47 protein-coding genes, 1 tRNA gene, 2 pseudogenes and 1 riboswitch (1 of these 51 only partly in view) are annotated in these 54,231 nt (G+C 66.6%); of the genes and pseudogenes, 31 read left to right on the forward strand and 19 right to left on the reverse strand.

Annotated features, from left to right (window positions below):
• The 11 genes from EV666_RS05805 to EV666_RS05855 all read right to left on the reverse strand — a co-directional run.
• Positions 1 to 2,113 carry the 5' portion of a [protein-PII] uridylyltransferase gene (locus EV666_RS05805; RefSeq protein ID WP_245514235.1) on the reverse strand. 707 nt of this gene lie to the left of the window's left edge, so only the first 2,113 of its 2,820 coding nucleotides appear in the window; its start codon is at positions 2,111 to 2,113; its stop codon lies off the left edge, out of view.
• 75 nt (positions 2,114 to 2,188) lie between these two features.
• Positions 2,189 to 3,130, reverse strand: a complete 942-nt coding sequence (gene gshB, locus EV666_RS05810; protein WP_132004442.1) for a glutathione synthase — start codon at positions 3,128 to 3,130, stop codon at positions 2,189 to 2,191.
• Between the two features lie 257 nt (positions 3,131 to 3,387).
• Entirely contained in the window at positions 3,388 to 3,801 is a 414-nt protein-coding gene (locus EV666_RS05815) for a YraN family protein (protein WP_132004445.1), read from the reverse strand.
• Between the two features lie 15 nt (positions 3,802 to 3,816).
• Positions 3,817 to 4,686, reverse strand: a complete 870-nt coding sequence (gene rsmI, locus EV666_RS05820; RefSeq protein ID WP_245514254.1) for a 16S rRNA (cytidine(1402)-2'-O)-methyltransferase — start codon at positions 4,684 to 4,686, stop codon at positions 3,817 to 3,819.
• Positions 4,687 to 5,064: 378 nt separating this feature from the next.
• A complete protein-coding gene (gene hemW, locus EV666_RS05825) occupies positions 5,065 to 6,258 on the reverse strand; it encodes a radical SAM family heme chaperone HemW (protein ID WP_132004451.1) in 1,194 nt (397 codons plus the stop codon).
• A 23-nt stretch (positions 6,259 to 6,281) separates the two neighbouring features.
• Positions 6,282 to 6,872, reverse strand: a complete 591-nt coding sequence (locus tag EV666_RS05830) for a Fur family transcriptional regulator (RefSeq protein WP_245514236.1) — start codon at positions 6,870 to 6,872, stop codon at positions 6,282 to 6,284.
• A 152-nt stretch (positions 6,873 to 7,024) separates the two neighbouring features.
• Entirely contained in the window at positions 7,025 to 7,711 is a 687-nt protein-coding gene (locus EV666_RS05835) for a class I SAM-dependent methyltransferase (protein WP_132004454.1), read from the reverse strand.
• Positions 7,708 to 8,886 carry a glycosyltransferase gene (locus EV666_RS05840; RefSeq protein WP_132004457.1) on the reverse strand — a complete coding sequence of 393 codons (1,179 nt, stop codon included), beginning with the start codon at positions 8,884 to 8,886 and terminating at the stop codon, positions 7,708 to 7,710. Before EV666_RS05840 ends, EV666_RS05835 begins: the two co-directional genes overlap by 4 nt.
• A 46-nt stretch (positions 8,887 to 8,932) precedes the next feature.
• Positions 8,933 to 9,169 (reverse strand): Lrp/AsnC ligand binding domain-containing protein, encoded by a 237-nt coding sequence (locus tag EV666_RS05845; RefSeq protein ID WP_132004460.1) that lies wholly within the window; start codon positions 9,167 to 9,169, stop codon positions 8,933 to 8,935.
• Between the two features lie 375 nt (positions 9,170 to 9,544).
• On the reverse strand, positions 9,545 to 10,768 hold the full coding sequence (locus EV666_RS05850) for an O-succinylhomoserine sulfhydrylase (RefSeq protein ID WP_132004463.1): 1,224 nt from the start codon (positions 10,766 to 10,768) through the stop codon (positions 9,545 to 9,547).
• Positions 10,769 to 10,826: 58 nt separating this feature from the next.
• Positions 10,827 to 10,904: riboswitch (SAM riboswitch) on the reverse strand.
• A 165-nt stretch (positions 10,905 to 11,069) separates the two neighbouring features.
• A complete protein-coding gene (locus EV666_RS05855; protein WP_132004466.1) occupies positions 11,070 to 12,455 on the reverse strand; it encodes a hypothetical protein in 1,386 nt (461 codons plus the stop codon).
• A gap of 317 nt (positions 12,456 to 12,772) precedes the next feature.
• Here EV666_RS05855 and EV666_RS05860 point away from each other — a divergent pair, with 317 nt between their 5' ends.
• The 7 genes from EV666_RS05860 to EV666_RS05890 all read left to right on the forward strand — a co-directional run bounded on the left by EV666_RS05860 (position 12,773) and on the right by EV666_RS05890 (position 19,368).
• Positions 12,773 to 14,032 carry an ABC transporter substrate-binding protein gene (locus EV666_RS05860; protein ID WP_245514237.1) on the forward strand — a complete coding sequence of 420 codons (1,260 nt, stop codon included), beginning with the start codon at positions 12,773 to 12,775 and terminating at the stop codon, positions 14,030 to 14,032.
• 2 nt (positions 14,033 to 14,034) lie between these two features.
• The gene (locus EV666_RS05865; RefSeq protein ID WP_376884853.1) at positions 14,035 to 14,841 is read left to right on the forward strand and encodes an ABC transporter ATP-binding protein; all 807 of its coding nucleotides are present in this window, start codon (positions 14,035 to 14,037) and stop codon (positions 14,839 to 14,841) included.
• Entirely contained in the window at positions 14,834 to 15,538 is a 705-nt protein-coding gene (locus EV666_RS05870) for an ABC transporter ATP-binding protein (RefSeq protein ID WP_132004472.1), read from the forward strand. Before EV666_RS05865 ends, EV666_RS05870 begins: the two co-directional genes overlap by 8 nt.
• Positions 15,539 to 15,549: 11 nt before the next feature.
• Complete coding sequence (locus tag EV666_RS05875; RefSeq protein WP_132004475.1) at positions 15,550 to 16,434, forward strand: branched-chain amino acid ABC transporter permease; 885 nt, start codon at positions 15,550 to 15,552, stop codon at positions 16,432 to 16,434.
• A gap of 81 nt (positions 16,435 to 16,515) precedes the next feature.
• Entirely contained in the window at positions 16,516 to 17,418 is a 903-nt protein-coding gene (locus EV666_RS05880) for a branched-chain amino acid ABC transporter permease (protein ID WP_245514255.1), read from the forward strand.
• 284 nt (positions 17,419 to 17,702) lie between these two features.
• Positions 17,703 to 18,647, forward strand: a complete 945-nt coding sequence (locus EV666_RS05885) for a ring-cleaving dioxygenase (protein ID WP_132004481.1) — start codon at positions 17,703 to 17,705, stop codon at positions 18,645 to 18,647.
• Positions 18,648 to 18,708: 61 nt separating this feature from the next.
• Positions 18,709 to 19,368: an alpha/beta hydrolase gene (locus tag EV666_RS05890; protein WP_132004484.1), complete on the forward strand. Its 660-nt coding sequence runs from the start codon at positions 18,709 to 18,711 to the stop codon at positions 19,366 to 19,368.
• Positions 19,369 to 19,371: 3 nt separating this feature from the next.
• Here the strand turns inward: EV666_RS05890 and EV666_RS18175 are convergent, their stop codons facing one another.
• Complete coding sequence (locus EV666_RS18175; protein WP_165909906.1) at positions 19,372 to 19,761, reverse strand: DUF1636 family protein; 390 nt, start codon at positions 19,759 to 19,761, stop codon at positions 19,372 to 19,374.
• Positions 19,762 to 20,250: 489 nt separating this feature from the next.
• Between EV666_RS18175 and EV666_RS05900 the strand changes: the two genes are divergently transcribed.
• Both EV666_RS05900 and EV666_RS05905 read left to right on the forward strand, forming a co-directional pair.
• Positions 20,251 to 21,756 (forward strand): porin, encoded by a 1,506-nt coding sequence (locus tag EV666_RS05900; RefSeq protein ID WP_245514238.1) that lies wholly within the window; start codon positions 20,251 to 20,253, stop codon positions 21,754 to 21,756.
• 285 nt (positions 21,757 to 22,041) lie between these two features.
• Positions 22,042 to 23,223 (forward strand): alpha-hydroxy-acid oxidizing protein, encoded by a 1,182-nt coding sequence (locus tag EV666_RS05905; protein WP_132004490.1) that lies wholly within the window; start codon positions 22,042 to 22,044, stop codon positions 23,221 to 23,223.
• Positions 23,224 to 23,294: 71 nt separating this feature from the next.
• Here the strand turns inward: EV666_RS05905 and EV666_RS05910 are convergent, their stop codons facing one another.
• Positions 23,295 to 23,975, reverse strand: a complete 681-nt coding sequence (locus EV666_RS05910; RefSeq protein WP_132004493.1) for a TetR/AcrR family transcriptional regulator — start codon at positions 23,973 to 23,975, stop codon at positions 23,295 to 23,297.
• Positions 23,976 to 24,103: 128 nt separating this feature from the next.
• Here EV666_RS05910 and EV666_RS05915 point away from each other — a divergent pair, with 128 nt between their 5' ends.
• Together EV666_RS05915 and EV666_RS05920 are read left to right on the forward strand one after the other, a co-directional pair.
• Entirely contained in the window at positions 24,104 to 24,841 is a 738-nt protein-coding gene (locus EV666_RS05915) for an SDR family NAD(P)-dependent oxidoreductase (RefSeq protein ID WP_132004496.1), read from the forward strand.
• Between the two features lie 91 nt (positions 24,842 to 24,932).
• Positions 24,933 to 25,967, forward strand: a complete 1,035-nt coding sequence (locus EV666_RS05920) for a phosphotransferase family protein (protein WP_132004499.1) — start codon at positions 24,933 to 24,935, stop codon at positions 25,965 to 25,967.
• Positions 25,968 to 26,208: 241 nt separating this feature from the next.
• Here EV666_RS05920 and EV666_RS05925 read toward each other — a convergent pair whose 3' ends face one another.
• Complete coding sequence (locus EV666_RS05925) at positions 26,209 to 27,390, reverse strand: CaiB/BaiF CoA transferase family protein (protein WP_342635651.1); 1,182 nt, start codon at positions 27,388 to 27,390, stop codon at positions 26,209 to 26,211.
• Positions 27,391 to 27,610: 220 nt separating this feature from the next.
• Between EV666_RS05925 and olsB the strand changes: the two genes are divergently transcribed.
• Positions 27,611 to 28,591, forward strand: a complete 981-nt coding sequence (gene olsB / locus EV666_RS05930) for a l-ornithine N(alpha)-acyltransferase (RefSeq protein WP_132004502.1) — start codon at positions 27,611 to 27,613, stop codon at positions 28,589 to 28,591.
• A gap of 25 nt (positions 28,592 to 28,616) precedes the next feature.
• Here the strand turns inward: olsB and EV666_RS05935 are convergent, their stop codons facing one another.
• Genes EV666_RS05935 through EV666_RS05945 form a run of 3 tightly spaced genes read right to left on the reverse strand, consistent with a single transcriptional unit; the run spans position 28,617 to position 31,547 of the window.
• Entirely contained in the window at positions 28,617 to 29,507 is an 891-nt protein-coding gene (locus EV666_RS05935; RefSeq protein WP_132004505.1) for an NAD-dependent epimerase/dehydratase family protein, read from the reverse strand.
• On the reverse strand, positions 29,507 to 30,757 hold the full coding sequence (gene queG / locus EV666_RS05940) for a tRNA epoxyqueuosine(34) reductase QueG (RefSeq protein WP_245514239.1): 1,251 nt from the start codon (positions 30,755 to 30,757) through the stop codon (positions 29,507 to 29,509). Before queG ends, EV666_RS05935 begins: the two co-directional genes overlap by 1 nt.
• A gap of 46 nt (positions 30,758 to 30,803) precedes the next feature.
• The gene (locus EV666_RS05945) at positions 30,804 to 31,547 is read right to left on the reverse strand and encodes a glutathione S-transferase family protein (protein WP_132004508.1); all 744 of its coding nucleotides are present in this window, start codon (positions 31,545 to 31,547) and stop codon (positions 30,804 to 30,806) included.
• A gap of 466 nt (positions 31,548 to 32,013) precedes the next feature.
• Here EV666_RS05945 and EV666_RS05950 point away from each other — a divergent pair, with 466 nt between their 5' ends.
• Complete coding sequence (locus EV666_RS05950) at positions 32,014 to 32,817, forward strand: undecaprenyl-diphosphate phosphatase (protein WP_132004511.1); 804 nt, start codon at positions 32,014 to 32,016, stop codon at positions 32,815 to 32,817.
• A 25-nt stretch (positions 32,818 to 32,842) separates the two neighbouring features.
• On the opposite strand, the gene nth is transcribed toward EV666_RS05950, so the two are convergent.
• Positions 32,843 to 33,598 carry an endonuclease III gene (gene nth, locus EV666_RS05955; RefSeq protein WP_132004514.1) on the reverse strand — a complete coding sequence of 252 codons (756 nt, stop codon included), beginning with the start codon at positions 33,596 to 33,598 and terminating at the stop codon, positions 32,843 to 32,845.
• 24 nt (positions 33,599 to 33,622) lie between these two features.
• Here nth and EV666_RS05960 point away from each other — a divergent pair, with 24 nt between their 5' ends.
• The 8 genes from EV666_RS05960 to EV666_RS05995 all read left to right on the forward strand — a co-directional run bounded on the left by EV666_RS05960 (position 33,623) and on the right by EV666_RS05995 (position 42,028).
• A complete protein-coding gene (locus EV666_RS05960; protein ID WP_245514240.1) occupies positions 33,623 to 34,189 on the forward strand; it encodes a DUF2244 domain-containing protein in 567 nt (188 codons plus the stop codon).
• A gap of 593 nt (positions 34,190 to 34,782) precedes the next feature.
• Positions 34,783 to 36,690 (forward strand): molecular chaperone DnaK, encoded by a 1,908-nt coding sequence (gene dnaK / locus EV666_RS05965; RefSeq protein WP_132004517.1) that lies wholly within the window; start codon positions 34,783 to 34,785, stop codon positions 36,688 to 36,690.
• Between the two features lie 334 nt (positions 36,691 to 37,024).
• The gene (gene dnaJ / locus EV666_RS05970; RefSeq protein ID WP_132004520.1) at positions 37,025 to 38,158 is read left to right on the forward strand and encodes a molecular chaperone DnaJ; all 1,134 of its coding nucleotides are present in this window, start codon (positions 37,025 to 37,027) and stop codon (positions 38,156 to 38,158) included.
• Positions 38,159 to 38,575: 417 nt separating this feature from the next.
• Positions 38,576 to 39,238: a class I SAM-dependent methyltransferase gene (locus EV666_RS05975; protein WP_245514241.1), complete on the forward strand. Its 663-nt coding sequence runs from the start codon at positions 38,576 to 38,578 to the stop codon at positions 39,236 to 39,238.
• Between the two features lie 89 nt (positions 39,239 to 39,327).
• Positions 39,328 to 40,059 (forward strand): orotidine-5'-phosphate decarboxylase, encoded by a 732-nt coding sequence (gene pyrF, locus EV666_RS05980; protein ID WP_132004523.1) that lies wholly within the window; start codon positions 39,328 to 39,330, stop codon positions 40,057 to 40,059.
• A gap of 35 nt (positions 40,060 to 40,094) precedes the next feature.
• Positions 40,095 to 40,406: a DUF1330 domain-containing protein gene (locus EV666_RS05985; protein ID WP_132004526.1), complete on the forward strand. Its 312-nt coding sequence runs from the start codon at positions 40,095 to 40,097 to the stop codon at positions 40,404 to 40,406.
• A 13-nt stretch (positions 40,407 to 40,419) separates the two neighbouring features.
• Positions 40,420 to 41,220, forward strand: a complete 801-nt coding sequence (gene dapB / locus EV666_RS05990; protein ID WP_132004667.1) for a 4-hydroxy-tetrahydrodipicolinate reductase — start codon at positions 40,420 to 40,422, stop codon at positions 41,218 to 41,220.
• A 184-nt stretch (positions 41,221 to 41,404) separates the two neighbouring features.
• Complete coding sequence (locus tag EV666_RS05995) at positions 41,405 to 42,028, forward strand: 2,3-bisphosphoglycerate-dependent phosphoglycerate mutase (protein ID WP_132004529.1); 624 nt, start codon at positions 41,405 to 41,407, stop codon at positions 42,026 to 42,028.
• A 311-nt stretch (positions 42,029 to 42,339) separates the two neighbouring features.
• Here EV666_RS05995 and EV666_RS06000 read toward each other — a convergent pair whose 3' ends face one another.
• A complete protein-coding gene (locus tag EV666_RS06000) occupies positions 42,340 to 43,197 on the reverse strand; it encodes a polyprenyl synthetase family protein (RefSeq protein ID WP_245514242.1) in 858 nt (285 codons plus the stop codon).
• 300 nt (positions 43,198 to 43,497) lie between these two features.
• Between EV666_RS06000 and mtgA the strand changes: the two genes are divergently transcribed.
• The 10 genes and pseudogenes from mtgA to EV666_RS06055 form a co-directional block, all read left to right on the forward strand.
• Entirely contained in the window at positions 43,498 to 44,316 is an 819-nt protein-coding gene (gene mtgA / locus EV666_RS06005) for a monofunctional biosynthetic peptidoglycan transglycosylase (protein WP_245514243.1), read from the forward strand.
• Between the two features lie 158 nt (positions 44,317 to 44,474).
• Entirely contained in the window at positions 44,475 to 44,660 is a 186-nt protein-coding gene (rpmF, locus tag EV666_RS06010; protein ID WP_132004532.1) for a 50S ribosomal protein L32, read from the forward strand.
• Between the two features lie 531 nt (positions 44,661 to 45,191).
• Positions 45,192 to 46,955 carry an EAL domain-containing protein gene (locus EV666_RS06015; RefSeq protein ID WP_132004535.1) on the forward strand — a complete coding sequence of 588 codons (1,764 nt, stop codon included), beginning with the start codon at positions 45,192 to 45,194 and terminating at the stop codon, positions 46,953 to 46,955.
• A gap of 139 nt (positions 46,956 to 47,094) precedes the next feature.
• Positions 47,095 to 47,184: transfer RNA gene (locus tag EV666_RS06020), tRNA-Ser, on the forward strand.
• A gap of 156 nt (positions 47,185 to 47,340) precedes the next feature.
• The gene (locus EV666_RS06025; protein WP_132004539.1) at positions 47,341 to 48,570 is read left to right on the forward strand and encodes a tyrosine-type recombinase/integrase; all 1,230 of its coding nucleotides are present in this window, start codon (positions 47,341 to 47,343) and stop codon (positions 48,568 to 48,570) included.
• Between the two features lie 392 nt (positions 48,571 to 48,962).
• Positions 48,963 to 49,604, forward strand: a complete 642-nt coding sequence (locus EV666_RS06030) for a hypothetical protein (RefSeq protein WP_132004542.1) — start codon at positions 48,963 to 48,965, stop codon at positions 49,602 to 49,604.
• Positions 49,605 to 49,721: 117 nt separating this feature from the next.
• A complete protein-coding gene (locus tag EV666_RS06035; RefSeq protein WP_132004545.1) occupies positions 49,722 to 49,955 on the forward strand; it encodes a helix-turn-helix transcriptional regulator in 234 nt (77 codons plus the stop codon).
• Positions 49,948 to 50,337, forward strand: coding sequence for a hypothetical protein (locus EV666_RS06040; protein ID WP_132004548.1), 390 nt, complete (start codon positions 49,948 to 49,950; stop codon positions 50,335 to 50,337). The genes EV666_RS06035 and EV666_RS06040 overlap by 8 nt, the downstream gene beginning before the upstream one ends.
• Positions 50,330 to 52,030: pseudogene (locus tag EV666_RS18575) on the forward strand (AAA family ATPase); the annotation flags it as partial. The gene EV666_RS06040 and the pseudogene EV666_RS18575, both read left to right, overlap by 8 nt.
• Positions 52,031 to 52,099: 69 nt before the next feature.
• A pseudogene (locus EV666_RS06055) lies at positions 52,100 to 53,013 on the forward strand (IS481 family transposase); the annotation flags it as partial.
• Positions 53,014 to 54,231 lie beyond the last annotated feature (1,218 nt).

Consider the following 54,231-nt stretch of genomic DNA (forward strand, 5'->3'; position numbering starts at 1 on the left):
GGTTCACCTTCAGCCAGTAGGCGGGATAGTGCCGGGCGGCGTAGGCCTCGAACGTGGCGTCGTCCCACGAAGGCAACAGCGCCCGCAGCGCTTCCTGGGCGTTGCGGATGCGCTCGCTGCGCGCCGTGTCGCCGTGGCCGCCGGTGATGTAGCTTTCGGTCTCGAAATACAGCGTCCGCAGCAGTTCGCCCTTCCAGCCGTTCCAGACGCCCGGTCCCACCGCCTTGATGTCGGCGACGGTCAGGATCATCAGCAGCTTCAGGCGCTCCACCGTCTGGATGACCTGGCCGAAGGTGTCGATGGTCACCGGATCGGCGAGGTCGCGGCTCTGGGCGGTCATCGACATCAGCAGATGGTGCTCGATCAGCCACGCGACCAGCTCGGTTTCCGCGCGCGTCAGGCCAAGGCGCGGGCACAACCGCCGGGCGACGCGCGCCCCGGCGATGGAATGGTCCTCCGGCCGGCCCTTGGCGATGTCGTGCAGGAACACCGCCACATACAGTGCGCGCCGGTGCTGCAGCGTGCCGATGATGCGGTTTGACACCGGATGCTCGTCCTGCATGCGCCCGGCGTCGATCTCGGCCAGCACGCCAACCGCCCGCAGCAGATGCTCGTCCACCGTGTAGTGGTGATACATGTTGAACTGCATCATCGCGACGACCCGGCCAAATTCCGGGATGAACCGGCCGAGCACGCCAGTTTCGTTCATCGCGCGCAGCACCGCTTCCGGTGAATTTTTCGAGGTCAGGACGCCGAGGAACAGCCGGTTGGCTTCCCTGTCTTCCCGGATCGCCCTGGTGATCAGCTTCAGCGAGCGGGTGACGAGGCGGCTGGCGTGGGGGTGCAGCGCCAGATTGTGTTGCTGCGCCAGCGAGAACAGCCGCACCAGGTTGACCGGATCATTGCGGAACACATCCTCGGAGCGGACGGTAAGGCGATCGCCTTCCAGCAGGAAATCGGCGGATTTCAGCCGCGCCACCGGCTTCAGCCGCTTCATGAAACGGTCGAGCATCGGCCGCTTCTTGGCGTGCTGCGCCTCCATGGCGGCGCAGACGATGGCTGTGAGGTCGCCCACGTCCTTGGCGATAAGGAAGTAGCGCTTCATGAAGCGCTCGACGCCGGAAAGGGCGCCGTGATCGGTGTAGCCGAGTTCCGCCGCCACCTGGGGCTGCAGATCGAACGACAGCCGCTCCTCGGCCCGGCCGGTGATGAAATGCATGTGGCAGCGCACCCGCCACAGGAATTCCTCGCATTCGTTGAAGCGCGCATATTCCTGGCGCAGGAACAGCCCGGCCCGCACCAGTTCGCGCGCGTCGCGGACCCGGTAGACATATTTGCCGATCCAGAACAGCGTGTTCAGGTCGCGCAGGCCGCCCTTGCCCTCCTTGACGTTGGGCTCGACCACATAGCGCGACACCGCGCCCAGCTGGCGCAGGCGGGCGTCGCGCTCGCCCAGTTTGCCCTCGACGAATTCCGCCGCCGTGCCCTCCACCACTTCGGCGTCGAACCGCCGCGCCATCTCTTCGAACAGCGCCGCGTCGCCAGCCACCAGCCGCGCCTCCAGCACCGAGGTGCGGATCGTCAGGTCGCCGCGGCTTTCACGGATGCACTCATCGATGGAGCGGGTGGCGTGGCCGACCTTCAGCTTCAGGTCCCACAACAGGTAGAGCACGGCCTCGACGATGCTCTCGCTCCACGGCGTCGGCTTCCACGGCGTCAGGAACAGCAGGTCGACGTCGGAGCCGGGCGCCATCGCGCCCCGGCCATAGCCGCCGGTGGCGACGATCGCCAGCCGCTCGCTGGTGGATGGGTTGCTGACCGGGAAGAACCGCCGGGTGAACACCGCATGTAGCGCCTGCACGACCGAATCCATCAGCCACGACAGGCGGCGGGCGCATCGCAGGCCGTCGCGCTCCTCCAGCAGCCTGGCCCGCGCCGCCGCGCGCCCCTCCGCCAGCGTCTGCTTCAGCAGGGCCAGCAGGGCGCGGCGCAGTCCGTCCAGGTCGTCGCCATGGGCGTCGGCCAGCGCCATCACGGCGTCAGTCAGCGCCTCCCTGTGCGCCGGCGCGTCGGACAGGGCGGGAATGGCGGTGGTTTCAGCGGCCTGGTTCAAGCGAAAACTCCATGACGTCGCGGTGCGGGACTGGCCGCGCCGGACCATGCATTTCTGGCGGACCAGGCCTGGTCGTCAGGCCCGGCGCGTCTCGATGGCGTCCCACATGGCCGAAGCAAGATCCGGGCCGCCGATGCGCCGGATTGCCCGGATGCCGGTGGGCGAGGTGACGTTGATTTCGGTGAGATTGCCGTCGATCACGTCGATGCCGACGAAGATCAGGCCGCGCCTTGCCAGCTCTGGCCCGATGGTCTCGCAGATCTCGCGCTCCCGTTCGGTCAGTTCAGTGGCGTTGGCGGCGCCGCCACGCACCATGTTGGAGCGGATGTCATTGGCGGCGGGCACCCGATTGACCGCGCCCAGCGCCTTGCCTTCAACCAGGATGATGCGCTTGTCGCCCTGGGTGACCTCCGGCAGGAAGCGCTGGATCACCCACGGCTCACGGAACGTCACCGAGAACAGGTCGAACATCGAGCCGAAATTCGGGTCTTCCGGCAGCACCCGCAGCACCGCCGCGCCGCCGTGGCCGTGCAGCGGCTTCATGACGATGGCGCCGTACTCGCGACGGAACGCCTCGATCTCCGCCTTGTCGCGGCTGATGAGGGTTGGCGGCATCAGCTGCGGGAAATGGGTGACGAAAATCTTTTCCGGCGCATTGCGCACCTCGGCCGGGTCGTTGACCACCAGCACCCTGGGGTGAACGCGCTCCAGCAGGTGCGTCGCGGTGATGTAGGCCAGGTCGAACGGCGGGTCCTGACGCATCAGCACCACGTCCAGTTGCTCCAGCGGCGTGCGCTCCGCGTCGCCAACGGTGAAATGGTCGCCCGCCACGTCACGCACCTGCAACGCGCGCATCGGCGCGCTGACTTCGCCATTGCGCATCGAGAGCTGATCCGGCGTGTAGTAGAACAGCCGGTGTCCCCGGGTCTGCGCTTCCAGCAGCATGGCGAAGGTGGAGTCGCCGGTGATGTTGATGCGCTCGATCGGGTCCATCTGGACCGCAACATTCAGGACCATGGGGGCCTCGTCTCATGGCGTTTCCGGGCGCGGCGAACCTCGCTTCGCCGGAAACGCGACAAATCAGGATGCCGGAGGCCTGGCGCGTCCGTCTGGCTGCGGACCACTCCGGCGGCGCGAGAACCGGCTCCGGTCAATGGGCCAGAGACGGTTGCTCCTCATGCCGGCGGCTGGCGTCCGCCAGGTCCGGCGTCGGTCAATCTATGGCGGCGAAGGCTCCGGGCGCAATGGCGCGTATCGGTGTTCTGCAATGCGTCCTATAGGGCCAGCGGGGCGATGTCGCTGAGGTGCTGCGGCCAGGCCGAAGCGTCGCGCAGCCCGCCCCACGACAGTTCGCCAATGAACACGGCGTCCAGCCGCAGGATGCGATCCGCGCATGCCGGATGGCGCGCCAGCCAGATGCGGGCGGCGCTGGCGATGCGCCGCTGCTTGTCCGCCGTGATGGCGATCGCCGCGTCATCCCTGCGCCGTCGCGCCTTCACTTCGACAAAGGCGATGACGTCGCCGCGCGCGGCGATCAGGTCGATTTCTCCGGCCCCGGCGCGAAATCGCCGCGCCAGGATGCGGTAACCTTTCAGGCGCAACAGCCACGCCGCCATGGTTTCGGCGCGGTTGCCCCGCGCGCCGCTGGCCAGATGACGATTGTGCTCCGGGCGCTGGCGACCATGCATCGGCTGGCGACCGGCTCAGCCGTCGCCGTCAGGGCGGTCCAGCAGCAGGGCGCGGGCGTAAACCTCCTTGCGCGGCAGGCCGGTCTGCGCCGTCACCAGCGCCACCGCTTCTTTCATGGAATGGGCCGGCAGCAGGGCGCGCAGGCGGTCGTCGACCGTGGCGCCGGCGTCGGCGGCGGCCTGAGCCCGGTCTGGCCCGCCGATCATCACTACGATCTCGCCGCGCGGCGGCCCCTCCTGCGCGTACTGCGCCGCCAGTTCACTGAGCCGGCCGCGCCGCACGTTCTCGAACATCTTGGTCAGTTCGCGGGCCACGGCCGCGGGTCGGTCGCCGAGCACCGCGGCGGCGTCCGCCAGCATGTCGCCGACCCGCTGCGGCGATTCGAAGAACGCCAGCGTGCCTGGCACATTCGCCAGTTCAAGCAGACGATGTTTGCGCGCCGCCTGTTTTGTGGGCAGGAAGCCGCCGAAAAAGAAGGCGTCCATGGGCAGGCCGGAGAGCACGAGGCCAGTGAGCACCGCCGAGGGCCCTGGGGCGGTGGTGACGGCGTGGCCCTGCGCCAGCGCCTCTTCCACCAGCTTGTGGCCGGGGTCCGACACCAGCGGCGTGCCCGCGTCGGACACCAGCGCCAGCGCCTGCCCCTCCGCCAGCCGCGCCATGATCTTCGGGCGCATCTGGGCGGCGTTGTGTTCGTGATAGTTCAGCAGCGGCGTGGTCACGCCATAATGCGCCAGCAGCACGCGGGTGACGCGGGTGTCCTCGGCGAGGATGGCGTCGGCGGCGGCCAGCGTCGACAGGGCGCGGAAGGAGATGTCCTTCAGGTTGCCAATCGGCGTCGCCACCAGATGCAGCCCCGGCGCGATGGGCTCGACCTCCGCCGCCATGCCGAAAGCCGTGAAGCGGGACGGCTGCGCCTCGCGCCGCGAAGCGCCGCCATGCGCGCCCTGCCGTCGCTGCTCCTGCTCCGGCCGCTGGTGTTTGAGCATATCAGCCATTGTCCAGCCCCCCGCCGCCTCACGCTTCAAAGCAGTTTCCGGCGAAGTCGAGACGGCTTCGCCGGAAGAAAATGCGCCAAACCAGAATGCGCTGCTTTCGCCATTCAGACGAAAGCGGCGTCGCCATCATAGCACGTCGCCCCTGAAAACGCCGCTGCATGGGGCGGTCGCGGCGGCGATAATCTGCAGTCGATAGCAGATGCCAGAAATTAAAACTGGCGGGAGAATACCCGGCGGAAATACCGGGAGGAAAATACCGGAAAAACCTTACGCGGCCAGCTGGCTGATCACCGCGTTGAGCACCGGAAAACCGGCGGGGGTGATGGCCAGCCGTTCGCCTTCGGCGCGGAGCAGACCAAGCTCCGTCAGGTCGCGAATACGGCTGGCGGCAAGGGGACGGCCGGCGAGGGCCGCATAGCGCGCGGGGACGATTCCCTCGGCGAGACGCAGGCCCATAACCAGATATTCGTCGCCCTGGGCTTCGGGCGTCAGTCGTTCGGCCCCGGTCAGGCCGTGCCCCTGGCGCTCCACCTGCTCCAGCCATTTTTCTGGCGCCAGTTCGGTGGCCATGGCCAGGCGTCCGTCCGCGCCGACCAGTCGGCCGTGGGCGCCGGGACCGACGCCGGCGTATTCGCCATAGCGCCAGTAAACCAGGTTGTGCCGGCTTTCCGCGCCCGGTCGGGCGTGGTTCGACACCTCATAGGCCGGCATGCCGTGGCGGTCGCACACCTCCTGGGTCACGTCCCACAGCGCCCGCGCCAGATCCTCGTCCGGCGTCGTCAGCTTGCCGGCGCGATACAGCCGGTCGAACCAGGTGCCAGGCTCGATAGTCAGCTGGTACAGCGACAGGTGCTCGACGGCGTGCGAAATCGCCTGCTCCAGCTCTGCCCGCCAGGCCCCGGCGGTCTGCTGCGGGCGGGCGTAGATCAAGTCGAACGAGTAGCGCTCGAAGATGTCCCCGGCCACGCGCACCGCCGCCAGCGCTTCTTCCGCGCTGTGCAGGCGGCCAAGCCGTTTCAGGTCAGGGTCGTTGAGCGCCTGGACGCCGAGCGACACGCGGTTGACTCCGGCCGCGCGGTAATCGCGGAACCGGCCGGCCTCGACGCTGGTGGGGTTGGCCTCCAGGGTGATTTCCGCGTCCGGCGCCACCGGCCACAGGGCGGCGATGGCGTCAAGGATGGCGCCGACGGTCGCGCCCTGCATCAGGGACGGGGTGCCGCCGCCAAAGAAGATGCTGGTCACCGTGCGATCCGGGGCGATGGCGGCGCGATGCGCCAGTTCTGTCCTGAACGCCGCCACATAACGCGCCTCGTCCACCGGCGACCGGCGCACGTGGCTGTTGAAGTCACAATAGGGACATTTGGAGGCGCAGAACGGCCAGTGCACGTACACGCCGAAACCGGCGTCAAAGGGCGCGCGCGCCGGAACGGCGGAAGCCTGAATGGCGGAGGACTGGTGCATGATGCGGTGTGGGCCTGAATGCGTTATGCCGCGCCGCCCGGCGCGCTGGCCGATCCGTGGCAATGGGCGCAGACGCCGTCGATCTCGACGATCTTCGCCGCCGGCGTGAATTTTGATGTCGCCAGCAGGTCGCCGATCGCGGCGTTGATCGCCGGCGATTCCAGTTCATCAACCCCGCCACAGCGGGCGCAGATCAGAAACACGGTGACGTCGCCGGCGTCGTGCTGGTGCGGGCAGGCGATGAAGGCGTTGCGCGTCACCAGCCGGTGAACGAACCCCTGACCAGTCAGAAACTCCAGCACCCGGTAGACGGTGACCGGGGCAATCCGTTTGCCGGATTGGCCAGCCAGGATTTCGGCCAGATCATAGGCGCCCAGGGGCCGGTGGGTTTCATACAGCGCCGCCAGCACCGAACGGCGAAGTTCGGTCAGCCGCACGCCGCGCTCCCGGCACAACCGGTCAGCCTCAGCCATGGCGATGGGCGCCTGCCTGCGGCGCGCGTCGGCATGGGCGCAATGGGCGTGATCATGCCGCTCGTGCGCGTGCTGGCCGTGGTCATGGTGGCCATGGTCGCCGTGCTGGTGGGCGCCCTGTTGCGCGTGCCTGATGGTCATGATCCTGATCCTGGCGAACCCTCCGTCGCCTTGTTCATATTGTGGGCGCCGGCGTCCCCTGGCGCAACCCGCAGGTCCGTTCCGGCGGGTCCGCCGCAGCGCCCGACCGGCGTGGATGCGTTGTTCGCTGGTCCATGTCTGGCGAAGGCGTCTCAGTTCTGGCGCAGCCGCCAGACGCAGGTGCGCTTCACCTCGCTGTCCTCCAGCTCCCGCGTTACCGGCACCTCATAGACGGCGACCTGCGAAAGGCGGGTCTTTGGCAGATAGCTGCGCCCCGGATCGCCGATTACCACGCTGGCGCCGCGCCCGGCCAGCGCTTCCAGCCAGCCGATCACCCGCGCCGCCAGATCGCGCTCATAGCAGATATCGCCGGCGAGCACGACGTCCCAGCCGTCGTCGCGCCAGTCCGTGGCGGGCCAGACCCCGTCCCGCTGCTCGCCGAGCAGGTTGTCGGTCCGCACCCCGACGGAAACCCGGTTCAGCCTGGCGTTGATGGCGATGGCGCTGGCGGAAAACGGGTCAATGTCCACCGCCTCCACATGGGCCGCGCCGGCGCGGGCGGCGGCGATCGCCACCAGGCCGGAGCCGGAGGCGAAATCCAGAACCCGTTTGCCGGCTACCGTTTCAGGGCGGTCGAGAATATAACGCGCCAGCGCCTGGCCGCCGGCCCAGGCGAAGGCCCAGAATGGCGGCGGCAGGCCGATCTCGCCCAGCTCTTCTTCGGTTTTCCTCCACAACTCCGTCGCCTCGGTGGCGAGATGCAGCGAAATCTCCGGGGCGTGTGGAGTCGGCGTGACGGCGGTGTGGGCGCGAATGAAGGCGTCGTGGTCGTCGATCATGGTCGGGCGTCCAGCAGGTCGGCGTACATGGCTTTGACGCGCGCCATCACGTGCCGTTCGGTAAAGCCGGAAAGCAGGCGCTCCCGCGCCGCCGCGCCACAGGCCAGAACGCGGTCGCGGTCGCCGGCAAGGCGCACGAGAATATCCGCCAGCGCCGCCGCATCGTCCGGCGGGGCGATGAAACCCTCGACGCCGTCGCGGACGAAAAGGCGACAGCCCGGCACGTCGGTGGTGACGATGGCGCGCCCGCAGGCCGCCGCCTCCAGCAGGGTGCGCGGCAGACCCTCGCCGCCGCGCGATGGCAGCAGCGCCACATGATGATCGCGCCAGACGCCGGCAATATCGCTGGTGCGGCCATGCCAGGTCACGCCCGGACGCGCGTTCCACTCACGCAGCGTCTGCTCAGGAATGGCGCGCGGGTTGGAGGGGTCGGGGGCGCCGTAGAGCGACAGGGCGACGTCGGCGCCGCGCGCCTGGGCGAGGCGCGTCGCTTCCACCGCCAGATCGACGCCCTTCGACCACAGCATCCGCGCCACCACGGCGACGCGCAGCGTCGGGCCTCCGGGCTGCGGCGCGGGCGTGAACTGCTCCGGATCGACGCCGGCGCCGCCGACAATCACCACGCGCGGATCGTCCGGCGCCAGATCAAGGCCGGCGGCGTCGTCCGGGTTCTCGAACAGGTAACGGGTCCTGGCGTTTTCCAGCGGCCCGCGCACGAGGGCGCGGATCGCCCGCGCCGCATGGGTCCCCAGCGCATCCTTGCGGGCGCCGAGAAAGCCGAGGCCGGTCAGGGCGAACACCCGGCGGGCCACGCCAGCGCGCCGCGCCGCTGCGCCGCCGACCAGAATCGACCGCAGCGCCACCATGTGCAGGATGTCGGGCTTCTCACGTTTCAGGATGGCGGTGAGGCGCGCCACATTGGCCAGCACCGCGAGCGGGTTCAGGCTCCTGCGCTCGGCCTCCAGGGCGATGACGCGCGCGCCGGTCGCCTCCAGCGCGGCGCGGTGTTCGCGCACGCGTGTGATGATGATCACGTCGAGGCCCATCTCCCGCGCCGCCCGCGCCATCGGCAGGAAATGCGAGGCGAAGAACCAGTCCTCGGTGATCAGGAAGGCGAGCAACGGCGCGCGCCCGACGGGCGCGCCGTCTGCGTGGGGAACGCTGTCGACGGTCATGGGCATCGCGGGTGGACGGGGCGCTGCTCCCCGGGTTGTGGCGATGTCAGAACGCCTTGAAGGTGATGAGCGTGCGCGTGTCGGCGATGCCGGGAATCGGCTGCACCTGTTCGGCGACGAAATGGCCGATGTCCACGTCCCGATCCACGTGGAACTTGGCGATAATGTCGAAATCGCCAGCGATCGAATAGATTTCCGAGGCGATCTCGCGGTCGGCGAGGGCGCTGGCCACGGCGTAGGTCTGGCCAAGCTTGCATTTGATCTGGACGAAGAAGGTCTGCATGGGCGCCGCTCACGCTGGAGCATTTTCGGGAAAAGCGGCTGCCCGCTTTTCGTAAAGAAAATGCGTCAATACAAAGGGCTGGCGCATCATCCGTGAAGCAGTTTTCACGAGAGGACGCGCCAGAACGTTGTCCGGTGAAGCAGGTTCCGCTTCGCCTGGAAAACGCATCAAATCAAACGGCAGGGCTGCCCGGCCTGAGGGCGCGGACAGGCCTCCGATCGTTCCGCTTGTTAGAGCATTTTCATGGAAAGTGGAATCCACTTTTCATGAAGAAAATGCGTTAGAACAAACAGATAGATCATGCCGCCAATCGGCCCGGCGCGATGGCCGGATCAGGGCGGCGCGCCGGGACCCAGGTCCCGGGCGGAGCAAGATTCAGGTCCTGTCGAGCGCGTCCGTGAGGTCGGCGATCAGATCGTCAGCGTGCTCAAGGCCAACTGACAGTCGCAGCAGGCCATCGGAGACCCCCATGGCTGCCCGCGCCGCATCATCGAAGCGCTGGTGCGTGGTGGTGGCCGGATGGGTGATCAGGCTCTTGGCGTCGCCGAGATTGTTGGAAATCTTCACCAGCGACAGGGCGTTCATGAAGCGGAACGCCGCTTCCTTGCCGCCCTTCACCTCCAGCGCCACCAGCGTCGAGCCGGCCCGCATCTGCCGGGCGATCAGCTCCGCCTGCGGATGGTCGGCGCGGCCGGGATAGATCAGTTTCGACACCCTGGGGTGGCTCGCCAGCGCGTCGGCCACGGCGCCGGCGCTGGCGGTCTGCTGGCGCACGCGCACGGCGAGCGTCTCAAGCCCCTTCAGCATCACCCAGGCGTTGAATGGCGACATTGCCGGGCCGGTCTGGCGCAGGAAATTGAAGATGTGCGCCTGGATGAAGGCTTCGGCGCCGAGAATGACGCCGCCAAGACAGCGGCCCTGACCGTCAATGTGCTTGGTGGTCGAATACACCACGCAATCGGCGCCCAGTTCCAGCGGGCTCTGCCACAACGGCGTGGCGAACACATTGTCCACCACCAGCGAGGCGCCGACGGAATGCACGATCTCCGCCACGCCGGCGATATCGACGATGCTCAGGGTGGGATTGGCCGGGCTCTCGATCAGCGCCGTTTTTGTGGTCGGCCGCACGGCGGCCCGCCACTGGTCGAGGTCTTCCCCGTCGACCAGGGTCGTCTCCACGCCATAGCGCGGCAGCAGTTCGTCGGTGAGCCAGCGCGAGGAGCCGAACAGCGCCTTCGCCGCCACCACATGATCGCCGGCGCTGACCTGGGCGAGGATGGCGGCGGTGACCGCGGCCATGCCGGAGGCGGTGGCGCGGGCGGCCTCCGCGCCCTCCAGCGCCGCCATGCGCTGCTCGAACATTTCGACTGTCGGATTGGAGAACCGCGCGTAGAGATAGCCCTGTGATTCGCCCCTGAAGCGGGCCTCGCATTCCTCGGCGGTCTCATAGACGTGTCCCTGGGTCAGGAACATGGCCTCCGAGGTCTCGCCGAACTGCGAGCGCAGCGATCCGGCGTGAACCAGACGCGATTCTGGATGAAGAGGGCGGTTGATGGCCACGATCGTCTCCCCGACAAGCCCCGCGCGGCGGCGCGTCATGCTCCGCGCCGGCGGTCCGGGCGGGCATGAAAAAACCCGGCCAGAAAGCCGGGTCGCTCAAAAAACGTCCGCGGCCCTTTAGCGAATTGTTTAACGTGGCTGCAAGCCGGCCGGCCAAATCACCACGGATGTGAAAGGCTTACGCCTGCCTGGCCTGCCCGTCAAGCACCGTTTCCCGCCGGATGGCGCTGGCCGTTCGCCCCAAAAATGCGCCTCATGAACGCCCCCTTGAAGATTCTCACGAACGCTGGCGGAGCCTGGCGCCGGGGCCGGCGCCCGCCAGCCCCGGCCTGGCGCCCGTTCAGTAAACCGGCGCGGAAATCACGCCGCGATCGGTGGTGACGACCCAGCGCCCGCCGCGCCGTTCGATCCCGGCGATGCGGCCAAGCCCGGGCACACTCTGGCCGCGCCGCACCTCGACGATGCCGGCGTTGCGGCCTTCGAGCACCGCGACGCCGCCATAGACATTGTGCAGCACCCAGCCGCGCACCGGGCCCGTGGGGCGCGGCGGCTGCGCCGGCTCGGGAATGAAGCCCGGCGGGCGCAGGCCATCCTGCGGCTCCCCGTCCGGCGCATAGGCCTGCTGCGCCGGCTCCTGCCGCGGCGGCGCCTCACGCGGCGCCCGTTCCGCCGGCGCCGGCGAACCCACCGTCGGATCAACCTGACCCCGCTCCCCGCCATTCGCGGCGAGGCGCTGTTCGAGGCTGGCGATGCGCCGGTCAAGGCCGGCGATCGCCGCATCCTCGCGCGCCGTCGCGCCGCCCTGGCCACGGCCCGCCGGACCCGCGCTTTCCAGAGCGGCGATTTTCTGTTCGAGCGTCTTGAGGCGGCTTTCGGCCGCGTCTGGCAGAACGGCGACGGCGCCGGCCTTCTGCTCCAGGGCGTCCAGTCGCGCGCTCAATCCCGCAGTGGTTTTTTCCACTGTTTCAACAGCGGAGTTGCGCGCGGCGGCGCGCTCCTTCTCCAGCTCTTCCATCGCCGTGGCGATCTTGCCGTTGGCGGCCTGTGTTTCCGTCGCGCCGTTTCGGGTTCCGGCGCCGGCGATGGCGATCACCAGCAGGGCGGCGAGCGCGCCGCCGGCCGCGCCCAGCAGCAGCGGACGCAGGGCCGATGGCTTTGCCGTCGCCGCCGCCGTCGCGCCATCGGGCCGCCAGTCTGACGTTGGCTGGCGGGGCTTGTATGACGATGCGGCGGCTCCTGCGGACACGGGTCCTGACGTTGCGGGGTCCGCGGTCTTCGTGGCGGCGGGGCTGGCGGTCTGCCCATCCGCCTTCGCCGCTGTCGCGCCGACCCGGTCAGATGGCGAGGCGACGGGCGTGGGCGCGCTTTTGGCGGGCGACGCGCCAGACGCTGGCGCGCTGGCGCTGGGTGACCTGTCAGCCGGTTTTCCGGCGGCTGGAGCATGCGTCGCGGCGGCGGCGGATGGGGCGCTGGCCACGGTCGCCGCGGAGGCGCCGGCCTTCACAGGCGTTTTGCCTGCGTCAGCCGCGACAGCAGCGGCCGCCTCGCCGGCGCTGCCGGCAACTGGCGCAGGCGGAGCGGAACCGGCGGCTTTCGGCGCGGCGGCGCCCGGAGCAGGACTGGTTTTGGGGGACGCTTTCGCGTCGGAAGGCGTCGGTTTTCCCTGGCCTGCGTCGGTCTTGCCGGTTTTGGATGCATCTGCATCCGGCCTGGCGGCGTCTGCCATGTCGCAATCCTTTCGAGACTTGGTCGAGCCTTCAATCTGGAACGCAGTTAACGGCGCATCATGATGATGACGTGGCGGCGCTGTGACCAGGCCCGGGCAAAAAATGCAACCCGTCAGAATGTCGAATTGTGGCAAGCACCAGAAAACACCAGGGCATTGATGCTTTGCGGGGCGGAGGTCCCCGATTCGCGCGAATCGCCTTGACAAGTCGCTGTAGGGCAAGGTCATTAGCGGCCGGAGTGAAAAATTGACCTATGCACTGGAAGCATCGCAGGGCAGACTGTAGCGATGAACACAGTGTGTTCAGGAGGCGAAATATGGCTGGAATTGTGACGATCCGCGCCCGAATCAGGCGCATCGCCATGGCCGCCGCGGCGGTCTCGGCGCTGGTCGCCCATGGCGCCCACGCACAGGAAAAGCCGGGCGCCGTCGCGGGAAAAATTTCGGATGGGGTCGTCCGCATTGGCGTTCTCAACGACCAGTCTGGCGTTTACGCTGACTTCGGCGGCAAGGGTTCGGTGGCGGCCGCCCGTCTCGCCATCGAGGATTTTGGCGGCAAGGTCCTGGGCGCTCCGGTGGAGTTGATCGACGCCGACCACCAGAACAAGGCTGACATCGCCGCCGGCATTGCCCGCCGCTGGTATGACGCCGACAAGGTCGACGCCATTGTCGAGCTGACCTCCTCATCCGCGGCCCTCGCCGTCCAGCAGCTCACGCGTGAGAAAAAACGCATTAACATCGTCACCGGCGCCGCGACGTCCGAGCTGACCGGCAAGCAGTGCTCGCCCTATGGCTTCCACTGGGCGTTCGACACCCACGCCATGGCCAAGGCCGTTGGCGGCGCGCTGGTGGAGCAGGGCGGCAAGGACTGGTTTTTCCTGACCGCCGACTACGCCTTTGGCCATTCGCTGGAGGAGCAGACCGCGAAATTCGTCAAGTCAAAGGGCGGCAATGTCGTCGGTCAGGTGCGGCATCCGCTGAACGCCTCCGATTTCTCGTCCTTCCTGCTTCAGGCGCAGAATTCCGGCGCCAAGGTCATTGGCCTGGCCAACGCCGGCATGGACACCTCCAACGCCATCAAGCAGGCGGCCGAGTTTGGCATCGTCCAGGGCGGCCAGCGTCTGGCGTCGCTGCTGGTCACCCTGTCCGAAGTGCATGGCCTTGGCCTGCCGGCCGCCAACGGCCTGGTGCTGAGCGAGGGCTTCTACTGGGATCTGGACGACAAGGCGCGCGCTTTTGGCCAGCGCTACCAGAAGGTGACGGGCCGCATGCCCAACATGATCCAGGCCGGCACCTATTCCGCCGTGCTGCAGTACCTGAAGGCCATCGAGGCGGCGGGTACGGATGACGCCGACGCCGTGGCGGCGAAGCTGCGCGCCATGCCGGTCGAGGACGCCTTCAGCCGCAACGGCAAGGTGCTCGCCAACGGGCGCATGATCCACGACATGTATCTGTTTGAAGTCAAGAAGCCTTCGGAGAGCAAGCAAGCGTTTGATTACTATAAACTCCTGGCCACCATCCCCGGAAGCCAGGCCTTCATGACCGTAGAGGAAAGCGGTTGCCCGCTGGCGAACTGAAAATGACCATGCCAACAAATCAAAATACTGGCGCCCCGGCCCCCGGCGGCGCCGCCGGAGGGAGCGTCGTCCTGTCCGCAAAGGGACTGACCAAGGAGTTCAAGGGCTTCGTGGCGGTCAAGGACGTCGACCTGTCGGTGCGCGAAGGTTCGATCCACGCCCTGATCGGACCGAACGGCGCCGGCAAGACCACCTGCTTCAATCTGCTGACGAAATTTCTGCAGCCGACGCGCGGCGTGATCACCTATCGCGGCCAGGACATCACCGGTCTGGCCCCGGCGGAGATCGCCCGTCTCGGCGTGGTGCGTTCGTTCCAGATTTCGGCGGTGTTCCCGAGCCTGTCCGTGCTGGAGAACGTGCGCATCGCCCTGCAGCGTCCCCAGCATCTTGCGACGCAGTTCTGGAAACCGGAAACCGCCCTTTCCGTGCTGGATGACCGCGCCGCCGGCCTGATCCGCTCGGTGGGTCTCGACGCGTTCATCAATCACACGGCGGGCGAGTTGCCCTATGGCCGCAAGCGCGCCCTGGAGCTGGCCGCCACCCTGGCGCTGGAGCCGGACGTGATGCTGCTCGATGAGCCCATGGCCGGCATGGCCCATGAGGACATCGGCCATATCGCTGATCTGATCCGCCAGGCGGCCCAGGGCCGCACCGTCATCATGGTCGAGCATAACCTCCACGTGGTGGAGGACCTGTGCGATGCGGTGACCGTGCTGCAGCGCGGCGAAATTCTCGCCGAGGGCGATTACCAGACCGTCAGCCAGGACCCGCGCGTCCGCGAAGCATACATGGGGTCCGAACATGACTGAGCCATTGCTGCAGGTGAAGGGCCTCCAGGCCTGGTACGGCGAAAGCCATGTGCTGCATGGCGTCGATCTCCAGGTCCACCGGGGCGAGACGGTGACGCTGCTCGGCCGCAACGGCGCCGGCAAGACCACCACCCTCAAGTCGATCATGGGCGTGCTGCGCAAGCGCCAGGGCGAGATCCGCCTCAACGGCAAGGACCTGATGGGCCTGCCGCTGCACCAGATCGCCTACGCGGGCCTCGGCTTCGTGCCCGAGGAGCGCGGCATCTTCTCCGGGCTGAGCGTCCACGAGAACCTGATGCTGCCGCCGAAGGTCGCCGATGGCGGCTTTACCCTGGACGAGATTTACCACCTGTTCCCCAATCTGGCGGAGCGGCGCAACAGCCAGGGCACCAAACTTTCCGGCGGCGAGCAGCAGATGCTGGCCATCGCGCGCATCCTGCGCACCGGCGCCAATATCCTGCTGCTGGACGAGCCGACCGAAGGACTCGCGCCGGTGATCGTGCAGCGCATTGGCGACGTCATTCGCGCCCTCAAGGCGAAGGGCATGACCATCCTCCTCGTTGAGCAGAATTTCCGTTTTGCCCGCAAGGTGGCTGACCGCTTCTACGTGATGGAAGACGGCCACATGATCGATACGTTCACTGCGGACGAACTCGAGGGCCGGATGGACAGCCTCAACGAAACCCTCGGTCTGTAAGGCGCTTCCGCATGGTCACCGTCTTTGGAATCTCATTGCCGGCCCTGATGGGGCAGCTCCTCATCGGGCTTATCAACGGCTCCTTCTACGCCATGCTGAGCCTTGGCCTCGCGGTCATTTTCGGCATGCTGCGCGTCATCAACTTCGCGCATGGCGCGCAATACATGCTGGGCGCGTTCTTCGCCTGGTTCCTGCTGCGCTACGCCGGCATCGGCTTCTGGCCGGCGCTGGTGCTGGCGCCGCTTGGCGTCGCCCTTGTCGGCGTGGTCATCGAGAAGGTGCTGCTGTCGCGCATCTACAATCTCGATCACCTCTATGGCCTGCTGCTCACCTTCGGCCTCGCCCTGGTGATCGAAGGGCTGTTCCGCCACTGGTACGGCACCTCCGGCCAGCCCTATTCGATCCCCTCGACCTTCCAGGGCGCGTTCAACCTCGGCTTCATGATCCTGCCGAAGTACCGCGCTTTCGTGATTGTCGCGTCGGTTATCGTCTGCCTGACGACCTGGCTGCTGATCGAGAAGACCAAGTTCGGCGCCTATCTGCGCGCCGCCACGGAAAACCCGACCCTGGTGCAGGCGTTTGGCGTCAACGTGCCGCGGCTGCTGACCCTGACCTACGCCATTGGCGCCGGTCTCGCCGGGCTTGCCGGCGTGCTCGCCGCTCCGGTTTACCAGGTCAGCCCGCTGATGGGGCAGAACATCGTCATCATCGTCTTCGCGGTGGTGGTGATCGGCGGCATGGGCTCGATCATGGGCGCGGTCGTCACCGGTTATGTGTTGGGTCTTGTCGAGGGTCTGACCAAGGTTTTCTATCCGGAAGCATCGAGCACGGTCATCTTCGTCATTATGGTGCTGGTGCTGCTCGTGCGCCCGGCCGGCCTGTTCGGGAAGGAATGAATCATGGCTACAAAAGCCGCCTCGCCGAACGTCGCTAACGTGACCGCCGGCCACAGGACGTCGTCGCGCACCATTGCGCTGATGATCATCGGCCTCGCGCTGATTCTCGTCGCGCCGTTCCTGATCTACCCCGTCTTCGTCATGAAGGTGTTGTGCTTCGCCCTGTTCGCGGCGGCGTTCAACCTGCTTCTTGGCTACGTGGGCCTGCTCTCCTTCGGTCACGCCGCCTTCTTCGGCGGCGCGGCCTACATCACCGCCCACGCCATCAAGCAGTGGGGTTATCCGCCAGAGCTGGCGATCCTGCTCGGCACCGGCTTCGCCGCCGTGATGGGCGTGGTTTTCGGCTACGTGGCGATCAAGCGCCAGGGCATCTACTTCGCCATGATCACCATGGCGCTGGCGCAGATGTTCTACTTCTTCTGCCTGCAGGCTCCGTTCACCGGCGGTGAGGACGGCATCCAGGGCGTGCCGCGCGGCAAGCTGTTCGGCTTCATCGACCTGTCGAACTCGCTGAACATGTATTACTTCGTGGCGGCGGTGTTCATCATCGGCTTCCTGTTCATCTGGCGGGTGGTGCATTCGCCCTTCGGCTCGATCCTGAAGGCGATCCGCGAGAACGAGCAGCGCGCGGTTTCCCTGGGCTATCGCGTCAACCGGTACAAACTGGGCGCCTTCGTCATCTCGGCGGCGCTGGCGGGCCTCGCCGGCTCGGTGAAAGCCATCGTCTTCCAGCTCGCCTCGCTGACCGACGTGGGTTTCCAGATGTCCGGCGAAGTCGTGCTGATGACCCTGCTTGGCGGCATCGGCACCCTGATGGGCCCGGTGGTCGGCGCCGTGCTGGTGGTCAGCCTCGAAAACTATCTGGCGACCTCCTCCCTGCCGGTTCCCGTGGTCATCGGCTCGATCTTCGTGATCTGCGTGCTGCTGTTCCGCCGCGGCATCGTTGGCGAGTTCAACGCCTGGATGGACCGCAAGCGCGGCTGACAGCGCCGGTCAACCTGACCTGAGACAAGGAAAGCCCGGCGGCGACGCCGGGCTTTTTCTGTGCGGCCCCCAATGTGCGGCCCCCAATGTGCGGCGCCCAAAGTCAGGCGCGGATCCGGGATGTTGGTCCAGACGCACACGTCCATTTGCGCGGTTGCAAGACGCATATCCTTTTATCCTGGCGTGGGCATGCGCATATGCCGGCCAGACGATACGCGACCGGCGCGCCGGGTTCGCACGACGGGGGGACCCGGACCTTCCGGGCGCCCGACAGGAGATGCGCCATGACCTTCAACGGCATCCACCATGTCACCGCGTTTGCCGGCGACGCCGCCCGCAATCGCAGCTTCTACGCCGATGTTCTGGGCCTGCGGCTGGTGAAGCGGACCGTCAATTTCGACGACCCGGGAACCTGGCACCTGTATTTCGGCGACAACGCCGGCGCGCCTGGCTCGCTGATCACGTTCTTTCCGTGGCCCCACGCAACCAAAGGTCGGGCCGGCGTCGGCGATGTCCTGCGCACGACCTTTCGCGTTCCCGCCGGATCGATTGGATTTTGGGCGCACCGCTTTCTTGAGAAGGGCGTGCGTCATGACGGCGTCGCCCGCAGGTTCGGCGACAGCGTCATCGATTTCGAGGACCCGGACGGAACCCTGCTGTCGCTCGTCGCTTTCGGCGATGCGCCGGCCCCCGCCGGCGAAGCCGACGCGGCAGGCGAGGCCATTCCGCCGGCTCACGCCATCACCGGGATCGACGGCGTGACCTTGTTGCTGCGCGAAGCCGGACCCACGGCCGCCATCCTGACGTCGGTATTCGGCTTCCAGGAAAGCGGCCGCGAGGGCGCCGTCACCCGGCTTGCGCTGGGCGACGGGGCGGGCCGTTCGGTGGTTGACCTGCATGTGGCCGGCAATTTCCCCGGCGGTCACCTGGGGCGCGGCAGCGTCCATCACGTGGCCTTCCGGGCGGCGGACGACGCCGGACAGGCGGAACTGGCGGCCCGGCTGGTCCGCGATCACGGCCTCAGGCCAACGGAACAGCGTGACCGGCAGTACTTCCGCTCGATCTACTTCCGCGAGCCGGGCGGCGTGCTGTTCGAGATCGCCACGGACGATCCCGGCTTCGCCGTCGATGAGCCGCAAGCCCATCTGGGCGAGCAGCTGAAGCTGCCGCCGCAGTACGAGGCGCATCGCGCGCAGATCGAAGCGGCGCTGCCGCCGCTCGAAGACTGAGCGTGCAAAAACAGGCTGTCGCCGCCCGTGCAGGGCGGCGACAGCGGAAGGGAGACAGGCCATGGCTGGCGCCGTCAATACAGATTTCGTTCACCGCTTCGAACCCGGCGCGCCCCAGAACGGGCGGCCACTGCTGTTGCTGCATGGCACGGGCGGCGATGAAAATGACCTTGTGCCGCTGGGCCGCCTGCTGGCGCCGGACGCGCCGTTGCTGTCCGTGCGCGGCAAGGTGCTGGAAGGCGGCGCGCGCCGCTTCTTCCGTCGCTTCGCTGAGGGAATGCTGGACGAGGACGATCTGCGATTCCGGGCCGACGAGCTGGCGGATTTTATCGCGGCGGCGCGGGATCGCCATGGTCTGGCGGCTCCGGTGGCGCTGGGGTTCTCCAATGGCGCCAACATCGCGGCGGCCATGCTGCTGCGCCGGCCTGGCGTGCTTGCCGGCGCGGCGCTGTTCCGCGCCATGGCGCCGTTCACCGGGTCGGCTTTCGCGCCCGGCGAGGTGGCCCGGACGCCGGCGACGCATGGCGGCCCGGTCCAGGCCCTGGTGGTGTCCGGCGCCATGGACCCCATGGTCACGCCCGACAACCGCCAGCGACTGCTGCGTGATCTGCGCGCCGCTGGCGTGGACGTGCGGGACGAAACGGTGCTGGCCGGCCATGGCCTGGTCAAGGCTGATCTCGACATCGCCGGGCCGTGGCTGGCGGAGGCGCTGAAAACCTGACGTTCAGACGGGCGGTGGCGGCAGGCGCGCCACGCCGCCCCGGCGGAAGGCCATCGGCGTCTGCGCCCAGGGGATGATTCCGTCCGGCGTCCGGGCATAGAGCAGGGCGGCCTCGACAATGGCGTCGACGTCGCCCGCCAGTGTCAGATCACCGATGATATGGCTCCATTTGCCCGGCGCCTGCAGGGCAATGGTGCAGGGGCGGTTGCAGACGGCGAAGCACTGGACGCCGCGCACGGTGACGCTGCCGCCAGCCAGGCGTTGCGCCAGCGCCGCCAGCAGCGCCCGGCCCGGCTCGATATAGCCAGGGGCTTCATGGGTGCGTTGCCGGCAGGTGACGCAGACGGAAAGGCTGGCGCTGCCAGCCGGCGTGGGGGGCTGCGACGGAATCATGCATCTGGTTTGCGTCAGCCGCGGCCGCCGCACAAGGGGCTGGCGCGCTCCGTCGCGGCTGGAGCGATGAGGACGCCAGACACGTCGGCGGCGGCCAGAAATTTCCGAAAATTGGTTAGTTTCGTAAGCAACTGTAAGTTGCCGCACCGCAACAGACTGGCGTTGTCTGCGGGGTTCCTGATATTTGCTATAATTTTCAATATTTTCATACAATGAACGGAAAAAATAATTTGTATGAATAGAGCGCAATCTCTGCCAACACTCTGCCTTGATGATGCGACGGGTTTGTGACGCACGCTTGAACAGACGTTGATTGAAATAACTCAACGTCATGCAGGGCATTGATGTGGCCTGTTTCACGCAAGCACGCGTCCCGCCGCACAACAGTCAGGGTCCAGAAGTATGACGATGATGGTTTGCAGGGCGCTTTTGCTTGGCGGCGCCGCCGGATTTTTTGCTGTCGCCGGCGCGCAGGCGGCGGATCTTCCCATGTCGAAGTCCGCGCCGGTTGAATATGTGAAGGTTTGCGCCACGCATGGCGTCGGCTTCTTCTACATTCCAGGCACGGACACCTGCATCCGCGTCGGCGGCCGCGCCCGGCTGGATTACGAATTCGCCCAGTACCGTAGCGTCGCGGCGCAGGACAAGTCGAACTTCATCGCGGCTGGCCGCATCCAGCTCGACGCCCGCACCTCCACCCAGTGGGGCACGCTGCGCACCTTCGTCCGTTTCGACATCGCCAGCCGCACCGGCCAGCAGCATGGCGCTTCCGGCACCCTGCGCAACAACGGCCCTGCGGCCTTCAACGCCACGGGCGTCGACACCTACAACCGCGCTTACAAATATGTTGAGGTCGACAAGGCGTTTATCCAGTTCGCTGGTCTGACCGCCGGCCGTTCGTCGTCGTTCTACGATTTCTACGCGGCCGACATCAGCCTCACGGGCATCGACATGGCGTCGAATGTCGGTTCGACCAACCTGCTCGCCTACACGGTCAAATTCGGCAACGGCTTCAGCGCCACCCTGTCGATGGAAGATCCGACCTTCCGCCGCAACCCGCTGTTCTTCGGCGCGGCCAACGCCAATGGCGTGGTCGTTTCGCCGGCGGTGGGCCTCAATGGCGGCGTGGCGAGCGCCGGCCTGTGCAACAATGGCACGGCCGTGGGCTGCACGTTCGGCGCGCCGGTCTTCACCTATGACGCCTCCGGTCAGCGGGTTGGCTACACCTACCTCGACATTTCCCAGCGCCTGAACGCGCCCGATTTCGTCGGCAACCTGCGTGTTGACCAGGGGTGGGGCTCGGCCCAGCTGTCGGTCGCCGCGCACCAGCTGTCTGTCGGCAACTTCTCCGGCGGCGCGCCCACCGGCGGCCTTGCCCAGCGCGCCGACGCCAAATGGGGTTATGCTGTCCAGGGCGGCGTCAAGTTCAACCTGCCGTTCCTTGCCCCGGGCGACGCCCTGTGGCTGCAGGCCGCCTATGCCAAAGGCGCCATGTCCTACACCGGTCTGGATAACCCGACCGGCCGCGACAGCGCCAACGCGGCCGGCGTGGATGGCGGCTCCCGTTTCACCGCCAACAAGGTTGACGGCTACGTTGACCCGGCCACCGGCAATATCAAGCTGACGGAAAGCTGGTCTGTCACCGGCGCCTTCCTGCACTACTGGGCTCCGCAATGGCGCTCGGGCTTCGTGGCCTCCTACGCCCAGCTGCTGTTCCCGTCCGGCGCCCGCCTGAATGGTCCGATGGGCAACCTGAACACCGGAACCGGCGTCTACAGCGCCGCCCTGCGCGACTACGGCCAGTTCGTCGGCTCCGCCAATCTGGTCTGGTCGCCAGTGAAGGACCTCGATATCGGCGTGGAGGTGCTCTACGAGCGCATCGATATCCGCAAGGGCCGCGTCTACGACCTGAACAAGTACGGCAACCTGACCGGCAAGACCACGACCTACGACGACAACTGGGTTTCGCGCGTGCGCGTCGAGCGCACGTTCTGATCCAGGCTGGCCGCGCCGGCGCCTCCCGCCCCGGCTGCCGGCGCACGCCCTGGCGGCGCGGTTTCCGCCGCGTTGTGTTGCCTGACGCCCCAAGCCCCCGGCTTTTCGCCGGGGGTTTTTGCTGTCCGGGCCCGCTGCGTCCTCCCGACCGCCATTCTTTTCGGCCAGCCGGCGACAAACGGGACTGACGCCGCGCCGGATATCTGGTCAGATGCGGCGCCGGTCCACGACAGGGGCGGCGATCAGACGGCGCCCGCAAGAGGCGCCCGTATTGCGGAGGAATGGATGCCTCATTTCGGCGACTTTCAGAACGAGATCTATTTCGGCGGCCTGCATGGGCATATCCCGAAATTCCCCATGTGTTATCGCGATCTGGAGGCGCGCGCCGCACAGGCCATGGCGCCCGGGGTGCTGTCCTATGTGGCCGGCGGCTGCGGCGATGAGCGCACCCAGGACCTGAACGCCGAAGCCTTCAACCATTGGGGCGTCATCCCGCGCATGTTCGTCGGCGCGGTGAAGCGCGACCTCTCCGTCAACCTGTTCGGCATGCAGCTGCCTTCGCCGCTGTTCCTGGCGCCGGTCGGCGTCATCGGCATCTGCGATCAGGACGGCCATGGCGACATCGCCACGGCGAAAGCCGCGGCGCAGAGCAAGGTGACCATGGTCAGCTCGACGCTGATGCAGGATCCCATGGAGCGCGTGGCGCAGGAGTTCGGCGACACGCCCAATTTCTTCCAGCTGTACACGCCCACCAATCGCGATCTCGCCGCCAGCCTCGTCTCCCGCGCCGAGGCGGCGGGTTACAAGGCGATCGTCGTCACCCTCGACACCTGGGTCACCGGCTGGCGGCCGCGTGATCTCACCACCTCGAATTTCCCCCAGCTGCGCGGTCTGTGCCTGGCCAATTATTTTTCCGATCCGGTGTTCCGCAAGCTGCTGGCCAGGCCGGTCGAGGAAGATCCGGTCGCCGCCGTGCAGATGTTCGGCCGTGTCTTCGGCAACCCGCTGACGTGGGAGGATCTGCCGTGGCTGCGCTCGCTGACAAAGCTGCCGCTGATCTTCAAGGGCATCTGCCATCCCGACGACGCCCGCCGCGCCATCGATGGCGGCGCCGACGGCATTTACTGCTCCAACCACGGCGGCCGGCAGGCCAATGGCGGCATCGCCGCCATCGACATGCTGCCGGCTGTGGTGAAGGCCTCGGGCAATACGCCGGTGCTGTTCGACTCCGGCGTGCGCAGCGGCTCGGACGTGGCCAAGGCGCTGGCGCTCGGCGCGGCGGCCGTCGGCATTGGCCGGCCCTACGCCTATGGCCTGGCCATTGGCGGCGCGGCTGGCGTTTCCCACGTCATCCGCTGCATCTTGGCCGAAGCCGATCTGTTGATGGCGGTGAATGGCTTCCCCACCATCGCCGATTTGCGCGGCGCGGCGATCCCGGCGCCGCCCTGGAGCCGGGTTCCCACCTGAGAAAGCGCTTCGGCTCCCCATGAAGGGGAAATCCGTCTCCTGAAACAGCCGGAGCGGCGAACGGCCGGGCCTCACCCGGCCGCATCAGCCACCACCGGCTCCGGCGCGGTCAGGATGGCAAGGCAGGCCATCACCACATCGGCGACCGCGTGGGGATCGCGCCACATGTGCTGCGGCGGCGGCGCGCCGGCCAGCGCCGTCTCGCGCAGCGACAGCATGGCGCCGAGGCTGACCTCGATGAACACCAGCCGCCGGTTGCGCAGGCGCTCGTCCATGCCCGGCGTCAGCCGCCGCAGCAGATCGAGGCAACGCAGATAGCCGGAATTGAGATCGCCCGCCAGCGACGCCATGAACAGCCGCCGGTGCGTCATCGACAGCAGGGTGATGAAGCGCATGTAGCTGCCGGCGCCGTCGTTGGGGTCACCCGGGATGAACGACGGCAGCACCAGCGCCTGCATCGCGTCGTGCAGGGTCGGCCCGCCCGGCTTGCGCTCCAGCCTGTCCAGCGTGGCGTTGCGCGCCTCGTTGATGACGCGCGCCCCTTCCGCCACCAGTTCGCGCACCAGTTCTTCCTTCGAGCCGAAATAATAGGTGAGCGAGCCATGATTCTTCTGCCCCGAGGCGGCGACGATCTCGCGCACGGTCACGCCGTCGACGCCGTGGCGGGCGAACAGGTCGCGCGCCGCCTGCTTGATCGCTTCGCGGGCGCCTTGCCGCGCCGTTTCTGACGCATGGTCCTGTTTTTCCGCCATCTTGACGACTGCCCCTGCTCGCGTTTAGGTCATCTGGATAAAATATTTGACGTCGTCTGTCGTTACGTCAAAAGTCACATACGGACAGGGACCGGTCTGCAACATCGGTCCCAACGGGGAGTGAACACGTGAACGGGTTCGATTTTTCAGGACGCAACGTGCTGGTCGTCGGCGGCTCCAGCGGCATCGGTAACGGCATCGCCCAACAGTTTCGGGCGCATGGCGCCAACGTGCATGTCTGGGGCACCCGCGCCAGCGCCGCCGATTACGCGAAGGAAGACGGCTCCGACCTCGACGGCCTCGGTTACACAAAGGTCGACGTTTCCGACCAGGCGGCGGTGGACGCAGCCCCGGCGCCATTCCCCAGGCTCGACGTGCTGGTGCTGTGCCAGGGCATTGTCGCCTACAAGCGCGCCGAGTTCGAGCGTGACGGCTGGGATCGCGTAATGGGCGTCAATATCGACAGCGTCATGGATTGCGCCCGCAAGTTCCGCCAGACGCTGGCAGAAAACACCGGCAGCCTGATCATCGTCAGCTCGGTCTCCGGCCAGCGCGCCAATATCGGCAACCCGGCCTACGCGGCGTCCAAGGCGGCGGCCATCAGCCTCACCAAAACGCTCGGCGCCGCCTGGGCGCCAGAGGGCATTCGCGTCAACGGCATCGCCCCTGGCCTGGTCGACACCAAGCTGACCCACGTCACCACGCGCAATCCGAAGCGCCTGGAAGCGTCGCTGGCCAAAATTCCCGCCGGTCGCATGGGCCAGCCGGAGGATATGGCCGGCGCCGCCCTGTTCCTGGCTTCGCCCTATGCGTCCTATGTCTGCGGTCAGACGCTCACCGTCGATGGCGGTCTGACGCTTTATTGAGCCGGCTTGTTTAATGCGGATGGAAGCGGGCCTCGCCTTGTGCGACGCCTGCATCCGGCCGGAACAACCGGCGCGCAGGGGAGGATGAAACGTGGAACACGGCGTTGATCTGGCGGCGCTCGCCGGATGGATGGACAGTCAGGGTCTTGGCTCCGGCCCCCTGACGGATGTGACCAGCCTGAGCGGCGGCACCCAGAACATTCTGTTGCGCTTCAATCGTGACGGCAGGGCGTATGTGCTGCGCCGGCCGCCGCTGCACCTGCGCGGCAATTCCAACAAGACCATGCAGCGCGAGGCGCGCATGCTGGCGGCGCTCGCCGACAGCGACGTGCCGCATCCGCGTTTCATCGCCGCCTGCGCCGACGACAGCGTGCTGGGAGCGTTTTTCTACCTGATGCAGCCGATCGAGGGGTTCAACGCCACCACCGGCCTGCCGCCCTACCACGCCGGCTCGGAGGCGGTGCGCCGCCGCATGGGCTTCTCCATGGTCGAGGCCGTGGCCAAGCTCGGCGCGCTCGACTACCGCGCCCTTGGCCTGGAGGATTTCGGCAAGGTCGACAATTATCTGGAGCGCCAGGTCGACCGCTGGCGCTCGCAGCTGGAAAGCTATCGCGAACACGCCGGCTGGCCGGGGCCGGAATGCCTGCCCGGCGTCGACCGGGTGGCGGCGTGGCTCGCCGCCAATGTGCCGCCGGTTTTCGAGCCAGGCATTATCCATGGCGACTATCACCTGGCCAATGTCATGTTCCGCAACGACAGCCCGGAAATGGCGGCGATTGTCGACTGGGAGCTGACCACCATCGGTGATCCGTTGCTCGACCTCGGCTGGATGATGGCCACCTGGTCCGAAACCGAAACGCCGCGCCCGGACGATATCGCCGTGCAGCCGTGGACCGGCTTTCCGACCATTCCGGAGCTGGTCGAACACTACGGCAAGCATTCGCGCCGCGACCTCACGCACATCAAATGGTATGGCGTGCTGGCCTGCTACAAGCTGGCGCTGATTATCGAAGGCACCCACGCCCGCGCCTGCGCCGGCAAGGCCCCGAAGGAAACCGGCGACAAGCTGCACGCCCACGCCGTCAGCCTGCTCGCCCGCGCCCTGCGCTGGATCGACGGGGAATGAGCGATTGGCGCCATGGCGGGATGCATCCCCCATGGCGCGCGCTCTGCCCCTTTCATTCCCGCCACGTCAGCCCCCGCGTGGCGCGGGCATTCAGGTCTGCGCGCCCCAAATCCTACGCAGGCATTGCGAACGCTACTTCCGGGGAATGCCGGAACAGGTCCGGCCATGACGTATCCGGCTGGCAAAGCGGAATGCAAATACGCCTGCCGGGCAGCGCCGGTTGAAGCGCCGCCCGAATGTTTTAATCCGCGAATTCCGCCCGTAGCGCCGGCCCCTGTTCATCGACCTCCGGCACCCGGGCGCCGACGGGCGAGGCGCCGTCATGCAGCGCGCCGGGACCGAGCAGCGTCACGCGGCCTTTCGGCGTCTCCACCTCCACGAAGCGCGCCTGGGCGTGGCTGGCCAGATCGTCGAGGCCATTGATGCGGCCCCAGGCGATGCGCGCCGCCTCCAGCCGATCGGAAACCTCCTCGCGCGGCAGCTTGCCGAACACGGCGTTGATCGCCGCGTCCAGCGCCGGACGGTTGTGCACGCGGGCTGTATTGTCCACAAAGCGCGGATCATCGGCCAGTTCCGGCAGGCCGAGCACATCGTCACACAGCTTGCGCCATTCACGCTCGTTCTGGATGGAGAACAGGATTTCCTTGCCGCCGGCGCAGGGATAGGCGCCATAAGGCGCGATGGTGGGGTGGTTGAGCCCCATGCGCTTCACATCGGCGCCGCCCATGACGAATTGCAGATAGGGCACGTTCATCCAGTCGGCGAGGGCGTGGAACAGCGAGACAGCGATGTGCCGGCCCTTGCCGGTGCGATAGCGGCCGATCAACGCCTGCAGGATCGCCTGATGCGCGGTCATGCCGGCGGCGATGTCGCAGACCGAGACGCCGACGCGGCCGGAGCCTTCCGGCGTGCCGGTAATGGCGGCGAGCCCGGTTTCGCCCTGCACCAGCAGGTCGTAAGCCTTGAGGTCCTTCAACGGACCATCTTCGCCATAACCGGAGATGGAGCAGGTGATGAGGCGCGGATTGGCCGCGCGCAGCTCCGCCATGTCGAGGCCGAGGCTCGCCAGCACACCCGGCGCGGCGTTCTGGATGAACACGTCCGCCTGCAGCGCCATGCGCCGGATCAGGGCGATGTCGCCCGCATCGCGCAGATCGACGGCGATCGATTCCTTGCCCCGGTTCAGCCAGACGAAATAGCTGCTGAGGCCGTTGACGTGCCGGTCGTAGCGGCGGGCGAAGTCGCCCTCGCGCCGCTCGATCTTGATGACCCGCGCCCCCGCGTCGGCAAGCCGTGAGGAGGCGTAGGGCGCGGCGACCGCCTGCTCGACCGACACCACCAGCAGCCCGTCCAGATCGCCCATTGCCGCGCCCTTCCTGTCATCGTCGGCGTTCGCCGGCGCGTCGCCGTATCTGGCGCGCATCTGGCACGCCAGGGCGGCTGCGTCAAAGGTCCGGCCGCTACTGTGGCGCCCCGGGCACGCGTGACGGACCTGTCGCAAACGGCTGGAGTCCTTGTGTACAAAGGCTCACAATTGTCACACTCCAGCTCAGGGAATATGATTATAAGCGCATCGCCTGTAACGCGCGCAGGGGCGCGCGGCTGGGTGAGGGGCATATGATGCGATCAAGAGGCGCGTCTGCATGAGCAACGACTGGCGCGAGGGCCGGCCCGCCGCGGGGGGCAATCCGCTTCTCAACCGTTTTGCCCCGATGGCGGCCGCGGCCATGCTGTATCCGGCCCGGCGCGCGGGCAATGGCGCGTTGAAGCTGATTCCCGGCCATGTTCCGCTGCCCGATTTCGTGGCCGACCTCGGCGGTATTTCGCCGGTGCTGGGTCGTATAGGTTCGCTCGAGGTGCGGCTCGCCACCACGCGCAAGCAGATCAAACAGGCGCAGCGCCTGCGCTATCGCGTGTTTTATGAAGAAATGTCGGCGGTCCCCAATCCCGCCGCCCGACTGGCCCGGCGCGACATGGATGGTTTCGACGCCATCTGCGACCATCTGCTGGTGATCGACAATGGCGAGGCTGGCGGCGTCGAAAAGCGCAAGCCGAAGGTGGTCGGCACCTACCGCCTGTTGCGTCAGGAGGTGGCGGAGCGCCATGCCGGCTTCTACACCGCCAGCGAATTCGACATCGCGCCGCTGCTGGCCCGCCATCGCGGCAAGCGCTTCCTGGAACTGGGTCGCTCCTGCGTGCTGAAGGAATATCGCACCAAGCGCACGGTGGAGCTGCTGTGGCAGGGCATCTGGAACTATGTGCGGCATCACCGCATCGACGCCATGTTCGGCTGCGCCAGCCTTGAGGGCGTTGATGCTGAAAAGCTGGCCCTGCCGCTGAGCTTTCTTTACCATTTCGCCGCGCCGCCCGGGGACTGGGCCGTGCAGGCGTTGCCGTCCTGCCGCGTCGACATGAACCGCATGGCCAAGGAGGCGGTGGACCCGAAAAAAGCGCTGCACGCCCTGCCGCCGCTGATCAAGGGCTACCTGCGCCTCGGCGCTTCCTTCGGCGGGGAGGCCGTGGTCGACCGCCAGTTCGGCACCACCGACGTGCTGGTGCTGCTGCCGGTGTCCGTCATCAGCAAGCGCTACGTCAATCATTTCGCCGGCGGCGGCGAGGTCTGAGGGCCGGATCCGTCAGAGGGCGCCGTCAGCGCCCTTCGCCGGCGGCGGCCAGCGCCGACAGACCCTCGCGATAGCTCGGATAGGCCAGCGTCACGCCCAGTTCCTCGCGCATGCGGCGGTTGGAGACGCGCTTGTTCCCGCTCCAGAAGCTGCGCGCCATGGGCGTCAGCTCGGCGTCCTCGAAGGCGATGGCCGGCGGCGGCGCGACGCCAAGCAGCTCCGCCGCGTACTCAACCGGCAGTTGCGGCGCGCAGGGCTCGCTGTCGGTGACGTTCCAGACGCGTTGCTCCACCTGCGCCCGGTTGAAGGCGGCGTCGATCGCCGCGGCGATGTCGTCCACGTGGATGCGGTTGAACACCTGCCCCGCGCGAATCAGCCGGTGCGCCACGCCGTCGCGGATCTTCACCAGCTGGTTGCGGCCCGGCCCGTAAATGCCGGCCAGGCGCAGGACGTGCACGGATTTGCCGGTGGCGCGTCCCAGCTCCAGCCATTGCTGCTCCACCGTGACGCGCGCACGGTTGCGGGCGCTGCCCGGTCGCAGTTCGGCGTCTTCCTCGATCACCGCGCCCTGATGGTCGCCGTAAACACCGACCGTGGAGAGATAAACGATGTGCGTCAGCCCGGTTGCGCCGGCGATGAGGTCACCGAAATGGCGCAGGGTCGGGTCGCCGGCCTGGTCTGGCCGGGCGGACACCAGCAGATGGCTGGCGCGGCTGAGCGCGGCGGCGATCGCCGGATCGGGCGTGGTTGTCGCGGAGCCGTCAAACGCGTGCAGCGTCAGGCGGGGCGTCGCCGTGTCTGTTGCAGCGTCCCGCAACTGCCGGCGGGTGGCGGTGATGCGTTGGTAACCGGCGCCATGGCGGCTGACATAACCCTGCGCCGAAAATCCCAGCCCAAACACAAACAGTTCTGACATTACGCCTGCTCCGGTTCCGATATCTGCGCGGGGAAACCAGCCGCAGCCTCCCATTCGGCCAGAACCTCCGGGTCGCGTTCGGCGGCGTTCTGACGCCGCAACTTGCCAAGACTGTCCGCGTCCAGCAACTGGCCGAGGGCCCAGACCGTCGCGCCGCGCACCAGCGCCGATGGATCATCGAGCAACCGCGCCGCCGGCTCCGCCAGCCTGGCGTCGCCGGAGTTGCCCGTGGCGATCAGAACATTGCGCAAAAACCGGTCGCGCCCGGTGCGTTTCACCGGCGTGCCGGCAAACCGGCTTCTGAACGTCGCGTCGTCGAGCGTCAGCAGTTCAGCCAGCGCCGGCCGGTCGTTCTCCGCGCGCGCCGCCAGCTTCGCGTCGTGGCCGACCCTGGCGAACTTGTTCCAGGGACAGACGGCCAGGCAGTCGTCGCAACCGAAAATCCGGTTGCCGATCGCCTTGCGGAAAGCGTGCGGAACCGGTCCCGCGTGTTCGATGGTGAGGTAGGAGATGCAGCGCCGTGAATCGAGCTGATACGGCGCCGGAAACGCCTGGGTGGGGCAGACGTCCAGGCAGGCGCGGCATGAGCCGCAACTCGGCTGGCCAGGCGGGTCCGGCGGCAATTCGGCGGTGGTGAGAATAACGCCGAGGAACAGCCAGTTGCCCAGGGTGCGCGACACCAGCACGCTGTGCTTGCCCTGCCAGCCGACGCCGGCGCGGGCGGCCAGCGGTTTTTCCATCAGCGGCGCCGTATCGACGAACACCTTGACGTCGGCGCCGCCGCGCGAGGCGAGGAAACCGGCGACCTGTTTCAGCCGCCCCTTGATGATCTCGTGATAGTCGCGGCCCTGGGCGTAGACCGAGATCAGCCCGCGATCCCGGGCAGCCAGATGGTCGAGCGGGTTGTGGTCGGGACCGTAATTGAGGCCGAGCACCAGGGCGGAGCGCGCTTCCGGCCACATCGCCTGTGGACTGGCGCGCCGTTCGGCGCCTTCGCGCATCCACTCCATGTCGCCATGATAGCCGGCGTCGAGCCAGGCCATCAGCCGCGCGCCGGTTTCGGGCAGGGCGGCCGCCGGGGCGACGCGGGCCACGTCAAACCCCTCAGCCCGGGCGCGCGCCACCACCGCCTCGCGCAGCGCCGCCCCCTTCAGCGCCGCCCCCTCCAGCGTCTCTGGGCGTGCTGTCTTGCCATGGCCGGCGGACCGTTGCCGGCGGCTGTCAGGTGGGGAGGCGTCGCGCATGCTCATTCCGTCCGCCGGTCGGCCGCCACATCGCCAGCCGCGCAGGTCCTTCTCAGACGTTCAGCCGCGCATAGGTCGTCGCCGGCGCCATGCCAGGCACCAGGTCCTGCAACAGGGTGCGGAACGACGGGCGCGACTTGATGCGACCATACCACGCCGCCGCCGCCTCGTCCTCGCTCCACGGCACGTCGCCAAGGTAATCGACGCAGGACAGGTGCGCCGCCGCCGCCAGATCGGCGCTGGTGAGGCGCGCGCCGGCGAGAAACGGCGCGTCGCGTAGCAGAAAGCCAATGTAGCGCAGGTGATAGCGCACGTTGGCGCGCGCCGCGCGCACGCCGTTCATGTCCGGCGGGCCGCCGCCCAGTTCCGTCGCCATGAAGCGCTTGTAGATCTTCTCGGTGCACAGATAGGTGGTGACTTCCGCGAAGAATTTTTCGTTGAACCAGGCGGTGAGGCGCCGGGCCTCTGCGCGCTCTGCAATGCCGCCAGGCAACAGACGCCGGTCCGGGTGGCGCGCGCCCAGCAATTCGTCGACATATTCGTTGATGACGGCGGCGCCGGAAAGCACCAGAGGCGCGGCGCCGGCCGGAGCGGCGCCTTCCGCGTCGCTGTCGGGATGCAGCGCCCCATCGGCCGCCAGCACTGGCGTGTCGCCAGCCGGGTTGAGCATCAGGAACTCCTGACGTCGCTCCCACGGCCGCACTTCGACCAGTTCCGGCGCGACGTCGAACTCGCCCAGCACCAGGCGGACGAAGCGGGAATGCGGACAGAAGGCGTGATGGTGCAGGGTGGCCATCAGGGGCAGATCCACTCAGGCGTCAGGCGGCGGCCGGACCAGGATTTCTCGGGAAGGGCTCCCGTATAGTGAGGAGCGCATCTGGCGACAATCATTGTCTTTTGCGCCGCTTCGGCCGTTCCTGTGATGAGTGGGGGCATTAACCGTCCATTCAGTGATGGGGAGATACCTGCTTGGGCCTTTCGGCGTTGGGGCGCGGCCCCTGCTGTCAACGGCCGCCGACGTTCTGGCGCCATGATTCGACCTGTATCACTGCGGAATGTGGCGACCATCCGGCGTGGCCGCCGCAATTGGCCCTGGGGCAAGGCCGCTCCGCGCTGGCGCCGCGCGGCGGGGCCGGCGCAATACGTGAAAAAACAACGGCATGGAGCCGGTCCGGCGCTGTCCGGGCCAGATGTGAATCACAAGCAATTGTTGACCGTCGTGCGGAAACCATGGCGGCGGCGGACAGTCTGGAGCAATACGAATGGGCATCATCGAGGCGTTCCAGGCTGCGGTTCTGGGGCTTGTCGAAGGGCTGACCGAATTCCTGCCGGTGTCGTCGACCGGCCATCTGTTGCTGCTGGGCCATTTCCTTGGCTTCAAATCCACGGGCCAGACCTTTGAGGTGCTGGTGCAGCTTGGCGCCATCCTCGCCATCGTCTCGGTCTATTTCGGCCGCATCGTCTTCCTGCTCCGCACCTTGCGCACGCGCCCCGAGACGCAGCGTTTCGTCATTGGCGTGCTGGTGGGTTTCCTGCCGGCGGCGGTGCTCGGCGCCTTGTTGCACGGCTTCATCAAGGGCGTGCTGTTCAACCCGTGGGTTGTCTGCGTGGCGCTGATCATTGGCGGTCTGGTGCTGCTGGTCGTGGATGGGCTGAAGCTGGAGCCGCGCTACGACGACGCCGAAACCTTCCCGCTGCGCACCTATCTGGCCATCGGCTGCGCCCAATGCCTCGCCATGATTCCGGGCGTGTCCCGCTCCGGCGCCACCATCGTCAGCGCCATGTTCCTCGGCGCCACCAAGCGGGCGGCGGCGGAGTTCTCGTTCTGGCTGGCCATGCCGACCATGGCTGGCGCCTTCGCCTGGGACCTGCTGAAAAACTACAAACTGCTGACCTTTAACGACGGCGGCCTGATCGTCATCGGCTTTACCATGGCGTTCATCTCCGGCCTGTTTGTCGTGCGCAGTCTGCTTGGCTACGTCTCGCGCCACGGCTTCGCCCTGTTCGGCTGGTGGCGCCTGGTCGTCGGCGCCGCCGGCCTTGCCGGCCTGATCGTGTTTGGCTGAGACAGCGGAAGCGGACCGACCCGATTTATCCCGGCGTGCTTTTGGGCTCATACCGGCACAGATCAGCGATCAGGCAGCGCCAGCACTCGGGTTTGCGCGCCTTGCAGACATAGCGCCCGTGCAGGATCAGCCAGTGGTGGGCGTGCAGCAGGTACTGCTCCGGGATCACGCGCAGCAGGCCCTGTTCCACCTCCAGCGGCGTGCGGCCTGGCGCCAGTGGAATCCGGTTCGACACCCGGAACAGATGGGTGTCGACGGCGATGGTGGGCTGGCCGAAGAAAATGTTCAGCACCACGTTGGCTGTCTTGCGTCCCACGCCAGGCAGGGCTTCCAGCGCCTCGCGATCCGCCGGGACTTCGCCGCCGTGACGGTCGATCAGCAGTTGTGAAAGAGCGATGACATTGCGCGCCTTGGCGCGGAACAGGCCGATGGTCTTGATGTGGTCGCGCACCACGTCCTCGCCGAGCGCCAGCATTTTCTGCGGCGTGTCGGCCACAGCGAACAGCCCGCGCGTCGCCCGGTTGACGCCGACGTCCGTCGCCTGGGCCGACAGCACCACCGCCACCAGCAGGGTGTAGGCGTTCACATATTCCAGCTCGCCCTGCGGCTCCGGGTCCACCTTGTGGAAGCGGGCGAAAATTTCGGTGATTTCCGCCGGCGGCAGCAGCTGCAGCGCCGCAGGTTTGCGGGCGCTCCGGCCTGGGGCCTTGCCGGCTTTTTTTCCGGCCGGCTTTTTCGCCGGCGTCGCGTTCGCGGAAGAAGCGGATTTGCGGACAGTCATGAGGGGGTTATGGTGAAAGCCATCATGACAGGCAATCCACATGACGTTCAGCCAGCGCTGCCGTTGGCGCCGCCTGATGACGCGATGGAGCCGGCGCGCTGGCCCGATCCGGCGGAGCGGGATGAATTCCGCGTGCTGATCACGCCGCACCGTTCGCTGGGCGCGCGTGGCTTCCGGCTGGTCATGGCCCTGGTTCTGGTGTGCAGCGTCATCGCCAGCCTGCCGTTCGTCATCATGGGCGCCTGGCCTGTCGCCGGCTTTTTCGGCCTCGATGTGCTGGCGCTTTACGTGGCCTTCCGCCTCAGCTTCGCGCACGCGGCGGCGTTTGAGGAGATCGTTGTCACCAGCGTCACCCTGATGCTGCGCAAGGTGTCGCATACGGGCGAGCAGGCGGAGTGGCGCTTCAATCCCCTGTGGACCAGCCTGCTGCGGGAGAACGACGAGGAGTTCGGTCTGCTGCGGCTCAGCCTCGCCTCGCGCGGCCAGGTGGTGCCGGTAGGCGAGGCGCTGTCGGCGGCGGAGCGGGAGAGTTTCGCCGCGGCCCTGTCGGCGGCGCTGGGCGCGGCCCGCCGCGGCGAACTGCGCTACTGAGCCCTTATCCGCCTGATCCACCGGCGGTCGGTGAGCGGCGAACGCCATGCGGGCTGCCTTGGCCCAGCGCTTTTGCGCCAGTCATTCGCCTGACCTGCGGACGGCCGGGGTTTTGCCGGCTGCGTCCTCTTGCGCGTCGACGCAGGGCTCGCCAAGTGAGCCTCAGGCAAGCGAGCCCAGGCAAGTGAGCTTCAGGCAAGTGAGCCTCAGGTCAGCGCTGGCGTCGTTGCATGAACCGTCACCGTGTAGAAGCAGCCGGCGACAGGTTTTCGGCCTTGGGCGATGGCCATGCTTGCGCCGCAGAACTGGCGTTGCGATGGAGGTCGGTCATGTGGACGTCGCAGGCCTGAGGCTGGCTTGCGGGCCATGGAGCGGCCTCCTATATAGCGCGATGAGAACAGCGCGTTCTGTTTGCCGGGCGGCGATCCGCCGCGCGGCGGACGACGCGGTCAAACCACCCGGATGCGGTTGCAAATCCAGCAGGCGGCCGCATTCACTCTATCTGGTCTGTCATGCCGGCATGGATGACAGGCCGGGCCATGGCCGGGTCGCTTCGGGGCCTGGCGGTCTGCTTTGAAAGTGAGGGATCAATCATGGGTAAGGTCATTGGCATCGACCTCGGCACCACCAATTCCTGCGTCGCCGTCATGGACGGCTCGACGCCAAAAGTTATCGAGAACGCGGAAGGCGCGCGCACCACGCCGTCGATCGTCGCGTTCACCGACGATGGCGAGCGCCTCGTTGGCCAGCCGGCCAAGCGCCAGGCCGTCACCAATCCGGAAAAGACCTTTTTCGCCATCAAGCGCCTGATCGGCCGCTCCTTTGACGATCCGATGACCCAGAAGGACATCGGCCTTGTTCCATACAAGATCGTCAAGGCGAAGAACGGCGACGCCTGGGTCGAGGCGGACGGCAAGGATTACTCCCCCTCCCAGATCTCGGCGTTCACGCTGCAGAAGATGAAGGAGACGGCGGAGGCTTTCCTTGGCCAGACCGTCGACCAGGCCGTCATCACCGTGCCGGCGTACTTCAACGACGCCCAGCGCCAGGCCACCAAGGACGCCGGCAAGATCGCCGGCCTTGAAGTGCTGCGCATCATCAACGAGCCGACCGCCGCGGCGCTCGCCTATGGCCTCGACAAGAAGTCGTCCGGCACCATCGCCGTCTATGACCTTGGCGGCGGCACCTTCGACGTGTCGATCCTCGAGATCGGCGACGGCGTGTTCGAGGTGAAGTCGACCAACGGCGACACCTTCCTCGGCGGCGAGGACTTCGACATGCGCCTGGTCGAGTACCTGGCGGACGAATTCAAAAAGGAGCAGGGCATTGACCTGAAGAAGGACAAGCTCGCCCTGCAGCGTCTGAAGGAAGCCGCCGAGAAGGCCAAGATTGAGCTGTCCTCTGCTTCGCAGACCGAGATCAACCTGCCGTACATCACGGCGGACGCCTCCGGTCCGAAGCACCTGGCGCTCAAGCTGTCGCGCGCCAAGTTCGAGAGCCTGGTCGACGACCTGATCCAGCGCACCGTCGAGCCGTGCCGCAAGGCGCTGAAGGACGCGGGCCTCTCGGCTGGCCAGATCGACGAGGTGGTCCTGGTCGGCGGCATGACCCGCATGCCGAAGGTCCAGGAGGTCGTGAAGCAGTTCTTCGGCAAGGAGCCGCACAAGGGCGTCAACCCGGATGAGGTCGTCGCCATCGGCGCGGCTGTCCAGGCCGGCGTGCTGCAGGGCGACGTCAAGGACGTGCTGCTGCTCGACGTGACCCCGCTCTCCCTGGGCATCGAAACCCTGGGCGGCGTGTTCACCCGCCTGATCGACCGCAACACCACGATCCCGACCAAAAAGAGCCAGGTGTTCTCGACGGCTGAGGACAACCAGACCGCCGTGACCATCCGCGTCTTCCAGGGCGAGCGCGAAATGGCCGCCGACAACAAGGCGCTGGGCCAGTTCGACCTGGTCGGCATCCCCGCGGCGCCGCGCGGCGTGCCGCAGGTGGAGGTGACCTTCGACATCGACGCCAACGGCATCGTCAACGTCTCGGCCCGGGACAAGGCGACCGGCAAGGAGCAGGCCATCCGCATCCAGGCTTCGGGCGGTCTTTCCGACGCCGACATCGACAAGATGGTCAAGGACGCCGAGGCGCACGCCGACGAGGACAAGAAGCGTCGCGCGCTGGTCGAGGCGAAGAACCAGGGCGAGGCGCTGGTCAACTCCACCGAGAAGTCGGTGGCGGAGTATGGCGACAAGGTTTCGGCCGCCGACAAGACGGCGATCGAGACGGCTGTCGCCGCCCTGAAGACCGCGCTTGAGGGCGAAGACGTCGAGGCGATCACGGCGCGCACCAATGAGCTGATGCAGGCTTCGATGAAGCTGGGCCAGGCCATGTATGAAGCCCAGCAGGCTTCGGAAGGCGGCGACGCCGCCGCCGCTGGCGCCAAAAAGGATGACGACGTCATCGACGCCGACTTCCAGGAAGTCGACGACAACAAGAAGCAGGGTTGAGCCTCTGGCGCGGGGCCGCGATTTGCGGCCCCGTTGCCTTTGGGCGCGACAGTTCCGGGGCGTCGCGACGGTTCGCGCGTCCGGGCGAAGGCCGGCCAGGGCCGGAAATTGGCCCTGGCTGAATGGAAGCCATATCCCGGCGTGCGGCGGAAAAGGCCTCGCTGGACAATGGCTTCAGGGTTTGGACGTTTTCTGGAAAAAGCCGGATCACCATATGACGCGCATGCCGGGAGAGACCGGGCGGCGGTCTGGTTGTGCCCGGCTGAATGGTCATGGCGCTCACGCGCATGGCTGACGATGAGAAGATGACAGGATCAGGTCTGGAATTTGCCCGATGACCAAGCGCTGCTACTACGAGGTCCTTGAGGTTGAACGGACCGCCTCTGACGGTGACCTGAAGGTCGCTTTTCGCAAGCTGGCCATGAAATGGCACCCGGACAGGAACCCCGGCGACGCGGCCGCCGAGGTGCGTTTCAAGGAAGTGGCCGAGGCGTATGAGGTTCTGAAGGACGGCCAGAAGCGCGCCGCTTACGACCGGTTTGGTCACGCGGCTTTCGAGCAGGGCGGCATGGGCGGCGGCGCGGGGCCCGGTTTCGGCGCCGACTTCTCCGATTTCATGACCGACATCTTCGACAATTTCTTCGGCGACAGTCGCGCCCGCGGCGGCCGCCAGGGCCGCAATCGCGGCTCCGATGTCCGTTACAATCTCGAAATCACCCTGGAGGAAGCGTTCGCTGGCAAGACCGCCGCGATCCGCGTGCCGACCGCGGTGCGCTGTGACAGCTGCGAGGGAACCGGCGCCAAGGCCGGCTCGCGCGCCCGCACCTGCGGAACCTGCGGCGGCGCCGGTCAGGTGCGCGCCGCCCAGGGCTTTTTCGCCATCCAGCGCACCTGCCCGACCTGCGGTGGCCGGGGCGAGATCATCGACAATCCATGCGACGTTTGCCACGGCGCCGGCCGCGTCACCCGCGAGCGCAACCTGTCGGTCAACGTGCCGGCCGGCGTCGAGGACGGCACGCGCATCCGTCTGTCGGGCGAGGGCGAGGCGGGCAGCAACGGCGGCCCGGCCGGCGATCTGTACATTTTCCTGGCCATCAAGCCGCACGCCATCTTCCAGCGTGACGGCGCTGACCTGTTCTGCCGCGCTCCGGTGTCGATGACCCTGGCGGCGCTTGGCGGTGAGTTCGAGGCTCCGACCCTGGATGGCGAGCCGGCGAAAGTCTCGATCCCGGCGGGCACGCAGACCGGCCGCCAGCTGCGCCTGAAGGGCAAGGGCATGCCGGTGCTGCGCAGCCGCAACGTCGGCGATCTGTACATCCAGGTCGTGGTCGAGACGCCGCAGAACCTGTCGCGCCGTCAGCGCGAACTGTTGCAGGAGTTCGAGCGGGAATCCTCGGGTGAAACGCACCCGGAAAGCGCGGGCTTCCTGTCCCGGGTCAAGGAACTGTTCGGCGGCCTGGGCGGCTGAAACAGCCTGGAATAGTCTGGCCCCCCCGGTTGTAGTTCATGGCGGCGGCGCGATCAAAACCGGTTGTCCCGGCTGGAATTTGGCCTGGAGCCCTATGCGCTCCGCCGCAACGGGTGTAACCAGAAGCAGTCAGGGCTGGCCAGACCATCCGTGGGACGGTGCGGCTCGCCTGGAGCAACAGCCTGTGACCGGTCCGCAGTCAGGGCTGGCGCATGACGTGAATAAGTGGATACCGGTTATTCGCGAATATCATGCGATATTAAAAACATGGAGCGCGATGCGTTTGTGTTCGAACCATCACGCGCCATGCATCGATGGAAGGAATTCCATGTCAGTTGGCGATCTTGCAGCAGCAACCGTGGAGCGCAGCGGCCCTGGCTGTTGCGCCGCGTCTCACCCGGCCGGAGCCCGCTGACCTTGCCCCGCCAACGTCAATCCGGAAAACCGCCCGTCCGCATCGAGGATGAGGCGCGATTCCTGCGCTCATGGGTGGAGCGCCCGCTGGTTACCGGGGCGGTGACGCCCTCCGGCAAGATGCTCGCCCGCACCATGGCCAGCTACCTCGATCCAGCGGCCCCGGGCCAGGTGATTGAGCTTGGACCTGGCACCGGCCCGGTCACCGAAGCCATCCTGCGTCGCGGCGTGCCGGAAGACCGGCTGATCCTGGTGGAGTACAGCGCCGACTTCTGCGCGCTGCTGGCCAGGCGTTTTCCCGCCGCCACCATCCTGCAGGGCGACGCTTACAATTTTCCGGAACTGCTGGCCGGGCGCCTGGAAGGTCCGGCGGCGGCCACCGTGTCCAGCCTGCCGCTGTTCACCAAGCCGCTGCCCATGCGGATGAAGCTGCTGAATGACGCCTTCCATCTGATGCAGCCAGACGCGCCCTTCGTGCAGTTCACCTATTCGCCGGTTTCGCCGATTCCGAAATCCGGGGACTACACCTCGCAGCCGTCCGGCCGGGTTTGGTGGAACCTGCCGCCGGCGCGGGTCTGGGCTTACCGGCGCTGCCAGAACGTGAATGGGCGCGCCCACGGGCACGCGCCGCATGCGCTTCCCAATGGCAAACACCGCCCGCGTTGATCCGCCGCTGTCGCGCCCGGCCATTGGTCAGGACGGATTCGTCGTCCTGAGGGCTTGAGCGTGGCGCGGCGCCTGTGCGAAGAGGCGTCATGAACGCGCAAACCCCCTCCCGGCCGCCCCGCGCGGCCATTTCGCCCCGGGACCGTCTGATTGTCGCGCTGGATTTCCCGGACGTGGCGGCGGCGCGCGCCATGACGGCGCGGCTTGGCGACGCGGTGAGCTTCTACAAGGTCGGGATGGAGCTGGTTTACGGCGGCGGGCTGCCGTTCGTTGGCGAGCTGGCCGACCAGGGCAAGCAGGTCTTCGTCGACCTGAAGCTGCATGACATTCCCAACACGGTCGAGAAGGCCACGGCGCGCATCGCCAGCCTCGGCGGCCGCTTCCTGACGGTGCACGCCTATCCGCAGACCATGCGGGCCGCCGCGCGCGGCCGCGGCGCCAGCGCCCTGCAGATCCTCGGCGTCACCGTCATGACCTCCTATGATGACGCCGATCTCGCCGAAGCCGGCTATGCCGCAGGCGTGCGCGACACCGTGGCCCGTCGCGCCGTCCAGGCGCGCGCCGCCGGCATCGACGGCCTCATCCTCTCCGCCGAGGAAACCCTGGCGATGCGCGCCATCGTCGGTGACGACATGCTGCTGGTGACCCCCGGCATCCGTCCGGCGGGCGCGGCCCTCGGCGACCAGAAGCGGGCGGTGACGCCTGGTCAGGCCATCGCCAACGGGGCGGACTATCTGGTGGTTGGTCGCCCGGTGACGGAGGCAGCCGACCCGGTCGCCGTGGCGCGGACCATCGTTCAGGATATCGAAGCGGCGCTTTGATCGGACCGGATCAGCGCCCGGGAAGGGAACAGAGCATGGCGAAGGGTTACTGGATCGGACGCGTCGACGTGTCGGACGCCGACGCCTACAAGGCCTATGTGGCGGCCAACGCCGAAGCGTTCGCCAAATACGGCGCCCGTTTCCTGGTGCGCGGCGGCGACTTCGAGGCGGTCGAGGGCGACGCGCGCGCCCGGAACGTGGTCATCGAGTTTCCCAGCCGCCAGGCGGCGATCGATTGCTGGAACTCACCGGAATACAGGCGCGCCAAGGCGCTGCGTGATGGCCACGCCGTCGCCGACATGGTGGTGATCGACGGCTACGACGGCCCGCAGCCGGGCGAGGGCTGAGATCATGGGCGACATGAAGCTGGTCGTATTCGGCGCCGCCGGGCGCATGGGCCGCATGCTGGTGACGACCATCGCGGACACACAGGGCGCTGTGCTGCACGGCGCCACGGATCGTCCCGGCGCCGGGGCGATCGGCAAGGACGCGGGCCTGCTGGCCGGCGTCGGCGAAAGCGGCGTCATCGTTACCGACGACGTGGGGAAAGCCCTCGACGGCGCCGGCGCCGTCATCGACTTCTCCGCTCCGGCGGCGACGGTCGCCCTTGCCGGGCTGGCGGCGGAGCGTGGCGTCGCCCACATCATCGGCACCACTGGCCTGTCGGAAGCCGATCTCGCCGCCCTCGCGGAGGCGGCGAAGCGCAATGTGGTGGTGCGTTCCGGCAACATGAGCCTTGGCGTCAACCTGCTGGCGGCGCTGGTGCGCCAGGCGGCGGCGGCGCTGGGCGAGGACTTCGATATCGAGGTGCTGGAAATGCACCATCGCCACAAGGTCGACGCCCCTTCCGGCACCGCTTTGCTGCTCGGCGAGGCCGCCGCCGAAGGGCGCGGGATCAACCTTGGCCAGCGCTCCGTGCGCGTCCGCGACGGCCACACCGGCCCGCGCACGCCGGGCGACATCGGCTTCGCCACCTTGCGCGGCGGCTCGGTGGTCGGTGATCACAGCGTCATTTTCGCCGGTCCCCAAGAGCGCATCACCCTGTCGCATCACGCGGAAGACCGGGGCATTTTTGCCCGCGGCGCCGTGCGCGCCGCCCTGTGGACGCGCGGCCGGGCGCCGGGACTGTATTCCATGGCCGACGTCCTGGGCGTTGGTTAGGGCGCTCCGGGAACAGCGGGCTCCGCTTTTCCTGAAGTAAGGTGCGTCAGATCGAAATGGAGCGCTTCCCGATCAGGCGGAGCCGTCTGGTTGATCAGAAGCCGCTCCAGTTTCCGAAATTTTTCCCCTGTGACTGCCGGCGCGACGCCAGAACGGCCGCCGCGCCGAAACCGGAGTTCATCCCATGACCGAGCGCCTTCTTGTTCTCGCCCGTCACGGCCAGAGCGACTGGAACCTCAAGAACCTGTTCACGGGCTGGAAAGACCCGGACCTGACCGAGCTTGGCGTTTCGGAAGCAAAGGCCGCCGGCGACCGCCTGAAGGCGAAGGGCCTGTCGTTCGACCGCTGCTACACCTCGGGCCTTGCCCGCGCCCAGCGCACGGCCCAGCTGATTCTTGGCCAGCTTGGCCAGCCCGATCTGCCGACCGTCCGCGACATTGCCCTGAACGAGCGCGATTACGGTGAGCTGTCCGGCCTGAACAAGGATGACGCCCGGGCGAAGTGGGGCGAGGACCAGGTCCACGTCTGGCGCCGCTCCTACGACGTGCCGCCGCCCGGCGGCGAGAGCCTGAAGGACACCGCCGCCCGCGTGCTGCCCTATTATATCCGCGAGATCCTGCCGGCGGTGATGCGCGGCGAGCGCGTGCTGGTCGCCGCGCACGGCAATTCCCTGCGGGCGCTGATCATGGTGCTGGATGGCCTGACCACCGACACCATCGCCGGCCTGGAGCTGGCCACCGGCGTGCCGCTGGTCTACCGCCTCAACGCCGACACCACGGTGGCCTCGAAGGAAGTTCTCGCCGCCTGAGGGCGAGCGTTTCTGCCGGAGATGCAATGGCCTGCCCCATGGGCGGGCCATTTTTGTTGACGCGTCGCCTGATTGGCAAAACACGTCAGGCCACTGGCGGTGGACGCGCTGGTGATGGCGACGCCCCATGCGCGGTTCACGCCCGACAACTTCTGGCCGCCGGCCTCGCCGATACCCAGTCCAGACCGGACCGTTTGACAAGCGCCCCCTGTCGTAAAGGGGGCCACATGGCCCGCGCGCCCGGCGCTGATACCCCGGGCCAGGGCCGCCGGCGGGAGGCGAGGTTTTTCCGGGCCGTGACGGGCCGGTTGTCAGCTGCGCCGGGCGCCGACAAAGCGGGCGGCGTGACGCAGCATGTCCGCCTCCGCGCCGAAACAGTCGAGCGCGGCGATGGCCCCGTCGATCAGTTCGTCACAGATGGCGCGGGCGCCGGAGAGGCCCAGCGCCGTGACCAGGGTGCCCTTACCCTTCTCCGCGTCCTTGCCGGCCCGCTTGCCCAGGGTTTCGGCGTCGGCTTCGTGGTCGAGGATGTCATCGGCGATCTGGAACGCCCCGCCCACCGCCTTGCCGTAGCGCGCCAGCCGCGCCTGGACGTCAGCGTCGGCGCCGGCGACGAGTCCGCCCGCCTCCACGGCGAACGCCAGCAGGGCGCCGGTTTTCAGCGCCTGCAGATGCAGGATGTCGTCCGGCGACAGGCGCGCCGCGCCCCAGCGCCCTTCGGCGGCGAGGTCGAGCATCTGGCCGCCCACCATGCCGGTCATGCCGCCGGCGCGGGCGAGACCCAGCGTCAGCCTGGCGCGGACGTCGGGGGAGGGGTGCGCCCCCGCGTCGGCGATCACCTCGAACGCCAGCGTCAGCAGGGCGTCGCCGGCCAGGATGGCGGTGGCCTCGTCGAACGCCTTGTGAACCGTTGGCTGCCCGCGCCGCAGGTCATCGTCATCCATCGCCGGCAGGTCGTCGTGCGCCAGGGAATAGCAGTGCAACAGTTCAATGGCCGCCGCCGTGGGCAGGGCCGTCGCCGCCTCCGCGCCGCACAGCGCGGCGGTTTCCACCGTCAGGAATGGCCGCAGCCGCTTGCCGCCGCCCAACGCCGCGTGACGCATGGCGGCGAGCAGCCGCGGCGGCGCGGCGCTGCGCCGGTTGAAAATCTCCGTCAACGTCGTTTCCATGGCCGCCGCCCGGTCGGCGAGTCGCGTCTGGAAGGCTTGCGCGGAGGCAGCCGTCGCGGCCGGGGCATTGTCTGGATGGCTGGCGGACACCTGGCTTCTCCGGTTTCTGGGTCCATGGCGCATGGAGCGGCCTGTCGCCAGCGGCTTGCCGGAGCGGGGCGGGCGGGTCAAGTTTTGTGAAGCCGCAGGTTGGTTGCGAGGCGAGACAGGGCGCGCGACGTCATCGTATGCTGCCATGTTTCGGGTGGTCGCCGCGGCTGGCATGGCTTAGCGGCAGGAGTGGTGGGGGAAGCGGGGCTTGTGGGGATCAGGGCTGGCGGCAGGACCAGGTCCAGGGAGAAGGCGAGGGTCCATTCCGGCGACGGCGTGGCCTCCCGGCGCAGCCGCGTTCAGGTGGAGGCGGAAGACGCGCCGCCCGCCGGTGAGCCCGCTGTGAGCGCCGCGCCCAGGCGTCGGTGGCTGCGCAAGCTGGTGAACCGTCTCATCCTCGTCCTGCTGGCGCTGGCCGCCATTCCGCTGGGGCTGATGCTGCTCTATGCGGTCGCGCCGCCGGTGTCCAACCTGATGCTCGCGCGCTGGTTCACCGGGCAGCCGGTCACCCGCATCTGGACGCCGCTGGAGCGCATCGCCCCCTCGTTGCCGCTGGCGGTCGCCGCTTCGGAGGATGCGCGCTTCTGCCAGCACCACGGTGTGGACTGGGTGGAGTTGCGCGCCGCGATCCAGGATACCGATGAGGATGGCCTGCCGACGCGCGGCGCCTCGACCCTGACCATGCAGACGGTGAAGAACCTGCTGCTGTGGCAAGGGCGATCCCCCGTCCGCAAGGCGCTTGAGCTGCCGCTGGCGGCCCTGGCCGATATCGTCTGGTCCAAGCGCCGCACCATGGAGCTTTATCTGAACGTGGCCGAATGGGGCGACGGGATTTTCGGCGCCGAGGCGGCGTCGCAACGCTATTTCCGGAAGAGCGCCGCCAGGCTCACGCCAGGCGAATCCGCGCGTCTGGCGGCGGTTTTGCCCAATCCCATCCGCTATGACGCGGAAAAACCATCGCGCTATGTGGCGACGCGCGCCGGGCGAATCGCGGCGCGGGCGCGGCAGCAGACCCTGCCCTGTCTGTGACGGCCGATGGCCGGTTTGTCGCGACCGTGTTTGCGGGGCTGGTCAAGGTCGCGGGAACCCTGTATAAGCCCGCATCCCCAACGAAACGGGTTCTGATCGCGGTCGCTGTAGCGTGAACCGCACGGGCCGACGTTACAGCAACGCTTCGAGAGACAGACATGGCCGTTCCAAAACGCAAGACCTCGCCGATGAAGCGCGGTTTCCGCCGCTCCGCTGACGCCCTCGCCGCCCCGACCTACGTCGAGGACAAGGACTCCGGCGAACTGCGCCGTCCGCACCACATCGACCTGAAGACCGGCATGTATCGCGGTCGCCAGGTGCTGAAGCCCCGCGCTGACGCCTGACGCCGTGCGCCGGCCATCCGGCCGGTGACACGCGACATTGTTTGGAAGCTGGCGGATGAACCCGCCAGATCAAACAGGTTCCGAGCCCCGCCTGCCTGGTGCATGCGGGGTTTTCGCATGTGGGGCTCCTGCGTCCAGGAAGTCCGGCCAGGGAGCCTGGCCCGGGAACCCGGCTCAAGACGCCCCGCCCGGGAGACTTCGCCGGCGCGCCAACCCGCCAAATGCGGCGCGGCGATGGCGGCGCCGGTCAGCAGGTTGTGAAGCTCTGGACGGCTGGGGAGCACGGTGACAACTGCTGCTTTTCCTCCAGCTTTTACCGGCTGTTAGCAATGCGCCGGCCAACATGCCCGCAAGACAGATGACGTAACGGCGCAGCCGGTTTCGCCAGCCTCCCGGAGGTTGGTCCGGCGTGCGCAGGGGCAGTTCCGGCCGGGTGCGCGCCACCCGCGCCCGGAGGCATGCGTCAGATTTAAGGACAGGGCATTCCGCATTCCAGCCGGAGGCGCCCTGCCGTTGCGGCGGGATGCGGTGATGCGCGGCTTATTAGGAAAATTCAGCGAGACGTTCCAGGCCCGCAGGTCAGGGCGCCGCGCCGGGGGGCGTCTGGCGGCCAGTCAGGCGGCTCCGTGCCCGGCCCAGGGTGAGCGCGCGCTTGATCCGGCGCAGGGGCTTCTGGCCTGCCACATGGCGTCATGGAGCTGGGATCTGGCGAGCGACCGCCTGGTTTGGGGGCCCACCGCCATGGCCGCCCTTGGTTTCGACCGCCGCCGGCATCTGTCGTCCGGCAAGGCCTGGGCGTCACTGGCGGCGCCCGGCTCCGGCGAGAGTCGCGCCGACGTCATTCACGGCGCCGCCGGGGTGGATCACGGCGAGGGCGCGCCGTTTCGCTGCCGTTATGTGGTCAACGCCGGTCGCGGCCTGTGCGTCATCGAGGAGCGCGGCCGCTGGCACGCGGGCCCGGATGGACGCCCCGCCCGGGCCGAAGGCGTCATGCGGGTGTGCCCCATCGACGGGCGGCCGCCGGATGCGCCGCTGGCCGGGCGCCGCATCCAGCCGGCGCGGGATATCGTGACGCGCACGCTGACGGCGATGCTGCATGATCCTGCCCGCGGGTTGCGCTCGGTGTCGGCTGGCGTCTGTCTGCTCACGCCCCGGACCTCCGATGTGTCGGCGTCCGATCCGGCGATGACGGACCTGGCGGCGGCGGCGATCGCGCGCCGTCTGCGGCGCACCGATGTGGTCGCGGTGCTCGACCCCGGGCAGTTCGCCCTCATCCTCAATGGTTGCGACAGCGCGCAGGGCCGGCAGGCCGCCGCGGCGGTTGCCCGCAATGTGGAGCGGGCCTGTCCCGGCCTGCAGGCCCATGTGGGCCTGGTGACCGCCTCGGACGGCGCCGGCGACGCCAGCTCACTGCTTGAGCGGGCCAGCGAGGCGGCGCGGCAGGCGGCTGAGGCTGGCGAGATGGTGGCCGTCCTGGCTCCCCGCGCCAGACGTCGGCCGGCCACGCGGCCGGCCGCCATGTCGATGCCCGATGTGATCGCCCTGCTCAACGGCCGTGACATCGTCCTTGGCCGGCGCCGCCTGGTCGACCTCGACGGCGCCGATCTGCGTCTTGAGGAGGCGCTGCCGGTCGCCGCCTGCGACGGCGGCGCCGGGGTGATGGGGCCGGGATCGCTGGCGCCGGTCGCGGCGCAGATGAACCTTTCCGGCTTGCTTGACCAGCGGATGCTGGAGCAGACCGTGCGCCTGCTGGCGGCGGACCCGGCCGCCCACATGTTGTTGTGCATCGCCCCGGCGACGCTGGTCAGCCCGGAGTGGCGCGGCGCCGTCGCCGCATGGCTGGCGGCGCATCCGGGCGTGTCGGCGCGACTGGTCATCGCCCTTGATGAGAAGGCGTTCGCGCCCGCAGAATCACCGCCGGCCCGGCATGGGACGCCGAAGGAAAGCGCGCCGGAAACAGGGCCGATGGAGGTCGGCAACAGTTGCCACGACGACGGCGAAGGACAGGCGACGGGGGCGGACGCGCCGGGCAGGGGGCCGGGCCATGATCCGCGCGCCATCGCCCAGCACCTCGCCATGATGAAGGCGCTTGGCGTCAGCGTGGGCGTCACCGGCTTCGGCCTTGGCTGGCTGAAACTCGAGGACCTCTCGGCCATGGCGGTCGATGTGGTTTGCATGAGCGGCCTGTTTGTCAACGAAAGCCTGTCGCTGGTTGGCCCGGACCGTTTCGTCGTGCGCGCCCTCGTCGACGGCGTGCGGGAAATCGGCGCCGCCGTGGTGGCGCCGGCGCCCTGACAGCCGGCCGCGGGCAACGCCCGCCGCGTTGCCGCTGTGGAAATGAGCGGGCGGCAAGCGGCAACCGCCCGGAGGGCCTTGTCAGGCGACGAACCCTCGTGTACGTACCGCCCACCACAGGCGCTGACCTCGTGATTGCGGAGAGGTGGCAGAGTGGTTGAATGCACCGCACTCGAAATGCGGCATAGGGGCAACCCTATCGGGAGTTCGAATCTCCCCCTCTCCGCCATATGACCTTCCCAGGTCATTTCTAAACGTCTCAGGTCGACCCAAGAACCGTTGTCCCGCAACGAGTTCTATTCCCTCCGCGTCTCAGGCCGTCTAGCATCATCCCACCAGAACGCATGTTCGGCACTAGGGCCGAAACTGGGACCGGGAGAGAGGCATGGCGCGGGCCCTAAATAAGCTCACCGCACGCACCGTCGCGACGTTGAAAACGCCGGGCCGCCATAGTGATGGCGGCGGGCTCTATCTTTCCATCAGCCGTGACGGATCCAGACGGCGATGGGTCTTCCTGTTCAAGTTCGAGGGCCATCAGAAAGAGCTTGGCCTTGGTTCTGCAGCCGAAGTTTCGCTGGCCGAGGCAAGGGAGAGGCGGCGTCAAGCCCGGGCTTTGGTTGAGCAAGGGATCAACCCAATTAGGGCCCGTCAGGAAGAAACTAGGGCCGCAGCCCCATCGGGCCCCAGCTTTGGCGAGTACGCCACTGCCTATGTCGACCGGCACAGCTCTTCGTGGCGCAACGCCAAGCATATCGATCAATGGCGCAGTACACTGAGCATTCGCAAGGATGGCCAAGGCGCGTGGATCGACGGCGGTTATTGCGAGGCGATACGTGACAAGCAACTCGCGGACATCACGCGCGAAGACATCGTGGCAATTCTCCAGCCGCATTGGCTGGAGAAGCATGAAACGATGAGCCGGCTGCGAGGTCGTATCGAAACCATTCTCGCTGCCGCTACCGCCGACCGGCACAGGTCGGGCGAAAACCCTGCTCACTTGCCCGGCCTGAAGCACCTGCTGCCTAAACCGCAGAAGATCGCAGCCGCCCGGCACTTCGCCGCCATGCCTTATGCTGACGTGCCGGCCTTCATCAAGCGCCTACGTCTGGTGAGGGGCATGGGCGCGTTGGCGCTGGAGTTCCTGATCCTGACGGCTGCAAGGTCCGGGGAAGTGCGCGGCGCTACATGGGACGAGGTCAACATGGAATCCCGTCTGTGGACCATCCCGGCTGCACGCATGAAGGCAGGCGTGCAACATCAGGTGCCCCTGACCGATCGGGCCGCTGAGATACTGCAGCTGGTTCGTCAGCTCCAGCCTGTCGGAGATATCGCGGATGCTTTTGTCTTCCCGGGCCAAAACAAGGGACGCCCACTTAGCGACATGTCGCTGACGGCAGTGATGCGTCGCCTCGTTGACGGGGAGTACACCGTCCACGGATTTCGTAGCAGCTTCCGTGACTGGGCCGGCGACTGCACTCCCTATCCGAGGGAAGTCTGCGAGGCAGCGCTGGCACATAGCACAGGCAATGCCGTTGAGCGCGCGTATAGGCGTGGCTCAGCATTGGAGAAAAGGCGCGAGCTAATGATTGCGTGGGCGGGCTTCTGCGAACGATAGGGGAGTTCCACGCACGCACAACCCTATCTCTGTCCAAGTCGCCCTGTAACCTCTTCTGCGGACTGCATGATGCGAACCAATATGCGGAGACGCTACATGGAACGCGCGCCCTGCCGCGCACGCTGCGTGTGTCAGAGCAAAAAATCTTCCGCACCTCGCCCATGGATGCAAATGTGATGAAGCAGTCATCGTTTAGAATGTCTTTGGTCAAAGCGATCCTGGATGACCTAGAGCGTGGTCCGGTGCTGTCCCACGACAACCGGTGCCAGTTGATGGATGAACTAAAGCAATTCCCCAATCGCTTGCCCTTTACAGGTCCAACCGAGCCGCCCCCTCGGCCGAGAGGGAGGGGCCGCCCAAGCAGGGGCGATGCAAAAACTTGGCTCTGGGACATGATAGAAGATCAACACCGCGAGATCGCCGCAGAATACTACATATCTTTATGTGAGCATGGCGGTCGCGGCTCTAGCGCCCGTGCGGTCCACGAGACCAGAAGCTGGTATAATAACATGTATGGGGAATATATTTCGGAGACAATCATAAAAACTACTGCATCAAAATTGAAGGAGGCCGGAATCATCGCAAGGCCACCTGCTTATTTTGAACTTGAACTAGCCGCATTGGACGGGCATTCTTCGCTTTCTGAAGACGAAGTAGCTCTCTTAAAAGAATTCAGGCACCCTAGCAATGAAAGCTCTGAAGTAATTCCGCTCGAACAAGAGAAAGCGAACGAAGAAGTAGAAGGAGAAGAGGGAGAGGAAGAAGGCGAAAGCGAAGATGGAAATGAACGCGAAATCGCCTATTCGGAATTTTGTCGTACAACAGAACTGCATGCAGCCAACGTCGCTGAGCAGGCCGCCCGAGAAATTGGTGAAGGGCTAACCTCCTACTTGAATGACCACGTTCTCACCCCTGATCGCACCCGATGGATGAGCGATGAAGAGAGGGAGGAGTTTCGGGCACGATTCCTCAATGAGTTCGTTCTCCAGCTATTCCGGAAGCTGGCAAACGCCGCACCCAGTGCGCCGCCCTAACCATTCAGGAAAATGCGGCTCGGCGAGCTATTTTGGTGAATGACACTCTTGTTGTTCACCAGCGAGCCATGACTATTGTCCCTAGCCATCCCGCAAAAACCCTTTGGGAGGATGGTCATGAATCATTACGAGAAAATTCCTCAAACCAAGTCGGAGCGCGACGTGTCCGCTCCGGCGTGCGGTGCGTACGCCGTGCGCCTGCCTGAAGCCATGCGGCGGACAGGCCTCGGTCGCTCCACGCTGTACCGCGCTATCGCAGCCGGCAGCTTGCGCTCTATCAAGGTCGGCAAGTGCCGCCTCTTTCGCATCACCGACATTGAAGCGTTCCTGGAGGGAAGCGCCAATGGCTAAGCAGACTTACCTCGCGTGGCTTGCCAAGCCCCCGATTCTCGATCGCGAACTGATCAATAGTTACTTTGCTAATGAAGCTCTGCTGGACGCGGCCCGCGACCCGACGAATAGGAATTCCAGTAACGCTTACGTGCTGCCGCGCGGCTCTCTCAGCAACGTCGTCACCAGGCTTTGGCAGCGAGGCTCCGGCCGAGACCTGCGCCAAGAGCTGCTGTGGTTCTCGCTCTCCACTGGCGTAGGTGGTTCAGGCGCGATTTCGCTGGCGGCCTACATTTGGGGCGTCGATGAGGCGGAAGCCGCTCGCCGACTGGCTGCCTATTTCTACCTTCGCAATGGCGAACTCGCGTTCCAGCGCCTTGATGAGGGCGTTGCAAATGAATGATCAGCTTTCGACAGGAGGGGGCCTCGCGCCCCCTAACCCCCACAATAGAGATCGGGTCACCCATAGGCTCTTCTTCGATCCGCTGGATTATCTGCCATCGGAAGAGCTGTATGCAGAATGGAATCGCCAAGCCGCGCTGGGCTACGCTGAGGCTGGTATTGCGGTGCTGCCACTCACGCCGAAGAAGACACCGCGAATCGGGGACTGGCCAAACAAATCATCTGCGAGTCCGGATCAGGTGGTCGCGTGGTGGAAGCAGTCTCCCGGGTCACTTGTGGGCATCGATTGCCGTAAGGCCAACATTGTGGTGATTGACTGCGATTGTCACCCGGGCCAACCAGACGGCGTGGATGCGCTGCGGCGGATCGTTGGACGGGATTTTATTTCGCTCGGTGCCCCGATCATCGAAACCGGTGGAGGCGGCATGCATCTCATTTTCGCTCAGCCGCCGGGAACACGGCTCACCAACAAACGGGGGCGGCTTCCTCAGGGTATCGATGTGCGGGCCGATGGTGGCTACATCGTTGCCGCTGGGTCATATCGCAACGACGGCAGCAACTGGTGCCACGACCCAGATACGCCCGACCTCATCGCAGCCATCGCGGGGCGCTCTCTGCCTCAGGTGCCTGAAGTTTTGCTGGAACTGATCCGTGGCCCGTTCGGTCAGCACGAACCGTTCGCAGGGGGCGAGAAAAACCCCGGCGAAGGTTCCGTGCGCACCGCGGAACATCGCCATCATAATACCGCTCAGTCCGAGCTTCGGGCAGAATCGGAGGCTTTGGCAGACACCCCGGAAGGTGGCCGCAACAATCGTCTGAACGCGATCAGCTTTCGCATGGGTCGGTTTATCGCCGCAGGTTACATCACGCGCGAAGAGGTGGAGGCGCAGCTCATGGCTGCGTGTCAGAAAAATGGCCTGGCTCGGGAGAGCGTGACAGCAGTGCGGGCTACCATGAAGAGTGGCATCCATGCCGGTTGCCAAAAGCCGTTTCAGGGGCATGCCCAAGATACCATGTGGCCGCCCTTTGGCGCAGACGACCATGCCAACACTTTTTCGGATTCGGACGCCGACGGCGACCCTGGGCACGCCGCGCGGAACGCTGGCGCCTACCGCAGGGGACAGGCGCATGAAGCACGCAGCGCGCCCGAGATTGAGACGGTCGTGGCTTCTTCGCTGGCGGACAAGCTCCTGCCCAAGCAAGAATGGCTGGTCGAAAACCTGATCCCCGCCGGCAACGTCACCCTGCTGTCGGGCGATGGCGGGGCTGGCAAGAGCCTGCTCGCGCTGCAGTTGGCGGCCGCGGTCGCCACGGGCGGTTCTTGGCTGGGCTTTACTTTAAAGGCGGGCAGCGCTCTCTTCCTGAGCGCTGAGGACGAGATCGACGAACTGCATCGCCGCCTTGTGCACATTGAACCGAAACTCAATCGCTTGTCCGAACTCGTGCTGATCCCGCTCGCAGGCAAGGATGCGGTGCTCGCAGCGCCTCAACTGCCGAGCAAGCTGGTTCAGCCTACGCCGTTGCTGCAGGCGTTGGAGCGCCTCGTCGCCCATCATTCTCCCGCGCTGCTGATCCTTGACACCAGCGCAGACCTCTTCGCGGGTAACGAGAATGCGCGTGTCGAGGTGCGCACATTCATCTCGATGCTTCGCGCGTTGTGCCTCACCTATCGTGTCACGATTGTCCTTTTGTCCCATCCCAGCCAGAGCGGGCTTGCCAGCGGGGACGGTAGCTCGGGCTCCACCAGTTGGAACAACTCCGTCCGGTCGCGCCTCAATCCCAAGACCGTGGCCAAGTGGCGGAGCCGGTCCTCGACGGCCGATCTACCGAACGGGCCGAAGGTCCCCAGATCGACAACCCTGTCGGTTGGGGAGGAAGCTGTCGTGGTGGCGTTCCGTCGCCACACGCTGCTCCCGCTGGACGACTGTCTCTACGCCCTGCAGGCGTCGATCCCGCATCTCACCCGATCATCGCTTCATCGCTGCCTGCAGCGGCACGGTATCAGCCGGCTGCCGGCTGCCGGCTGCCGGCTGTCGATGGCGACAAGCCCGTGCGCAAGAAGTTCAAGCCCTACCCCATAGGCTATTTTCACATCGATCTCCCAGAGGTGCGGACCGAGGAAGGGCGTCTCTACCTCTTCGTCGCGATCGACCGGACTTCGAAGTTCGCCTTCGTCGAGCTACATGAAAAAGCCACTCGACGGCTCGCCACCAACTTCCTTCGCAACCTCGCCGCCGCCTTGCCCTACAAGATCCACACTGTCCTCACTGACAACGGCACCCACTTTACCGACCCAGCTGGCGATGGCTGGACGCCCGAGGACATCAAGGCGATGCGGGCGAAGGGAGAGCAGTTCCTCTGTCACGCCTTCGAGTTTGCTTGCGCCGATCTCGATATCCAGCATCGACTTACCAAGCCTCGCCACCCCTGGACGAACGGGCAGGTCGAGCGGATGAACCGAACCATCAAGGATGCAACCGTCAAACGCTTCTACTACGAGAGCCACGAACAGCTCAGGAAGCACCTCGGCGACTTTATCTCCGCCTACAACTTCGCGCGGCGGTTGAAGACGCTGCGCGGGCTCACGCCTTACGAATCCATCTGCAAAGCATGGACCGATCAGCCACACCGATTCATATCAAACCCGCACCACCAATTGCCGGGACCAAACATCTAGGGACACCCGGTCGGGGTCGGGGCCCAGCTCTGGTCAGCCCGCAGCGAACGCCTGGCACGAGCTCGCCAACATCGCCCGTCGTTCCCAGAGGCCAGCACGACATGTCGGTCACCTCACTTGCATATCAGGGAAGGCAAACTGCTCGTCCTTTAGCCAGAATATGTGATCGCCGGTCATAGGCTCCTTCTATGGGGCCAGTGGCTGGATCTTAGGCAACTCGAGCGCAACGACGCGCTTCAGCCGCGCGCATATGAAGCTGATCGCGCGCGTGGAATGTCCGGGACTTGGTGGCGAAGCGACGAAGGAGGGCGCTTCCCGGAAATCTTCTTCCTCCAGCATTTCCGCTTTCATCGTTGCATTGCTCAGGTGGACGCGAAACACGCGGCGGTCACGGATCCGTCTAAATTTAAGGTCCCGACCGGTAACCGATCGAGTCATTGTCTCCAACTCATAGATGTCAAGTCGCTCGCCATCCTTACCCCGAAAAGCTAGCCCGCGGCCCGGCGCGACAGCGGGCCATCCTACTGGACGTGTTTGGGCAGATTTGTTGTCCGTGCACGGGTGTTTCGGCCAAGGCCAGCGAACGTCATCAAAAAAAACGCGACCGCCCTGTCGCGACTGGAAATAGAACACGCGTTGTCCGCAGACCGGGCAGCAAGCGCTGGGGTTGATGTAGCTCTCGGCCGTCATGAAGGAACTGGCAGGAGATGAGCGGCTACTGCCCGCACCTGTCCGAGAACCAAAACAGCCGCCACCGTTCACGTGAATCGGCGTCGGTCGCCCGTTCATGTAACGGAATTCGATTTCCCCACCGCATGCTCCACAGATCGTCATCCCTCGCTCCCCCCTTTTGCTGGGAATGGTAGGATGGGCAGATCAGAGAGACTAGATGCTTCGGCGCTGCGTGACCAAGGAAGCTCGCGCGGTCTGGCGGTTGCTCTGACAGCGACGACGGACATATTCGCGCTTCAAGCCTGTAGCGCGCCTCCGGGAATTTATCCGGTTTGAATTCGATCCGGCCCTCTCCCATGGCCGTTTTGACGCGCACGCGGTTATCGGTTGGGACGATCAACACCCCACGCGGGGCAACTGCGGCGGTGCTCCCGTGCCGTTTGCCTGAGGGTGCGTGTTCCACGGGATGGTGGGCACTGATTCCACCGGATGATGGGCGCGCGTTCCACGCGATCATGGGCAGCATTTCCACGGCATCGTGGGCAA

This window comes from Camelimonas lactis (assembly GCF_004342915.1).
GTDB classification, from domain to species: domain Bacteria; phylum Pseudomonadota; class Alphaproteobacteria; order Rhizobiales; family Beijerinckiaceae; genus Camelimonas; species Camelimonas lactis.

Bases quoted from the DNA above. Each gene is read 5' to 3' on its own strand.
- gshB (WP_132004442.1), bottom strand. From the start codon at position 3,130: ATGGTCCTGAATGTTGCGGTCCAGATGGACCCGATCGAGCGCATCAAC.
- EV666_RS05815 (WP_132004445.1), bottom strand. From the start codon at position 3,801: ATGCATGGTCGCCAGCGCCCGGAGCACAATCGTCATCTGGCCAGCGGC.
- rsmI (WP_245514254.1), bottom strand. From the start codon at position 4,686: ATGGCGGCGGAGGTCGAGCCCATCGCGCCGGGGCTGCATCTGGTGGCG.
- hemW (WP_132004451.1), bottom strand. From the start codon at position 6,258: ATGCACCAGTCCTCCGCCATTCAGGCTTCCGCCGTTCCGGCGCGCGCG.
- EV666_RS05830 (WP_245514236.1), bottom strand. From the start codon at position 6,872: ATGACCATCAGGCACGCGCAACAGGGCGCCCACCAGCACGGCGACCAT.
- EV666_RS05835 (WP_132004454.1), bottom strand. From the start codon at position 7,711: ATGATCGACGACCACGACGCCTTCATTCGCGCCCACACCGCCGTCACG.
- EV666_RS05840 (WP_132004457.1), bottom strand. From the start codon at position 8,886: ATGACCGTCGACAGCGTTCCCCACGCAGACGGCGCGCCCGTCGGGCGC.
- EV666_RS05845 (WP_132004460.1), bottom strand. From the start codon at position 9,169: ATGCAGACCTTCTTCGTCCAGATCAAATGCAAGCTTGGCCAGACCTAC.
- EV666_RS05850 (WP_132004463.1), bottom strand. From the start codon at position 10,768: ATGACGCGCCGCCGCGCGGGGCTTGTCGGGGAGACGATCGTGGCCATC.
- EV666_RS05855 (WP_132004466.1), bottom strand. From the start codon at position 12,455: ATGGCAGACGCCGCCAGGCCGGATGCAGATGCATCCAAAACCGGCAAG.
- EV666_RS05860 (WP_245514237.1), top strand. From the start codon at position 12,773: ATGGCTGGAATTGTGACGATCCGCGCCCGAATCAGGCGCATCGCCATG.
- EV666_RS05865 (WP_376884853.1), top strand. From the start codon at position 14,035: ATGACCATGCCAACAAATCAAAATACTGGCGCCCCGGCCCCCGGCGGC.
- EV666_RS05870 (WP_132004472.1), top strand. From the start codon at position 14,834: ATGACTGAGCCATTGCTGCAGGTGAAGGGCCTCCAGGCCTGGTACGGC.
- EV666_RS05875 (WP_132004475.1), top strand. From the start codon at position 15,550: ATGGTCACCGTCTTTGGAATCTCATTGCCGGCCCTGATGGGGCAGCTC.
- EV666_RS05880 (WP_245514255.1), top strand. From the start codon at position 16,516: ATGATCATCGGCCTCGCGCTGATTCTCGTCGCGCCGTTCCTGATCTAC.
- EV666_RS05885 (WP_132004481.1), top strand. From the start codon at position 17,703: ATGACCTTCAACGGCATCCACCATGTCACCGCGTTTGCCGGCGACGCC.
- EV666_RS05890 (WP_132004484.1), top strand. From the start codon at position 18,709: ATGGCTGGCGCCGTCAATACAGATTTCGTTCACCGCTTCGAACCCGGC.
- EV666_RS18175 (WP_165909906.1), bottom strand. From the start codon at position 19,761: ATGATTCCGTCGCAGCCCCCCACGCCGGCTGGCAGCGCCAGCCTTTCC.
- EV666_RS05900 (WP_245514238.1), top strand. From the start codon at position 20,251: ATGTCGAAGTCCGCGCCGGTTGAATATGTGAAGGTTTGCGCCACGCAT.
- EV666_RS05905 (WP_132004490.1), top strand. From the start codon at position 22,042: ATGCCTCATTTCGGCGACTTTCAGAACGAGATCTATTTCGGCGGCCTG.
- EV666_RS05910 (WP_132004493.1), bottom strand. From the start codon at position 23,975: ATGGCGGAAAAACAGGACCATGCGTCAGAAACGGCGCGGCAAGGCGCC.
- EV666_RS05925 (WP_342635651.1), bottom strand. From the start codon at position 27,390: ATGCGCGCCAGATACGGCGACGCGCCGGCGAACGCCGACGATGACAGG.
- olsB (WP_132004502.1), top strand. From the start codon at position 27,611: ATGAGCAACGACTGGCGCGAGGGCCGGCCCGCCGCGGGGGGCAATCCG.
- EV666_RS05935 (WP_132004505.1), bottom strand. From the start codon at position 29,507: ATGTCAGAACTGTTTGTGTTTGGGCTGGGATTTTCGGCGCAGGGTTAT.
- queG (WP_245514239.1), bottom strand. From the start codon at position 30,757: ATGAGCATGCGCGACGCCTCCCCACCTGACAGCCGCCGGCAACGGTCC.
- EV666_RS05945 (WP_132004508.1), bottom strand. From the start codon at position 31,547: ATGGCCACCCTGCACCATCACGCCTTCTGTCCGCATTCCCGCTTCGTC.
- EV666_RS05950 (WP_132004511.1), top strand. From the start codon at position 32,014: ATGGGCATCATCGAGGCGTTCCAGGCTGCGGTTCTGGGGCTTGTCGAA.
- nth (WP_132004514.1), bottom strand. From the start codon at position 33,598: ATGACTGTCCGCAAATCCGCTTCTTCCGCGAACGCGACGCCGGCGAAA.
- EV666_RS05960 (WP_245514240.1), top strand. From the start codon at position 33,623: ATGACAGGCAATCCACATGACGTTCAGCCAGCGCTGCCGTTGGCGCCG.
- dnaK (WP_132004517.1), top strand. From the start codon at position 34,783: ATGGGTAAGGTCATTGGCATCGACCTCGGCACCACCAATTCCTGCGTC.
- dnaJ (WP_132004520.1), top strand. From the start codon at position 37,025: ATGACCAAGCGCTGCTACTACGAGGTCCTTGAGGTTGAACGGACCGCC.
- pyrF (WP_132004523.1), top strand. From the start codon at position 39,328: ATGAACGCGCAAACCCCCTCCCGGCCGCCCCGCGCGGCCATTTCGCCC.
- EV666_RS05985 (WP_132004526.1), top strand. From the start codon at position 40,095: ATGGCGAAGGGTTACTGGATCGGACGCGTCGACGTGTCGGACGCCGAC.
- dapB (WP_132004667.1), top strand. From the start codon at position 40,420: ATGAAGCTGGTCGTATTCGGCGCCGCCGGGCGCATGGGCCGCATGCTG.
- EV666_RS05995 (WP_132004529.1), top strand. From the start codon at position 41,405: ATGACCGAGCGCCTTCTTGTTCTCGCCCGTCACGGCCAGAGCGACTGG.
- EV666_RS06000 (WP_245514242.1), bottom strand. From the start codon at position 43,197: ATGGAAACGACGTTGACGGAGATTTTCAACCGGCGCAGCGCCGCGCCG.
- rpmF (WP_132004532.1), top strand. From the start codon at position 44,475: ATGGCCGTTCCAAAACGCAAGACCTCGCCGATGAAGCGCGGTTTCCGC.
- EV666_RS06015 (WP_132004535.1), top strand. From the start codon at position 45,192: ATGCGCGGCTTATTAGGAAAATTCAGCGAGACGTTCCAGGCCCGCAGG.
- EV666_RS06025 (WP_132004539.1), top strand. From the start codon at position 47,341: ATGGCGCGGGCCCTAAATAAGCTCACCGCACGCACCGTCGCGACGTTG.
- EV666_RS06030 (WP_132004542.1), top strand. From the start codon at position 48,963: ATGATAGAAGATCAACACCGCGAGATCGCCGCAGAATACTACATATCT.
- EV666_RS06035 (WP_132004545.1), top strand. From the start codon at position 49,722: ATGAATCATTACGAGAAAATTCCTCAAACCAAGTCGGAGCGCGACGTG.
- EV666_RS06040 (WP_132004548.1), top strand. From the start codon at position 49,948: ATGGCTAAGCAGACTTACCTCGCGTGGCTTGCCAAGCCCCCGATTCTC.